The organism is Streptomyces sp. NPDC007095 (assembly GCF_040634475.1).
Lineage (GTDB): Bacteria > Actinomycetota > Actinomycetes > Streptomycetales > Streptomycetaceae > Streptomyces.
The window spans coordinates 1-56,123 of sequence record NZ_JBEYFS010000002.1 but is presented as its reverse complement, the minus strand read 5'-3'; the positions used below and the strand labels follow the sequence as shown (position 1 = coordinate 56,123).

Here is a 56,123-nt window from a genome sequence, read left to right as displayed (position 1 = left end):
CCCCTGACCCCGTCGGCCCCCACCACGTCCGCCACCACGCAGCTCACGTTGTCGGGCCCGCCGCCGTCGATCGCGGCTTCGACGAGGGACCGGACCGCCGCGTCGGGAGCCGAGGCCGAGCCCAGCAGCCGCCGGAGCTCCTCGTCCGCCACGACGGTGGAGAGCCCGTCCGAGCAGAGCAGATAGCGATCCCCGGGCAGGGCGTCGCACAACCGCAGATCGGGTACGACCGCGTCGGCGCCGCCTGTGAGTGCCTTCAGGAGCAGGGCGCGTTGGGGATGGACGGTGGCTTCCTCCGGAGTGAGCCGGCCCTCGTCGATCATCGACTGGACCGTGGTGTGGTCGTGCGTGATCCGGAACAGCTCGCCGTCGCGCAGCAGATAGGCGCGGGAGTCGCCGATGTGGACCAGTCCGAGCTGGGATCCGGTCCACACCATGGCGGTGAGGGTGGTGCCGTCGTCCTTGCCCGGCACGGCGTCCTGGACGGCCCGCGCCGCCCCCCGCACCGCGTCCTCCAGAAGGTTGAGGACGCTCCCGCCCGGAAGGGGTTCGCCGTCCAGGGACTTCAGGGCCTCCACGGCCGCCGTACTGGCGGGCCCGCCGCTCGTGCCGAAGCCGTCGGCCACGGCGAGGACGTGGGCGCCCGCGTGGGCCGTGTCCTGGTTGGCCGGGCGGACCAGACCGGTGTCGGAGAGCGCGGAGTACCGGAGTTCGAGCATGGTGGTGTCCTTCCTCGACGTGTGCGATGTGCACGAGAGGTGATCCACGAGGAACGCCACGAGCTCCCGCCGGCCGGCGGTCTCGGCCTCGACCCGCGCCCAGTAGGCACGGATCTCCCGCGCGGCGGACGCGCCGTCCAGAGTGCACACCTGGCGGATCCGGGCCAGCGGCATCCCGATCCGGCGCAGCCACGCCACCAGGCGCGCCCGCTCCAGCTGTGCGACCGCGTAGTACCGGTACCCGGTCTCCGGGTCGACCCGGGCGGGCCGCAGCAGCTCCAGCTCGTCGTAGAGCCGCAGCGCCTTCGGCGACAGCCGGCACGCCTTCGCGAACGCCCGGATCGTCAGCATCTCCATGCGCCCACCCGTGGTCGTGTCATGCCCGTCATGCGTTCCTCGTTCCGCCACCGATGCTGCGGCTTCACCGAAGGTGAAGGTCAAATGGGTTGCCGAAGTTCCCCCGGCGGTTGTTAGCCTCCCCGGGGATCAGCCGTTACGAGGATGGAGTCCGCTGTGGCCCGCACCGCCGCCGCCCGCGCCCGTATCGCACTCGCCACCTACCGGCCCGAGGAGGGCGCGGAGAGCCTGGACCGGGATCTGCCCGTGCTGAGGGCGGCCCTGGAGGACGCCGGGGCGGAGGCCGGCATCGGGTACTGGGACGATCCGGACGTCGACTGGGGGGCCTTCGACCTCGTGGTGATCCGGTCCACCTGGGACTACAGCTGGCGGGTGGCGGAGTTCGTGGCGTGGGCCGAGCGGTGCGGGAAGCTGACGCGGCTCGCGAACCCTGCGGCGGTGGTGCGGTGGAACACCGACAAGCGGTACGTCGGCGATCTCGCGGAGGCGGGGGTGCCCACCGTGCCGACCCGGTACCTCGCGCCGGGTGAGCCCGCGGAGTTTCCCGACGACCGCGAGTACGTCGTGAAGCCCACCTCCGGCGCGGGTGCGCGGCTCGCCGCCCGCTACCGTCCCGAGGAGCGGGAGACGGCCCTGCGACAGCTGGAGCGGATGCACGACCGGGGGCTGACCGCCATGGTCCAGCCCTACCTGACCAGCATCGACACCGCCGGTGAACGCGCCCTCCAGTTCTACGGCGGCCGCTTCCTGCACGCCAGCCGCAAGGCCGCCGTCCTCGAACCCGGCACGGCCTACGACGCGGACAAGGTCGCGCACCCCCGCCTGGAGCCCTGGCAGCCGACCCCGGCCGAACTCGCCGTCGCGGAGCGCGCGCTGGCGGCCGTACCGGAGCGGACGGACGGCTCGGAGCTGCTCTACGCCCGCGTCGACCTCGTCGACGGCGACGACGGGAACCCGAGCGTCATGGAGCTGGAGCTCGTCGAGCCGAACCTGTTTCTGTGGCTGCATCCGGGTTCGGTGCCTGTGGTCGCGGAGGCGATCGTCAAGGCTGCTGCCCTTTGACGCCGACCCGTTGCAGCAGCCCCCACGTGAACTCCGCCGCGCACTCCCGCGGCATCCCCGACGTGTCCGGGGCCGTGAACGCCAGCCCCCAGCGCGTCGGGGCCGTGCCCTCCAGAGGGCGGGCGGGGGCGAACGCGTGGGCGACCTCGTCGACCGTGCAGGACCAGGGGGTGAGGTCGTCGAGGGTTTCCAGCCGGGGGCTCGGGGCGCCCGGGGCGCGGACCAGCCACTCGTTCCAGGCGACGCCGTTCGGGGCGACGAGGACCTCGAAGCGGAGGTCGGGCCAGAGGGGGACGGGCCAGAGCAGGGCCTCGCAGGCCAGGTCGCCGATCCGGCGCGGGGTGACGGACTCCGGGGCGCCGAGGATCGAGCGGTAGCGGGAGGTCGCCGCCCGCGAGCGGGGGGCGTGCAGCATCGCCTGCCAGCGGCGGTTCGCCTCGCGCATGTCGGCGATCGAGACGCCCAGCTCGTGGCGGGCGTCCTCGACGAGGCCGGGGTTGTGGTCGGCCATGCGGCGCAGCAGGACCAGTTGGAAGTCGAGCGGGGTGAAGGGGCTAGCGGGTCGCTTGGCGGGCATGGGGTCCATGGTCGCGTATCGGGAGGGAGCCCGGTCGGCGGCCGTCCGGGAGGAACAGGACCGAGTTGACGTAACGGGGGCCGCGCGGGGGCAGGACGCGGCGCAGCAGGCCCTGGGTGACCACGTGGGAGGTGCGCGCCTGGTGGGCCTCCAGCGGGAAGGTCGCCAGGGGCAGCCAGGTGGTCGCGGGCAGGACCCAGCCCGTGTAGCCGCGCTGGGTGAGATGACCGACCACGGGGGCGATCGGCTGGATTCGGGACTCCAGTTCGATGAAGAGGGCCGGGCGGTCGCGGGTCAGGAGGGCCTCCGCGCCGCGCAGGACGGCGAGTTCGTTGCCGTCCACGTCGATCTTGACGAAGTCGACTTCGTGGAGGCCCAGGCTGTCGAGGGTCACGCAGGGGACCTCCAGCGCGCGGGCGTGGATGTCCCGGCGGACCAGGGACGACACGCCCCGGTCGCCCGCGTCGTCCGGCGGGAGCCAGAGCCGCGCCGTGCCCGGGCGGTCGGAGGCGGCGGCACGGACCACTCGCACGTTGCAGGGGGAGGTGGCGCAGAGGAGTCCGGCCAGGTGGGGGACCGGTTCGACGGTCACCACGCGGTGGGCCAGGGCCGAAAGACGGTGGGTCCAGGGGCCGTACCACCCGCCCACGTCCACCGCCGTGCCGCAGCCCGGTGGGCAGAGGTCCGCGAGCCGGCCCAGTTCGGGTTCGAAGCGCGGGTAGACCAGCCGGGCGGTCGCCGCGACGAGGCGGGTGGGGACGTGGGGAGCGAGCCGGGCGGCCCAGGTCCTCGTCATGGCATCATCCGCTTGCGGAGTTCCTCGTGCTCGTCCTCCGTGACCTGCTCCCCGGAGGACGGCAGCAGCTGCGGGATGCCGTCGACGATCGGGTAGCGGCGGCGCAGGCGCGGGTTGTACAGCGCCTCCCCAGCGCTCGGTTCCGTCCCGGAGTTCGGCGCCTCGTCGTCACTCAGGGGCAGCAGGTGCAGTGGGCCCTTGTCCAGCGGGCAGGCCAGGATCTTCAGCAGCGGGTCGTCGGGGTTCATGGTGGCGTCAGCTCCTTGGCCACGATGGGGGGTTGGGGTGCCGCGTCGTGTTTGGGCATGACCAGCAGCACGGACACCGCGAGGGCGGTGCCCGCCAGGCGCAGTGTCAGCCGCACCGGGTCGTGCGGCAGCGCCTCGCCGAACGCGAGTGTGCCGAGCACCGCCGTGAACAGGCTGGTCACCGTCGTACAGACCGGCACGATCAGCGAGGCCCGGCAGCGTTGCAGCGCCGCCTGGGACATGACCAGGCCGAACGCGCCGGTGAACAGAAGGAGATAGGGGTACGGGGAGCGGAGCACGTCGACCACCGCCCCCGCCAGGTCACTGGTCGTCAGATAACTCGACACGCCCTTGATGGCCAGCGAGCTCACCCCGTACAGCAGGCCCACCGCCACGCCGTACTCGACGCCCGTCGTCGGCATCCGGTGCCGGTGCCGCGCACGGCGCTCGGCGGCCCCGTACAGCCACAGGCCCGCCGCCAGCGACGGCAGACAGACGGTCAGGATCAGCGGCGCGGGGGCACTGCGGCTGACCCGGTCCGAGCCCTCGCGCAGGGAGAGGACCACCATCAGCAGGGCGAGCAGGATCGCGCCGAGCGCGTACCGCTCGCGGCCCGACGTCTCCTCGCCGAGCAGCCGGGCGGAGAGCAGCACCAGCAGCACGAGCCCGGAGACGAAGATGCCCTGGGCGGCGGCGATCGGCAGGGTGCGGTAGACGGCGAGCTGGGCGCCGAAGCCGGAGGCCAGCGCCAGTGAACCGCCGATCCACAGCGGGCTGCCGAGCACCAGCCGCAGCAGCCGGGCGGGGCGGCGGATGTCGACCTCGGGCAGTGCGGCGAGCGCGCGCTTCTCCAGGACGAACCCGGTGCTGTACAGGACGTTCGCCAGCAGGGCCGCGGCCACTCCCCACCACATGGGCTACGTCCTTCGGGCGTGCAGGAGCAGGATGGAGGAGAGGGCGGGCGCCGCGCAGGCCAGTCGGTCCAGGGGGCGCAGCGGACGCGGTACGCCGTGGAAGGGTGCCCCGCTCAGTCGTACGGCCTCGAAGCCCGCCGCGGTCACGAACTCCCGCAGCGCGCGGGCCGTGTAGAGCCGCAGATGGCCCACGACCTCCCGCCCCGGGCGGCCGTGGATCGCGCGCAGGCTCACCTCCGAGAAGACGGGCTGGACACCGGCGAGCAGCAGGGCGCGGTTGTACCAGGCGGCGAGGTTCGGGGTGGAGAGCATCAGATGGCCGCCGGGTCGCAGGACCCTGCGGATCTCGTCCAGGGCACTGTCCGGGTCCACGAGGTGCTCGATCACCTCGCTGAACAGGACGGCGTCGGCCGAGGCGTCTGCGAACGGCAGCCCGCCGTCGGTGAGTTCGCCGCGGATCGCGTACGGCAGCCGGGCGTGGGCGCGTCTGAGGGCGTCCTGCGACCAGTCGACGCCGACGAGACGGTGTCCGGCGAGCAGCGGTGCGGCGGTCGCGGCGGCGGTGCCGTCGCCGCAGCCGATGTCCAGCACGGTCCGCGCGCCGGCCGTGGCGGGGCCGAGCGCTGCGGCCAGCATCCGGGCCTGGCGGAGACTGCGGGGGGTGCCGGAGGCGACGGGGACGCTCGGATCCTCGTAGAAGTCGCGAAGTCCCCGGCGGGCGGCTGCCGTTGCCGAGGCGGCGGAAGGGGTGGGGGGCGAGGTCGTGGGTGTCATCGGCTGCCGTCCTCCTCCGTCGCGTGCAGATAGTGCTCGAAGAGGTCGCGGAGGTGGGCGCCGTCGCCGTGGCTGAGCAGGGTGCGCGACCAGCGCAGGGCGACGTGCAGGCGGCCCGCGGTGGACGCCGTGGTGACGGTCAGGCCGCGGGGTGTCCGGGCGGGCGCCGAGAACCACACCGCGTGCGCGCGGCCCGCCTCCGGGCCGAAGTCCAGCGCGTACGGGATGCGGCCGATGTTGCTCAGCAGCGCGGTCGACGTCCAGGGGCCGACCGCGCGGCGCAGACCCCGGGTGAGGGCGGCGCGCCAGGCGACCGGGACCACGGGGGCGGTCAGGAGGGCCGCGCCATGGCCGAGTTGGGGCCGGGACAGCGACTTGAGCGCACGGGTCCGCTCCGCCGTACGGCGCAGCAGTTCACCGATCCGTCCGGCGTCCAACTCCTCCACCGTGAAGGGGACTTCGACGAGTCGCGTCCCGTTGCCGATGGGCATGTCCGTGCCGCGGGGGCGGTCGTCGACCGGCATCGTGATGCGCAGGGGGCGCGGGCGGGCGCCGTGTTCCCTGTTCCAGTGCGTGATCATCAGGGCGGTGGCCGCCATGAGCTGGTCGTTCACGGTGTACGGGGAGCCCTTGGGGCGGTGCGGGACGCCGAGTTCGGTGACGAGGAGGCCGTTTCCGGGTGAGGGCTCCGGGGTGCCGTGGGCCACCCGGGCGGGCGGGGTCCAGGTGGACGGGGTGTCGACCTGCACGGCTTTCGCCTCCGCCTCGGGTGGTCGTACGGGTGGTGCGGTCGGGGAGTTGTCCTTGCCGCCGTACAGCTCCGCGGCGGTGGCGAGGACGCGGAGGCAGGCGGGGCCGTCGAGGGCGGTGTGGTTGACGGTGAGGAAGAGGACGGTGCCCTTGGGACGGGGGCCGGTATGGGTACGGGGCGCGGCGCTTCGGCGCGGCGCCGTACCCACCGCGTCCGTCGCCTCGCTGCCGACGGGCGGGCCCGCGCCGTCGACCACCTCCAGGCGGATGGGAGGCGAGGCGGACAGTGGCGGGGCGGTCAGCAGGGCGCGGGTCCGTGCGTGCTGGAGGGCGCCTGGGCCCGGTGGGGGGAAGGAGACGACCTCCAGGTCCGGATCGGGGGTGAGTTCCCACTCGTAGCGGCGGCGGTACCAGGGGCCCGCGGCCTCGCGCATCAGGATGCGGGGGTGCCGGTGCAGGGCCTCGGTGAACGCCGAGGTGAGGCGGGCGGGGTCCAGGTGGCCGGGGAGGTGGACCTCGATGTGGACGGTCTCGGGTTCCTCCTCCTGGAGACAGTGCCGGGAGACCTCGTCCACGACGGGGAACGGCACGCGGGCGGGGGGCCGGGACGGTCCGTCGGTACCGTCCCGTGCCGGGTGTTCCAGCGCGGTCATCGGGGTTCGTCCCTTCCCGTGTCGTCGTCCGCCGGGTTCCCCGCCTTGCGGAAGGCGATCCGTGCGGTGGGTGGATCGACCTCGCCCGCACCCGCGTCACCGGCGCCCGCCTCGCGCGGGGCGGAACCCGGGCCGCGTGCGGAGATGGTCGGGCTGGAGGCACGGTCGGGCCCAGGGGCCGGGGGCTCGGCTCCGGCTTGTGCGGTGCCCCGCCCGGTTCCGCGAGTCGGCGTCTCTCCGAGCGGCTTGGTCTGCGTGCCGGGTTTCTCCCCGGGGGACGTGGTTTCCGGGTCGGGCTTCTCCGCCACCGCCCCGGGGCCGCCGTTCTCGCCGCGGCGGCGTCGGGGGAGCGGTGCCGTCGGGGCCTCGGAGCCCGGGGGCGGGCCGGGCTGGAGGGCCGGGCGGGAGCCCCGGGGTGTCGCTCCGGAGGGCTCCTGGACGCTCACCAACGCGGCGAACAACCCGATCAACGCCAGCAACTGTGCCGCGGGCCCGAACGCGCCCTCGCTCGCGCCCGGTGGCGACCCGGCGCCCGTGGCGGCGGCGATCCCCGCCCCGGTGAGCGCGAGGAACGCGATCGGTACGAGGAGCGCGTGCCGTTTCCACGCGAGCAGCGCCAGCGCGGGTACCAGCAGCGCGAACGGTCCCGCGACGACCACGCCCACCAGCGTGAGCGCCACCGTGCCGAGCCAGAGCCCGGCGTCCGGCGCAGTCGGCTGCGGTTCGTCGGTGTTGGCCTCGCGGCGGCGCCACAGCACGAGGCCCGCGAGAGCCGCCACGCCGATCCCGCCGCCGATCAGCCCGGCCTCGTACGTCGTCGAGGGCTCGTACGACAGCTTGACCGTGCCGCCCGCCCCGGCCGGGATCTGCCAGCCCTGCTGCCAGCCGTCGAGCCGCAGGGGCGTCAGCTTCTTGCCGCCCAGCGTGGCCTGCCAGCCGTCGTTGTAGTTCTCGTACGTCGTGAGGTACGAGGCGGCGCCGGAGCCGACCTTCACCTCGCGGCGGTCGCCCAGCCAGTCCACGATCCGCAGTTCGCGCCCGGCACCGGCGGCGGCCTCGACGGTGCCACGGGTGAGGGTGACGTCCGTGACCGCGAGGGGCCCTGCGTCTCCTGCCTCGACCCGGTGCGAGCCGGATCCGAGGTCCAACGCGGGGTTCGGGGAGCCTTCTTGGCACAGCGTCAGTTGAACAGGCCGCCGTTCGGTGAGATCCCCCACCGTGCCCTTCGCGCTCGTCTCGTACAGCTTCCCGTCGACCGCGAGCGTCGGCCCCTTCCCGCAGGGCAGCGAGAACTCCTGCGTCTTCAGGGCCTGTGTGGTGCGGTACTCGGCGAGGGCCGGGAGGTACACCTCCGTCAGGCCGACCGGCAGTTGCAGGTCGGCGCCCGCGACCGGGTTGTGGAGGGTCAGCGGCGCGGTCTCGGTGACGGTGATGTCGAGGTGGTCCGTGGTGATCGGGTCGAAGCGGGCCCAGCCGTTCTCGTCGACGGCGGCCACGGTGTCCCCGTCCGGGGAGCGGATCTCGATCTTCGTCGGGCGGGTGGAGAGGCCGCCGGCCGCGGCCAGGACCATGGACGAGACAGGCTTCTTGTCGGGCCAACTCAGATGGATCGTCGGCCTGTCCCCGGCGATCCAGGCCGTGGTCAGGTTGCCGTCCGTGAGATTGCGCGCGTCGAGGCCGGGGCCGAGGTCCGTCGTGGAGTCGGCCGTCGCGACGATCCGGTTCGGCTGCCTGGGCGAGACGTCGTACAGGAGCTTGTCGAGTGCGTCGCCGGTGATCGCGACGGCGCTCGCGTTCACCTCGTACGATCCCGCCGTCGAGGTGGAGAAGGTGCGGTGCAGGCCCGCCTCCGTGCCCGTGGGGGCGAGGCCGGTGGGGTCGGTGGTGCGGTGCAGGGAGACGATCTCGGCGGCGGCGTCCGAGCCGGCGGCGTCGGTCGGGAGCTTCAGCAGGCGGGTGACCTGGACGTCCGGGAGGGCGATCTCGGAGAAGCCCGCGCCGGTGAGTCCGGCGCGCTGCGCGGTGGATCCGACGATCGTCAGCTTCATCCAACTCGTCGACCCGGCGGGCGCCTTGACGGACTGGGTCGTGCCGTCGGGTTCGAGGTAGCTGGTGGCGGAGCCCTTCTCCGTCTCCACCCGGACCCTGGTCGCCGCGGACCGCATGCCGTCCTGCGGCAGCGGGGTGACCTTGAAGGACTTCGGCATGTCCAGGGACCCCTCGAAGCGGATCCGCAGCCACTGCCCGTTCGCGGAACCGGACGCGCCCTCCGCCCACGCGGTGTCGGGGTTCCCGTCGAAGGCGTTCACGGGGTCGTACTGGGGGAGATGGAACAGCCAGTTGCCGGTGGAGGACGCGGTCACCGAGCGGGCGCCGCGCAGCTCGGCCACCGTCTGGTGCTGGATGCCCTTGGTCGGCAGGATCTGGTGCGGTTTCTTGCCGGCGTCCTGGGCGCTGCCGCTGTCGTTGCGCTGGTCGGGCGTGTACGTGTACGAGGTGTTGGAGTTGACCAGGCCGAAGCGGGTGTCGGCGCGCCGCAGCCCGTCGCCGACCACCTGGACCGCGGTGGTGCCGAGGCCGGGATGGTTGTCGCCGGTCAGGACGGCGGGGCGGCCGCGCATCGAGGGGTCGGCGGCCAGCGGCAGCAGCGCCTCGGGGCCGCCGGAGACGACGGCGGTGTCCGCGATGGCGCTCAGCCCGGCCTGTCCGGGGCGCGGTGCGCCGTTGCCCGCCGGTTCGTAGATCTCGACGGCGCGCTCGCGCGGGTAGAGACCCTCGACCTGGAGCGGGGTGTGGTGGGCGATCCGGCCGCCGGTCACGACCGGTCCGAAGCCGGTGACCCGCTGGTAGCCCGACTGTTCCAGGGTCCGCTTCACGGTCTGGGTCGGGACGTAGCCGACCTGGTCGGGGTCGAGGTCGTTGCGGACGACGACGTAGTAGAGGCCGGCCCGGCTCAGATAGTCCCCCAGGCCGGGGACGTCACTGCCGGTCATGAGCGCCTGCTCGACGGCGTCCATGGCGCGCCGGTTGCCGGGGGTGCCGAAGGGGACGTAGTCCCGCTCGGCCCAGCGGGAGTCGGCGAGCACGTCGAGGGGCTCGTCGATGGGGGAGCCCCAGGTGTAGAGGCCGTGCGCGGTGGCGGGGACGACGAGTGCACGGGAGTCGGGCGAGTACTTCTTCAGCCAGTCGGCGGTGGTCTGCCAGTACTTGGGAAGCTGCTGGAAGGAACCCGGGTTGAGGATCGACCCGTTGAGGTACGGCCAGGCGAGGCCGGGCAGGATCAGCACGGCCGTGACGAGGGGCGCGTAGCGGCGGCCGCGTACGGGGCGGGCGCCGCGTGGTTGCGCCGCGACCCCGGCGAGATGCGCGAGGCCGAACACGAGGGCCAGCGCGAGGCCCGTCTGGAACTTGTAGATGTTGCGGAAGGGGACCAGCCAGCCGTTCAGCCAGTCCTGGACGACGCCGTGGAAGGGTGCGCCGAACGCGCCGCCGTACCCCGCGAGGGTGAGGAGCGCGACCGAGAGCACGGTCAGGACCAGCCAGCGGCGCTCGGGCATGTCACGTCTGGCGAGCCCGGCGAGACCGAGTCCCGCCGCGAGCGCCGAGCAGACGATCACGATCACCGAGGCGGCGACGGTCCAGCCGGCCGGCAGCCAGGCCTCGCCGAAGTGGAGGTACGCGACCCAGTTCCCGGCGCCGCGCAGGGACTCCGTGGCCGACATGGTGGCGGTCGTGGTCCCCGAGGTCTCCACGTACGGGAGGAAGTTCTCGCCGTAGACGCCGAGCATCAGCAGCGGGATCACCCACCAGGCCGTCGCCAGGATCACGCCCGGCACCCACCAGGTGATCAGCTTGCGCTGCCGGGGTCCACGTGGACGGGACAGCAGATACAGCCCGACGGGGAGCAGCGAGGCGAGGGTCGCCGCCGCGTTCACGCCGCCCATGAAGGGGACGAGGAGCGCCGAGCGGAGGGCGGCGACGCGGGCGCTGTGGCGCTCGTCGGTGAGGGGGAGCAGGACCCAGGGGAGGAAGGCGCCGGGGAGCGCGGCGGCGGAGGTCGAGCCGACGACGATCGTGAAGACCGGCCAGAGCGCGTACGCGACGGCGGCGAGCAGCCGGGAGGAACCGTTCCCGATCCGCAGCCGTTCGGCCAGCCGCAGGGCGCCCCAGAAGGCGACGGACACGACGATCGACAGCCACAGCCGTTCCGCCAGCCACACCGGGAGGTGGATCAGCTTGCACAGGCCGTAGAACGGCAGCATCGGCCAGACGTAACCCACGTACTGGTCCTGGATGCCGCCGAAGCCGCCCCGGTCGTGCCACAACTGGCCCAGGTCGGACAGGAACTGCCAGGGGTCGAGCGCGACACCGAGCTTGGTGTCGAACGTCATGCGTCCGGGGTGCACGGCCAGGAACAGTACGAACACCACGGCCCAGAACCCCAGCAGCCAGCGCCTGGACCGCGGCCCGTGCGGGGGGCCGGACGTGGTCGAGACGGGGCGGACGGCCGCCGGGGGAGGAGCCTGGACCGTGGTCGTCATGGTGGACACCGCCGGAGGATGAGGAGGAGGTTCCAGGTGGCGAACTCCCGCAGCCCCGGCGCCCTGGTGACGGCGGAGGCGAGGATGGGCCAGTAGCGGGAGCGCGCCGAGACGACCGTGACGTCGTCGCGGGCACGCACCTGCCGCAGGGTGGTGCCGACGTGCACGGCGAAGAGGTTCTCGCCGAGGGTGTGCTTGGCGGGCTTTCCGGTACGGCGGTGATAGCGGGCCCGCGCCCGCTCCGCACCGAGGTAGTGCCAGGGCGCCCACTCGTGACCGCCCCACGGGGAGAGCCAGTTGGTGAACGAGACGTAGATCAGCCCGTCGGGCCGGGTGACGCGCACCAGTTCGCTCAGGAACGTCTGTGGATCGGCCACGTGCTCAAGGACGTTGGAGGAGAAGGTGACGTCGGCGACCCCGTCCGCGAGCGGCAGCAGATACCCGTCCGCGACGACCGCCGAGCCGTCGGGCTTCGCCCCCAACTCCCTTACGTCCGGCTCGAAGAGATACGCGTGCGCCCCGCGCCGCCGGAACTCCGCGGTGAAGTACCCGCCGCCGCCCCCGACGTCCACGACGGTACGTCCTTCGACGCCGCCGTACGCCTCGACCTGGTCGGCGGCGTCGCGGGCCAGCAACGAGTAGCAGCTCTCGGGGTCGTCCTGCTCCCGCATGAAGGCCCGGAAGAGCGTGAACGAACGCCGGAAGGAGGGGTCCTTCCATGCGGGGGGCGCGCTTTTGGCGGGGGCTCGGCGGGGTATCTCGGGGTCGCCGTCCATGGGCGTCACCTCCGCCAGGAGGCGGCCGCCTCCGTGGCCACCGCCCTGAACTGGCGGACCGTGTTGTTCCAGCGGTACTGGGCCGCGCGGTCGCGGGCGGACTTGCCCATGAGGGTGCGGCGGTGGGCGGACAGGGCGAGGGTGCACCAGGCCGCCGCGAAGGAGGACTCACCGCGGGCCAGTACACCCGTCTCGCCGTCGACCACGGAGTCGCGCAGACCGGGCACGTCGAAGGCGATCGCCGGGGTCTCGCGCGCCGCCGCCTCCGTGACCACCAGGCCCCAGCCCTCCACGGCGGAGGGATGCAGCAGCAGCCACGCGGCGCACAGCAGCCGGTGCTTCTCGGCCTCCGGGACACGCCCGGCGAACTCCACGTCGGGGCCGGCCAGTTGTTCCAGTCTCTCCCGCTCGGGGCCGTCGCCGACGATCACCAGCCGGCCTCCGGTGACGGGACGGACCCGCTCCCACAGCCGCAGGAGCAGATCGATCCGCTTGTACTCGACCAGCCTTCCCATCGCCACGAACAGCGGCTCCGGCGAGCGCTCGGCGAGCGGCCCCGGCTCCTCGACCCCGTTGTGCACGACCCGGATGCGTTCCCGCTGCACCCCGATCGCGCGCAGCGCGTGGGCCGTCGACGGTGAGACGGCGACCAGCAGATTGCCGCGCTGTGCGCCCGCCAGTGCCCAGTGTTCGAGTCTTCGGCCGATCCGGGCGGCGGGCGCCAGCGGCCCGCCGAACCGCATCCGCCACAGGTCCGTGTGGACGTGGTTGACCAGGCACAGGGTGGGGCCGTGGTGCCAGAGCGGCGCCAGGTACGGCATGCCGTTGCAGACCTCGACCAGCAGGTCGCAGCCGCCGACCTGACGGTGGAAGGCGGAGCGGGCGCGCAGGAAGTGTCCCAGGTCGCCGCCCGCCGACACGACCCGGTAGTCGTGGTAGGCCGCGGGCCCGCCGCACACCAGGGTGACCTGGTGGCCGAGCGAGGTCAGTCCCTCGGCGAGCCGGTCGACGAGGATCTCGGATCCGCCCGCGGACCGGTTTCCCAGGTCCCGGTGGGCGAGGAAGACGATGCGGCGCGGCCGTGGGGGAAGCGCCGGGAGGGACTGCGCGTCGCGCGGGACCGCGGCGCGCAGCGGGGAGGGCACGTGCTGGGGCATGGGTGCTCCAACTCGTCTCAGGGTGCGGAACTCAGCGTGGGGGGTAGGGCGTAGGGCGGGTGGGTCGCTTCGAGGGTGAATTCGCCGATCTGTGCGGGGTGAATCTGCCGGTCTGTGGGGGATGCGGGTACTGGCTGTAACGGGAGTGTGGGCGGGCTGTGCTCGGGTGGGGGTGGACAGTTTTCGCCCGGCGCTGGGAAGCTGCTACTCACCGAGGTGACAAATTCCGGGCTTTGTGGAGCTGACAGGCCATCACATCGTGAGTGGTGAAGGGGAGTTACCGGACGAACCGGGATCCCGTCGCCCTCGTACCACCAAAACGCCGCCCACGGCGGCGAGGACGAACCCGAGCACACCGGCACCTGTCGGCAATGTCTGCCCCACCAGGCGCAGTTGACCGCTCTCCTTCTTCGCCTGCTTCACCTGGTCCTTCTGGGTGGCCGTGGTGAAGGCCAGCTTGTCGGCGTCCAGGAGCAGCGTCGAGTCGTACGTGGAACCCGGGGCGCGCAGCGTCCTGCGCGGACCGACCTGGGCGTAGAGCACCCGGCCGGTGCGCTGGTCGACGACCAGCTCGATGCCGTGGTTGGAGTACCACTCCTCGGCCAGCACCTGGGGGCGACCCGGCAGGTCGACGATGCTGCCGGGCACCAGCCGGGTGCCGATCTTCGTCGGGGGGACCGTGCCGGTGAAGCGGTAACCCGTGTAGCCCTGGATCTTCTTGGTGCCCCGGTAGGCCAGCGTGATCGGTGCGCCGAGGGAGTTGTCCCACCAGCGGTACGCGTGTTTCTGCACGTCGAAGGGGAACTTGAGGTAGGCGTCGCCCTCGAAGTGCGGGCTCTCCTGGCAGCAGTGCACCGGCTGGTTGGTCTTCCGGTCGGTGACCCAGCGGTTCGGGAAGAACTCCAGCGCGTCGTACGGATCGGCCGCGGGCAGCGACTTGTCCGTGTCGACCGTCGTCGTCACGTCCCAGACGGCGCGCCCGCTGTGCTCACTGTCGGCGACATCGCCTCTGACCTGCTGGGTGATGGTGATCCGCTTGTCGTACAGGGTCTGGATCTGCGCGGTGTCGAAGTAGGCGCCCGTGCCGGTGTAGACGGCGGTCGTGTCGATGTCGATGGGATTCACGGCGGCCCGCGGTTCCACGTACCACGCGAGCATCGGGGCCAGTACGAGCAGAAACGTGCCGAGGCCGAGCAGGACCAGTGCGAAGGGTGAGGGTTTCCGGCGCATCCGGGCACTCCAGGGGCGTGAGGAGGCTCGACACACGGGTCACCACTGCTGATCACGGCCGGTCACGGCCGGTCGCGGGTGATGCAGGTGATACGGGTGGAACGCGGTGATACGGGTGCGTCGACACCAGGAGGGAAAGTGCACGTGCGGTATGGGCCGGGAACCGTACGGGCACCCTTGACGGAGTGTCAATGCATTGTCGAGACTGAGGACTTGCCGGACGGGACCGGCGAAACGGGCTGCGCGGATCACGGGAACGGGTGGGGACGACCTCCGACAGAGAGGCTCACCCTGCGATGTCCAGACTGTTGGCCGCCGCACTCACCGTCGCGGCCGCCGCCGCGCTCGCCGTGGGTGCCGCACTCGGCATCGTCGCGCTGCTCGACGCGACCCCCGACCAGCCGAACACCCCCCTGATCACGTACGAACATGCCGACCAGGAGCACTGACCGTGCCGAGGGGCGCGCCGGAGACGGACCGGAAAGCGCAGGCCGGCCACGGGACCGTCGCCATGCGCTCGGCCTGGCATGACGTTCCCCGCGCCCAGGTGCGGCAGTTCGCGGCGGTCGCCCTGGCCGAGGCGCCGGATCTCGCCGAGGAGATCCTCCGGGAGATCCGCCGCGAGTACCCGAACCTGCCCCTCGTCCTCGACGACTCCGGCGAGCCGATGGCCCTCGTCGGCATCCGCCGGGCCATCGAGGTCTTCGTGCAGCACCTGGAGACGGCGGAGGGCAGACCCCGCGTCCACCCCGAGGTCTTCCAGGAGTTCGGCCGCGGCGAGGGACTGCACGGCCGCAGCCTCGACTCACTTCAGGCGATCTACCGGCTGGGCGTACGCCTCGCCTGGCGCCGGTTCGCGGAGATCGGACAGCGGGTCGAGATCCCGCCACCGGCGATGTACGAGCTCGTCGACGCGGGATACGAGTACCTGGACGGTCTGGTGGACCAGTCCGTACGGGGTTACGCCGAGGCCGCGGCCCGGCAGGCGGGGGAGCGCCTCCGCCTCCAGCGCCGGCTGATGGAGCTGCTGCTCGCCGAGCACCACCACCGGGGCGACCCCGCCGAGGCGCTCGTCGAGCGGGCCGCGCGGATCGGCTGGCCACTGCCGGACAAGGTCGCCGTCGGGGTGCTGCTGCGGCCGGCGCGGGAGGCCGTGGCGCCCGCAGTCGGGCAGGGGGTACTGCTCGACATGGAGTACGAGCAGCCGCGGATGGTCGTGCCCGAGCCGGGCGCCGCAGGGCGGCCGGAGCTGCTGCACCGGGCGCTCACCGGCTGGTCCGGGGCGATCGGGCCGCCGGTGCCGCTGGCCGACGCGGCGAAGTCGCTGCGCTGGGCGGATGCGGCGGTACGGCTGATGGAGCGGCGGCTGCTGCCCGCCGGGGAGGTGCTCCACTGCACCGAGCACACCGAGGCCCTGGTGCTCCTCCAGCCCGAGGAGCTGATCGACGACCTCGCCCTGCGCTGCCTGGCGCCGCTCGCGCACTGCGGGCCGACGCACGGGCGGCGTCTCGCGGAGACGCTGCTGGCGTGGCTGGAGACACGCGGAGGTGCGCCGGAGGTTGCCGCGCGGCTCGGTGTCCACCCCCAGACCGTCCGCTACCGCCTCCGCCAGATCAGGGAGCTGTGGGGCGACGAGATCGACGACCCGGACCGGCGGTTCGAACTGGAGCTGGTACTCCGCGCGCAGCGTCTCCGCGGTGAGCTGGGTGATCCCCGCCCCCGCCGCTGACCTCCCGTCGCGCGCGGCCGGCTCCGCCTGCGCGCCAGTGCACTGTCACCCCCTGCACCTCACCGTTACCCACCCATTGCCCGTGCAAGAGCACTATGAGTAGCCTGTGTTCGTCATGCCGATCGGCTGTTGAAATTTCGAACATAGGGAGGGGGCCGGTTGTGGGACGCCTCGTACCTGCCGTGACCCGAGCTCTCGACATACTCGAGCTCTTCCTCGACGGGGACGGGACGCTCTCCGCCCCCGACATCGTGCGCAAGCTCCAGCTTCCCCGGACGACGGTGCACGAGCTGGTCACCACGCTCGCCGCCCGCTCGTACATCGTGCAGGTTCCCGGCCAGCCGGGACGCTACCGCCTCGGTGTGCGCCCGTACCAGCTCGGGAGCCGGTACGCCGAGCAGCTGGACCTCGCCGCCGAGGGCCAGCAGGTCGCCCGGTCCGTCGCCGAGACCTGCGACGAGACCGTCCACGTGGCGATCCTGGAGGGCACGGACGTCATATACATCGCGAAGGTCGACTCCACGCACGCCGTGCGCATGGTGTCCGCGGCGGGCCGGCGCCTGCCCGCCCACTGCACCTCCGTCGGCAAGATGCTGCTCGCCTCGCTCCCCGACGTCGAGCTGACCTCCCGTGTCCCGGACAACGCGGACCTGGTCGCGATGACGCCGAACAGCATCACCGAGCCGGGCGCCCTGCGCGAGGCCCTCGCCGAGATCCGTCGCCGCGGCGTCGCCGTGGAGAGCCGCGAGTCGAACCCGGACGTCAGCTGCGTCGCCGCTCCGGTGCGCGACCGCACGGGCCAGGTCGTCGCCGCGCTCTCCATCTCCGTACCGATGATCCGCTGGAGCGACGAGCGCCGCGTGGAGCTGGAGCAGCTCGCCGCGAAGGGTGCCGTCGAGCTGTCCGAGCGGCTCGGTCACCGGAGCGTGGTGGGATGACCGCGACGAGCGGGAAGACCAGGACGACCGGCAACACGGGCAACGCGGGCAATACGGGCAAAGCGGCCTTCGACGTCGCGGTGCGCGCCGAAGCGGCCCTCGGCGAGGGCCCGACCTGGGATCCGGACGCGCAGCGGCTGATCTGGGTGGACATCCTCGGCTCCCGGGTCCACACGTACGACCCCGTCTCCGGGTGCCGCACGGTCATGGTCACCGAGCAGCACGTGGGCGCCGCCAAGCCCCGCGCGGGCGGCGGCCTGGTCGTCAATCTGCGGGACGGCGTGGCGGCGTACGGCGGCGCCGAGGGCTTCCGGTGGCTGCACCGCGACCCCGTCCCCGGCCGCCGCGCGAACGACGCCGCGGTCGCCCCCGACGGCTCGCTGCTCTTCGGCACCATGCGCTACGACGAAGCCCCGGGCGGCGGGACCCTGTCCCGGATCACGGCCGACGGCACGGTCACCGCGATCCTCGACGACGTCGCCGTCAGCAACGGCACGGGCTGGAGCCCGGACGGCCGGCTGATGTACTACATCGACTCCCCGACCCGCCGCGTCGACGTCTTCGACGTGGGTGACGGTCGACTCCCCCTCAACAGGCGTCCGTTGGTCGTGATCGAAGAGGGTGCGGGCTGGCCCGACGGGCTCACCGTCGACGCCGAGGGCTGTGTGTGGGTGGCCCTCTGGGACGGCGGAGCGGTCCGCCGCTACACACCGGACGGCGAGCTGGACCGGGTCGTGGAACTTCCCGTCCCCCGCCCCACCGCCTGCGCCTTCGGCGGCGCGGACCTGACCGACCTGTACATCACCACGGCGCGTACGGGCCTGGAGGCGCCGCATCCGCTCTCCGGCTCGGTGCTCGTCGTCCCCGGCGCGGGGAAGGGCCTGCCGCAGCCGCCGTTCGCCGGCTGACAGTTCCCCCCGTAGGTCCCCGTCCGGTCGTCGACCACCGGACGGGGACCTTCGATTTTTGTGCAAACCATTGACGAGAAAGCGCTTCCTATCTACGGTCCCGTTCGAAGTTACGAGCGATCACCGAAATTTCGAACAGCGAATCTCGAACAGTGAGGGCAGGGCATGGGACGACCTGACCTGAACGACGGGTATCCGAACCGTGGAAACCTGAACCGCAGGAACGTTTTGGCCGCACTGGGCGGCCTGACCGTCGCCGGCAGCCTCGGCTTCGCCGCGCTCGGCACCGGCGCGGACGCGCTCGCCTCCAGCGCGCGTACCCGGGTCCGCTACTGGAACCTCTTCCAGGGCGGCGACGGCACCAACCAGGTCGCGATGGTGGACGCCTTCCGCAAGGAACATCCGGACATCGCGGTCAAGGACTCCACCCTGACCTGGGGCGGCCCCTACTACACCAAGCTCGCCATGGCCGCGGCCGGCAACCGCGCGCCGGACCTCGCCGTCATGCACCAGGGCCGCGTCCCCGGGTTCGCGCCCGGCCGCCTCCTGGACCCCTGGGACATCGACCTCCTGGCCAAGTACGGCGTGCGGGAGGCCGACTTCAACCCCGTGCTGTGGAAGCGTGGCATCGTCGGCGGCAAGCTCTACGCCCTGCCCCTCGACATCCACGTGCAGCTCTGCTTCTACCGCAAGGACGTCTGCAAGAAGGCCGGGCTGCTCGACGCCGACGGCCGGCTGCCGGCCGCCACGTCCACCGACGAGTGGTTCAGCATCCTCAAGGCGGCCAAGAAGCAGCTGAAGAACGGGCAGCAGACCCTCGGACTGCACGCCAACGACCAGAACTTCGCCTGGTGGTTCTTCGTCGCCTTCTACCAGCAGCTCGGCGGCGACTACTTCAACGACGACCAGACCGACGTCACCTTCGACACCGACAAGGCCACCGAGGTCCTGGAGTTCTTCCGCAAGCACGTGACCGACGGCTACGTCACCGTCGGCGAGGCCGACGGCGAGGCGTTCCTCGCCGGGTCGCCGTTCACCTGGGAGGGCAACTGGTCGGTGCCGTACTTCAACGGCGAGAAGCTCGACTTCGGCGCCCAGCCGCTGCCCCCGGTCTTCGGGAAACCGGCCACCCACGCCGAGTCGCACTCCTTCATCCTGCCCCACCAGTCGGGCCGCGGCGGCGCCGCCGACGAGGGCGCCTACCGGCTCGCCGCCTACATGGTCACCCACGCCACCACCTGGGCCATCGGCGGCCATGTCCCCGCCTATCTGCCCACCTTCAAGGACCCCGCCTACCTCAAACTCAGCCCGCAAAGCGAGTACTCCAGGCCCGCCATGGAGCACCCGGCCACCGAACCGCACATCTGGTTCGCCGGTTCCACCGGTGTCCTCGCACAGCGCGTCGGCCCGGTCGTCGCCTCCTCCAACCTCGGCTCCGCGAAGCCGGCCGCGGCGGCCCGCCGTATGAAGTCCGTCCTGGAGCAACTGCTCGCCATGAAGAACCCCATGGACGGCAGGACGGCCGCCCAGGAACTGAAGGGAGCAGGCGCATGAGCAGCGCCACGAGCACGGTCGCCGCCACCACCCTGCGCCCCCGCGCGACCGCCGCCGCCGACTCCGCCCGACTGCGCTGGAGCCGCCGCTTCCAGCACGGCGGCTGGTTCGTCGCCCCGTTCTTCGTCCTGTACGGGCTCTTCGTGCTGCTGCCGGTGGTCCGCGGCCTCTACCTCAGCTTCACCGACGCCAACATCTCCGGTGACCACACCAACTTCGTCGGCCTCGCCAACTACCGCGAGGCCCTCAAGGACGACCTGGTGTGGAACTCGCTGTGGCACAGCGTCCAGTTCACCCTGTACGTCGTCCCGTGCATCGTCGTCGTGGCCCTGCTGATGGCGCTGATCGCCCACCACACCGTGCACTTCAAGTGGCTGTGGCGGCTGTGTTTCTTCGCACCGTTCCTGCTGCCCTCCGCCGTCATCGGCAACCTGTGGTGGTGGCTGTTCCAGCCCACCAACGGCATGGTCAACCACGTCCTCGGCCTCACCACGCCCTGGCTCACCCAGAAGTCCACGGCCCTGCTCGCCGTCGTCGTCGCGACCCTGTGGTGGACGGTCGGGTTCTCCTTCCTCCTCTTCCTCGCCGCCCTGCAGAACATCCCCCAGCACCTCTACGAGGCGGCCGAGCTGGACGGCGCGAACGCCTTCCAGCGCATGCTCCACATCACCGTGCCGAACCTGCGCAACATCACCGGCCTCGTCATCGCGCTGCAGATCCTGGCCTCGCTCCAGGTCTTCGACCAGGCGGTGGTCATGTACCAGTTCGGCCCGGGACCGGAGGAATCGACCCGCACCTTCGTCCAGTACACCCTCGAACAGGGCTTCACGAGCTACCGCGTGGGCTACGCCTCCGCGATCTCCTTCGTCCTGTTCCTCATCATCGCCGCCGTCGCCCTCGGGCGGATGTGGCTGCTCCGCAGCCGAGAGGAGGGCATCTCCCGATGACCACGCCGTCTCCCACCCTCCGTAAGCCCCGCAGCACCTGGACGCCCGCGCAGATCGCCCTGACGGTCGTCGCCCTCGCCCTGTCCGTGATCTGGATGGCGCCGCTGGCGTGGGCCCTGTCCACGTCGCTCAAGACCCCGGCCGAATCGGTGGCCTCGCCGCACTGGATCCCCAAGGACTTCACCCTCGACTCCTGGCGGAAGGTCTTCGAGGCCGGCAACATCCCCAACTGGTTCGTGAACTCGCTGGTCGTGTCGGTCTGCGTCACCTTCATCGTGCTGCTGGTCGCCTCCCTCGCCGGATACGGCTTCGCCCGCACCGAGTTCCGCGGCAAGTCCGTCCTGATGGCCGTGACGATGGCGGGCCTGATGTTCTCCCCGGCGATCCTCGGCGTCCCGCTCTTTACCACCGTGCAGTCGCTCGGCATGGTCGACACCTACTGGGGCATGATCCTGCCGCAGTGCGCCCCCGCCGCGATGGTCTACATCCTCTACAAGTTCTTCCAGTCGCTGCCCCGCGAGCTGGAGGAGGCGGCGTTCATCGACGGCGCGGGCCGCTGGCGGATCTTCTTCACCCTCGTCCTGCCGCTCTCGAAGCCCTCGCTGTCGGCCGTCGGGATCTTCACCTTCATCGCCTCGTGGAACAACTTCCTGTGGCCCTACATGGTGACCAACAACCCCGACCTGATGACCATGCCGAACGGCATCGCCACCGTGCAGAACGCCTTCGGCATCGTCTGGCCACAGCTCATGGCGGGCGGCCTGATCGCGGGACTCCCGCTGATCGTCGTGTTCGTCTTCTTCCAGAGCCAGATCGTGCGGGGCGTGGCCCACACAGGTCTGGCCGGCCAGTAACAGCCATGAGGAGAATGTGAGTTGAAGCGCTTCAGACTCGCCGCGCTGCTCGCCGCGGCCACCATCGCCCTGCTCCCGTCCACCGCGTCGGCCGACGTCACCTACCCCGACCCCCTCCCGCTCACCGGCCAGCAGATCATCCACGACCCCACGGTCATCCACCTCAAGAACGGCCGCTACGTCGCCTACTCCACCGGCGGCGTCATCGGCGCCCGCCTCTCCACCGACCTCCGCCACTGGGACGACGCGGGCAACGCCTTCACCACGCCCCCGGCCTGGTGGTACGACTACAACTCCACCGGCGACCCCTGGGCCCCCGACCTCTCCTATCGCGACGGCCGGTACTGGCTCTACTACGCCGTCTCCTCCTGGGGCACCAACCACTCCGCGATAGGCGTGGCCACGTCGAAGACGGGCATGCCCGGCACCTGGACCGACCACGGAGCCGCGTTCACCTCGGGGACCACCGACGCCTGGAACGCCATCGACCCGGCGGTGATCCGGGCCGACGGCAAACTGTGGATGGCGTTCGGCTCGTACTGGACGGGCATCCGCATGGTCGAACTGGACCCGAGCACCGGCAAGGCGATCGCAGACACGCCCGTGGAGCACCTGGCCACCCGCCCGGACGCCCCGTACGCGGTAGAGGGGCCGTACATCGTCGAACACGGCCGCTACTACTACCTCTTCGCCTCCTACGACGCCTGCTGCGCGGGCGTGAACTCCACCTACAAGATCCGGGTGGGCAGATCGGCGTCGGTGACCGGCCCCTACGTGGACAGTACGGGCAAGCCGATGCTGGAGGGCGGCGGCGACCTGTTCCTGGCCGGACACGGCAGGTACATCGGCACCGGAGGCGAGTCGGTCTTCCACGACCGAGGCCAGGACTGGCTGGCGTACCACTACTACGACGCCGATGACTCGGGCACGCCCAAGCTGGGGCTGAACAGGCTCAGCTGGACCAAAGACGGCTGGCCAAGTTTGGGCTAGGGGCGCGGGGAACTGCGCGACCAGCCCCCGAACCCGCAGCCAAATCCGAACCCCCGAAAGGAAAACATGCGTACCGCCCGCTTCGCCCTCGACCCCGCCTTCACCATCGGCGAGGTCAACCCCCGCCTCTTCGGCTCCTTCGTCGAACACCTCGGCCGCTGCGTCTACACCGGCATCTACGAACCCGGCCACCCCACCGCCGACGCCGAAGGCCTCCGCGCCGACGTACTGGAACTGGTCCGCGAACTGGGCGTCACCACCATCCGCTACCCCGGCGGCAACTTCGTCTCCGCCTACAACTGGGAGGACGGGGTGGGCCCCGCGGAGGAACGGCCCCGCCGCCTCGACCTCGCCTGGCGCTCCACCGAGACCAACCGCTTCGGCCTGTCCGAGTACATCGCGTTCCTGAAGAAGATCGGTCCTCAGGCCGAGCCGATGATGGCGATCAACCTCGGCACGCGCGGGGTCGCCGAGGCCCTGGAGCTCCAGGAGTACGCCAACCACCCGGGCGGGACGGCCCGTTCGGACCTGCGGGTGGCGCACGGCGACAAGGAGCCGTTCGGCATCGGCCTGTGGTGTCTGGGCAACGAGATGGACGGGCCCTGGCAGACCGGCCACAAGACGGCGGAGGAGTACGGCCGTCTCGCCGCCGAGACCGCCCGCGCGATGCGCCAGATCGAGCCGGACCTCGAACTCGTCGCGTGCGGATCGTCGGGACAGAGCATGGACACGTTCGCCGCATGGGAGGCGACGGTGCTGGCGGAGACGTACGACCTCGTCGACTACATCTCCCTGCACGCCTACTACGAGGAGACCGACGGCGACCGCGACTCCTTCCTCGCCTCCGCCGTCGACACCGAGTCCTTCATCGAGAACGTGGTGGCGACCTGCGACCACGTGGGCGCCCGGCTGAAGTCCAAGAAGAAGATCAACCTCTCCTTCGACGAGTGGAACGTCTGGTACCAGAGCCGGCCGAACCCGCATCCGGTCGAGGACTGGCAGGAGGCCCCGCGCATCCTGGAGGACGTCTACACCGTCACGGACGCGGTCGTCTTCGGCTCCCTGCTGATCGCGCTGCTGCGGCACGCGGACCGGGTGACCGTCGCCTGTCTCGCCCAGCTCGTCAACGTCATCGCGCCGATCATGACGGAGCCGGGCGGCGCGGCCTGGCGGCAGACGACGTTCTTCCCGTTCGCGCAGGCCGCGAAGTACGGGCGCGGGGAGGTCCTCGACGTCCGCGCGGTGTCGCCGACGCACGAGACGAAGAAGTACGGCGAGGTCGACCTGCTGCACGCCACCGCCGTGCGCGCCGACGACGGTTCCGTCACCGTCTTCGCGGTCAATCGCAGCCAGACCGAGCCGCTGCCGCTGGAAGTCGCCCTGAACCGGATGGGGTTGACGGCGGTCGTCGAGCACACCGCGATCGCCGACGCCGACCCCGACGCCCGCAACACCCTTCAGGACCAGGAACGGGTCACCCCGCACCCCGTCGAGGGCACCACCCTCCAGGACGACGGCACCCTGACCGCCGTCCTGGAGCCGCTGTCCTGGAACGTGATCCGGCTGAGCCGGGATCTGTCCTAGGTCCTGTCGTCAAATTCCCGCCGTCCGCCCGGAGGGCGGGCCCTGCGGCGTCAGGTGCGTGCTCTCGGCGTGCCGGGCACAGGCCCTCGTACTGGACGTACTTGGGTCTGTGCCTGGTGCGGTGAGAGTGCGTGCATGGCGTCGCGGGGCAGACGGGAATTTGACGACAGGGCCTAGAGGGCGTGCGCGCGGCCGGGGGAGTCCACCGGTGTCACCGGTACCCCTCCGGCCGCGCTGCCCATCAGCGTCAGTTTCACCTCGCCCGGACCGGCCGGGGTGGTGCCGTCGGACAGTACGGCGAGGGCCAGGGTGTTGGCGCCCCGGGTGCGCAGGACACCGTTGGGCAGGACGAAGGTGTGCTGGGGGCCGACGTCGTTGATGTACTGGCCCATGTTCCAGCCGTTCAGGAAGATCTGGACGCGGTAGGCGCGGGCCGGGTCGTCGGTGAGGGTGAGCCCGATCGAGGCGTCCACGCCCGGGTCGATGGCGAGCCGGAACCCGGTGCGGTACCAGGCGACTCCCTGCCCGCGCGCCGCCCGCGGGAAGTCCACGACCTTCCAGCCGCCGTCGGCGAACTCCGGCAGATGCCAGCCCTGCCGTTCCCCGTACAGCCCGCCGTGGTTGAGCGGTCCCCGCACCGGGTCGGGCGCCGCCTGGCCCTGGATCCGCCAGGTGACGGCCGGGCTCGCCCCCGCGAACGTCACCGCCGTGAGGCCTCGCGCGGCCTTGTGCGTGTCCTTCGCCGCGCCGTCCTCGTCGTGCTGCATCCGGCGGACGAGGACGGAGAGGACATGCGGTCCGTTCGCGTACCGCACGGGGAAGGTGGCCGTCCCCGACCAAGTGCCCTGCCGGACCGTCGACTTGTCCGGCACCGGCATCCGGTGCGTGCCCAGCGGCTTCCCGTCCAGCCACGCCATCAGCAGCCCCTGTGTGCCCGTGACGTACGAGAGGGACACCGACTCGGCGGCGCCCACGTCCGTGAAGCGCCCCCGGTACCAGACGTCTCCGTAGTGGAAGCCGTAGTCGTCGGCGAAGAGGACGGGCTGCCCGGCCGGTACGGGGGTGGTGCTGTACGAGGAGGTCCTGTCCGCGACCTTCCAGGCGGAGTCGTCGAACTCGGCCGCCGACTCGGGGTTCTCGGCGTGGCAGCGCCAGTCGCCCAGTTCGGGAAGGTGGACGGCCGCGACCCCCGGCAACCGCTGCTCGGCCCGCAGACTCCCGGAGGTGGTCGCCCGTGCCTTCAACGTGATCTGGTTCCACACCACTTCACTCATCCCGCGCGGTCCCCACACCTCCAGATCGGCCGCCTCGACCGTGTCCCCCGTGAGATGGACGGTCATGTCACGCAGGGCGGCGGTGCGCAGGAGCGCCGGGCCGTATGCGAGCACGGGCCCCGACGGTGTGTCGTAGCGCCACAGCCGTACGGACGTCTCGTCGTCGGCGAGCAGCAGGAGGAGGGGGGCTTTTGTGCCGCCGTCCTCCACCAACACCCTGGTCAGACCACTGAGTTCGGCGTCGACGCGCAGCGCGCCGGACCTGTACGTGTGGTCGGCCTTTCCCTCCAGCACGGTGACCGTGGGCTCGCTCGGGCATTCGACGGCCGTCTGTGTCGGCTCCCCCTTCCGCCCCGTGAAAACGGCGATGTCCTGCCGTCCGGCGGTGAGCCACAGCATCGGCTGGGCGCTGGAGTACCTCAGCGTCCGCCGCCCGAGCGGGAGACCGGTGGCGAGCAGCCGGGCGTCGAGGCCGGGGACCGGTACCGGAACGCTCACCCCGGCGAGGGGGACGGCGGCGAGGACGTCGTCGGTCCGGTCGTTGCGCAGGATGTGGAAGTGCGCCTCGGTGTCCGGGTTGACCAGGTGGTATGCCGTGATCCCGGCGTCCGCCCCCGACGCGCCGCCACGCGAGCCGACCTGGACGTCGGGTGCCCGGTCCAGCTTGGCGAGGTCGGGCACGGAGTGCAGGAGCTGCCCGAGCTGGTGCATCGGGACCAGCTTCGGGGTGGGCCTGCGGGCCTCGTCGAGAGCCGCCCCGTAGTCGTACGAGGTGTAGACGACCGGCGCGGGCAGCCAGCCCCAGGAGGTGCCCCCGAACGTCATGTAGACGTTGTGGATCTTGATGCCGTTGGCGAGGTTGGTGAGGTAGAAACGCCGCTCGTACGCCGCGTCACGCGTTCGCGCCGACTCCGTGTACCCCTTGCCGCCGAACTCCACCCCGCCCCACGGGTCGAACCAGCCGCCCCCGAACTCGGCCAGCAGCCCTGGGGTTTCGGGACTCGCCGTCGAGCCGCCCTTCGTGCCGCCGGTGCCGTAGTAGCCCCAGTCGGGCGGCGGCGCGAAGGGCGAGGGATAGCCGTCGAAGCCGTACAGATAGCGGCCGCTCTCACCGCCCGTGTCGAACGTTCCCGGCGCCCAGTACCCGTTGCGCCCCTTGTCGTTGTGGAAGAGCGGCACGTCGATGCCGTCGGCGCGGACCTTGGTGTAGAGATGGGCCATGTAGTCGAGCCCGCGGGGGCTGGTGACGTTGTTCGCGTACTCGTTCTCCAGCTGGTAGAGGACGATCGTGCCGCCGCCGTGGGTGTAGAGGTGCCGGGCCGCGATCCGGTTCACGGCGGTCAGCCACTCGTCCACGTACGACAGATAGGTCGGGTCGGAGGTGCGGGCGGTGCCCCGGGTGGCGGTCAGCCAGCCGGGGAAGCCGCCCGCGTCGACCTCGGCGTTGATGTACGGGCCGGGCCGCAGGATCACGTACAGGCCGGACTCGGCGGCCGTGCGCAGGAACAGGTCGAGGTCGCGGACGCCGGTGAAGTCGTACTGTCCGGGCGCGGGGGAGTGGTAGTTCCAGGAGACGTAGACGCTGATGGTGTTGTAGCCGTGGGCGCGCAGCTTCTCCAGGACGTCCCGCCAGAGGGAGGGGCTCGGCAGCCGGAAGGGGTGGACCTCGCCGGACCACAGGACGACCCGCCTGCCGTCGACCAGCATCGAGTACTTGTCGAAGCCCACGGTGTGGCGAGTGCCGTCCGCGCCGGGCGGCTCCGGTGCCGGGCCGGTGGGGGCGGTCGCGCGGGCGAATGCGCCGTCGCTCCCGCTGAGCGTGAGGCCGAGCGCGGTGGTGCCGGCGAGTGCGCTGAAGGTACGTCTGCTCAACACCATGCGGGGCCTTTCGGGGACAGCGATGGGGTCCCCCTGTTCGAGCGAAGCCGAGAACTTGGGGGAGGGTGCGGCCATTGTCCACAGCGGTGCGCCCCACCAGGGTCGTATGAGGATCCCGGCGCGGGCGGATTACGCGGTACGGCCGGTACGGGCGGTACGGGCGGTACAGGCGGTACGGGGAGGGGCACGGCTCCCAGGGGCTGAACTGGACCTGGGTCCTCGCCTTCCTCCTGGGCGGCCTGGTCGCCGCGCCCGTCGCCGCCTGGCTGGTCCGCCTGGTGCCGCCGCGCGTGCTGGGCTCAGCGGTCGGCGGCGTCATCATCGTCACCAACGTCCGTACGCTCCTGAAGAGCGACCGGGTCGGCGCGTCGGGGACCGTCGGCGCCCTCGTCTACGCCCTCCTGTACGCGCTGTGGGCCGGGGCCCTGACGTAATCGATCCGCGCGTACCGGAGGGAGAAGACGCAGGAGCCGGTGGCGCAGGACCGGCAGCCGGTGGCGGCCTGAAGAACGGGCGGGGCGGGTGGGTCAGGAGGGCTTGGCCGCCGAGAGGGCGGTGACCGTCACCTTGTCGTCGCACTCGGCGATGACACCGTCCGTCAGCGCGACCTGGTGCGCCCCGGCACCCGGGACACCCACCACCAGCGTCGGGTAGCTCGCGGGCGTGGCTCCGGACTTGCAGTAGCCGTCGGCCTCACCCTGGACCTGCACGAACGTCAGCTTCGTCCACGCCTTCCCGCCCGGCGCGACCTTCACCGTGGACGCGCCCCCGGTCGTGGTCACCTTGAGCGGACGGTTCTTCTCGGGGGAACCGTTGCCCGCTCCCGCCACGGTCGGATACCCCTGGACCGTGCACGCCTTGCCGGACACGTTGGTGAACTCGACGATCGCCGCGCCGGTCCCGGTACCGTCCGGCCGCACCGCGGCCTGGTACATGGACGCCTTGAGATCCGACAGGCCGCAGGCCTTCGCACCGGTGGACGGCGTCGCGGCGTGCGTCGGGGAGCCGGACGTGGCGGATGTGGCGGATGTGGCGGGGGCGGAGGGCGTGGAGGGGGAAGTGGGGCCGGAGGTGGAAGTGGACGCCGCCGGCTTGACCGGAGCGCCCGACGGCGAAGAGCCCGCCCCCGCCGGGCTCCCGCCCGGCTGACACGCGGTCATGAGCAGGGTGGCCGCCGAAGCGGTCACCATGGCCGTCGCGACTCTGCGGATACCGATGCCGTACATGAAGTCCCCCGAAGTGGTTCAGGCGCCGGTCTCTCACCGGCACTCGTCGCTTCAGAGCGCGTCGTCGGTGTCCGGGGTTCACCTGCCGGGCTGTCTGTGACATGACGGTGACACAGCAGGTCCCACTGTGCATTTCGGGACAGTCCGACCGACTCGCCGATTCAGGGCCTGTGCGGCGGTGAATGGGGGGCCGCCCACAGGAGGTCGCGGGTCAGTTCGAGCACGCTCGGTGTGCCGGTCAGGCTCATCGCCTCGACGAGTTCGTCGGTGAGGTCGTCGATCAGGCGGGTCACACCGGCGGCGCCGCGGACGGTCAGCGCCCACAGGACGGGCCGGCCGATGAACACGGCGCGAGCGCCGAGGGCGAGGGCGGCGAGGATGTGGGTGCCGCGGCGCAGCCCGCCGTCGGCGTAGACCTCGGCTCCCGTGCCCGCCACCGCGTCGACGACCTCCGGCAGGGCCCAGGCGGTGGGCACCAGCCCGTCCAGCTGCCGCCCGCCGTGGTTCGAGACGATGAGGCCGGACGCCCCCGCGGCCACCAGTTCCCGCGCGTCGTCGCCGCGCAGCACGCCCTTGACGACGATGGGGAGGCCGCGGGCCCGTTCGCGCAGCCAGCCGATGACGTCGAGGGTCAGATCGGGTGCGCGCTCGGCCGCCTCGGGCGAGGGAATCCCGGTGACGTTGCCGTACAGGTCCTCCGGTCCGATGAAATCGTCGACCTGCGGCCCACGTTTGCCCCGTGACCCGTTGACCGGCGTGTCGGCGGTCAGTACGACCGCCCGCGCCCCGGCGGCGAGGGCCCGCTCCAGCGCCTCGATCGTCAGTATGGGATCCCTGGCCACATACACCTGCACCCACCACGGGGCCCCGCTCGGCACCAGGTCCGCGAACGGCACCGCGGTGTTCGAGGTCACCGCCAGCAGCGATCCCGCCGCCGCGACGCCCCGCGCGGTGGCGGCCTCCCCGTCCGGGTGGGCCTTGCGCTGCAGGGTGCTGGGCGCGACGAGTACGGGTGTACGAACGGGCGTGCCCAGTACGGTCGTAGAGGCGTCACACGTCGAGACGTCCCGCAACAGCCGTGCCCGGAAGCGGAACTGGTCCCAGGCCGAGGTCGCCTCCGCGACACTCATGCCGCGACCGGAGCCGCGCCGGAAGTACGCGTAGACGTCCTCCGGCAGCACCTCGGCGGCGCGCTCCTGAAGACCGTCCATCCAGCGACCGATGTCTGTCACCTGACATCCCTTCGTCGTACGGTACGACGAAGCAAGGGTGCCCCAGGCACCCGCCTCGGCGGTCTAATTCGCTCGACACCGAGGGCCGGGACGGTGATGCTGCACCCCTATGACGCGAACCGATACGCCCCCCGCGTGGGACGAGCGCACCCAGCTGACCACCTTCCTCGACTACGCCCGTGCCACCGCCCGCGCCAAGTGCGAGGGAGTCTCACCGGAGGGCGCGCGGCAGGCCCCGCTCCCCGGATCCCCGCTGATGACGCTGTGCGGGCTGATCAGCCACCTGCGCTGGGTCGAGCACTACTGGTTCCACGTGATGTTCCTCGGCGAGGAGGACGACGGGCCGATCGCGGCCGCGACGGAGGAGGATCCCGATCCGGAGATGCGGATCGCCGTCGATGTGCCGTTGCCCCGACTCCTCGACGAGTACGAGGAGCAGAGCGCCCGGTACCGTCTCCTGGTCGCCGAGCACGACCTGGACACCAGGGCCAAACGTCCGTTCCGCGACGGCCGGTACATGGACCTACGCTGGATCGTGCTCCACCTGATCGAGGAGACCGCTCGGCACAACGGCCACCTGGACATCGTCCGGGAACTGGTCGACGGCGAGAAGGGAGCCTGAAGCCATGGGCGAGTCGGCGGGGCTGAACCCGACCATCCGCACCCTCACGTTCGACTGCACCGGTGATCCGTACGATCTCGGTCTGTTCTGGAGCGAGTTGCTCGGCCGTCCGCTGGACGAGGACGACAAGCCGGGCGACCCGGAGGCGGTGCTGCGCGACCCGTCCGGCGGCCCGATGCTGCTTTTCGTGCGCGTCCCCGAGGGCAAGTCGGCCAAGAACCGCATCCACTTCGCCCTTCAGCCGCAGGGCCGCACCCGCGCCCAGGAGGTCGCCCGCGCCCTCTCCCTCGGCGCCCGCCAGATCGCCGACCACACCCGCCCGGACGGCGGCGGCTGGGTCACCCTCACCGACCCCGAGGGCAACGAATTCTGCGTGGAGCGCGGGGAGTTGGGCTGAGCGCGCGATAGCGCTACGCGCCCGTCACCCCGTTCAACGGCACCCGCCGCGCCTCCACCCTCCGCCGCGCGATGCGCCATCCCCCGTCACGCCGCACCACGACGTCCTCGTACGTCACCGATCCGCACCGGCCGTCCGCCATCACCCCCAGTCCTTTGGACCGCACCCGCGCACGGCCGTCCCCGAGGTCGCCGGTGATGACGATGTTGGTGACGTGATGGGCGACGGCGTTCCCGGCGCCGAGGGCGAGGGCCGCGTCCCGGATCGCCTCGATCCCGACCAACTCGCCCTGTCCGAAGGCTGACACGTCGTAGACGACGTCCTCGGTGAACAGTTCCGTCAGTTCGTCGAGACGTCCGTCGTCGAAGAGGTGGCCGTGCAGGGAGACCAACTCGGCTATGGCCAGGCGGTCTTCGGTGGCGAGAGTCATGGCGGGGCCTTCCGTGTGCGTACGGTCGCGTGCGGCATGGAGGCGTGACGGGCGTCACACTTCCGGGTTCGGACTTTCGCGCTTGCCGTGCATCTGGTCGGTGTCGGGTCACCGGGTGGCTTCGGAACAGCACATCTCCGTAGCCGTCCATTCCATTTCGCCGAGGAACTTTCATGGGTTATCTGCGCGGATTCGTCCCCTGGATCGTCGCCGGCGTCGCCACCAGCCCGGCCCGCTTGTCCGCCTTCGCACTCAACGGACGCGCCAGCCGCGACTCGATCCGCGTAATCTGCCCCCGCAGCCACGCCATATGGGCCGCCTGCCCGCGCCGCGCCAGCGCCCACTGGTCATGCGTCGCCTTGGTGATACTCCCCGCCCAACGCGCCGAACACGCCCCGGTCAACTCCCGCTTGCGCTGTGCCCGCGAGCCCGCATCATGTGCCGGCCCCTGCCGGGACCGGACCGCGAGATCACCAGCGGCCAGCGAACCCCAGAAACACACCCACCTCGGCCGGCACCGCCGCGTCCCGCTCGGACACCCGCAGCCGGTCCCGGACGGCGACCCCCGACGGACCGGGTACCACGAAGGACGCCGCCACCTCCCGCAACCCGCCCATCCGCCACCCCCATCCCCAAGACCCCGTCACCGCACCCAGCGACCACCACCCTCAAAGGTCACCCGTTCGACACAAGAATCCCCGTTCCCCCCGCAAAGAGCCCAGCACGCACCACCAGGAAGAACCCCGCACTCAGTCCCCCTCACCAAAACGCACCTGCACGCAGCACACAGGCAGCAGTTCCAAACCCCGTCGGCGCCGTCAGCCCCTGCCCCCGGACCTCGCCTGGCTCATGTTCCGGCAGGACAGGAGAGTCCAACGACTACGGGTGGTCTTCCCCGTACCTCCGCGGTGAGCGTTGTTCCGGCGGGGACGGCCGTGACGATCACCGTCTTGGCTGCTTGGGCCGCCTCAGGGTCTGGCAGGCGTGCCGGGGTCCGTGGTGGGGCGAGATCTGGCCGACGAGTTCCCGGAAGCAGATCAGGGCGGTGATGGGTGGGATTCCGACGACGACCATCGCCAGCAGGGAGCGCGGGGACTGGCCGACGCAGAGGGCGACCGCCGTGGCGGAGGCGATCAGCATCACGGACCAGGACCGTCTGGCGCTCCGGTGCTGAACGGACGCCCGAAGAATGGACAGACCTGCCACGAGCCACGGTCCGTACACCATCAGCGGCCACCATCGCGCCAACTTCGCGGAAACGACCAGTAGTGAAATACCACGCAGTTGGTTGTATGAATAAGAGACGGACCATCCCAGCATCATCACTGCGGATACAATGATCATTACGACCAGGAAAACAACCGTGATGATCCTGTGTTTAGCGGCAATGGCGTGGAATCCCGGGCGGGGCCTGCGCCGGTTGACCGGGCGGCGCGGCTGGGCGTGGCTGTGCGGCGGGGCCGGAGCGGCGGGCGTCACGCTCGACGTCGTGTACAGCATCTGCGCCAGCTCTTCGTCCGGATCCCACGCGTCCGGCTCGATCGCGGGCTCGGGGACGTGCCAGAAGTGTTGCGTCCCGAGCGGATCGGCACCGGTGAACGGTGGGTTCAGCGGATCATAGGCGGTGGCTCGCGGATCGAACTGAATGTCGCGGAGGGTGGGATCGTCCTGAGTCCAGTCCATCTGTCTGCAGCTCCTTCGCGCCCTGGCTCAGCGGGATCCATCTGCGGTGTGTCCGTCCCACGTGGCCCGCAGGTATTCGCTTTCCATATGGGTCATGGCCTTGAGGAACTCCTCGAGCAGGTCCGCGCAGTGCTCCAGTCGTGCCCTCCCGTCGGCGGTATCGAGCCAGTCGTTTGCGTGCATATCTTTTGTCGTCACGGCTGAATAACGAGCACCATAGGGCGTAAGGCATTCGGTCATTCAGGGGAATGTGTGTCCATAGATCCATAGATCAATAGAGATGATCGTGGTGTTATCGCGGAGAGGGCCCCGCCGGGTTTCCGGCGGGGCCCGTTGGGGGGAGCCGTGGGGGCGGACGTCAGCTCGTTTCGACGCCGACCGTCAGCGTGCCCGTGTAGCCCGACGCGGCCGTGCTGCCCAGGGCCGTCAGGGTGAGGAGGCCGGACGCGGCGCCTCCGTCGTCGTAGATCGAGTCCTGGGCGAGGGTGGTGCGGGTGACCGTGTTCGTGGAGTACGGGGGCGAGGTCGTGCAGGTGCGGTGTTTGGTCTCGTCCAGGCGGAGCGCCCGGGCGATCGCGTCCAGTACCTCCGCGGAGGCGTTGAGGGACAGTCCCTGCTCCAGCCGCGTGTAGTAGGACTGACTCACCCCCGCCGGCTGGGCCAGCTCGTCGCGCCGCGGTCCGGGCACGCGTCGGCGCTCCCCGAACGTCGAGAGCCCGACGTCGGCGGCCGCAGCTGCGCGCGACGCGTACGGAGGAATCGACCGAGCTGGTCCTTGCTGTTCATGGACTCGAGTATGGGCGGGTCGGGCGTGGGTAGCCTGCCCCTCTCCGTGACACGTTGTACCGGTCAGTTGCGCCTGGTGGAGGCGTAGTTGAGGAAGTCGGCCCAGGTGGTGGGGGAGAGGGTGAGGTGGGGGCCGTCCGTGTTCTTGGAGTCGCGGACGTGGATGGTGGAGGGGCAGGTGGCGACCTCGACGCAGTCGTCACCGGAGCCGCCGCTGTAGCTCGACTTGTGCCAGGAGAGGGCGACTTCGACGCAGTCGCCGGAACCGCTGCTGCTGTAGCTCGACTTGAACCACGCCAGTTCGCTGGTGCTCATAACGCTCCTCGCCTCCGCTGCAACAGGCTCACGGAGTCTTCAAGGGTGAGAGCCTGTGAACGCATCCTGGCATACCGCATCTGGAGCATGCTGACGACTTTTGGATCAGCGATGAGCTGGCCGCTCTCTTGCCCTTCGCAGTAGGCGAACCAACGGTTGTCGGGGGTCTCCAGCAGCCGCATGGGGCCGTCGAGCCCGGCATGCGTCTCCCGCACCTGCGGCATGACCTGGATCTCGACGTTTCGCAGCTCGGCGATCTCCAGCACGTGATCGATTAGTCCCCGCGTGACCTCCATCCCGCCCATGCGTCGCAGGATCAGCCCCTCCTCCAGGATGAAGCTGAACGCCGTGTTCGGCCGCTCCCGCAGCAGTCGTTGCCGCTCGGCTCGCGCCACCCACTGCGCCTCAACCTGCTCGTCGTCCATCGGAGGCAGCTGGTTCGTGAACAACGTCCGCGCATACGCCTCCGTCTGCAACAACCCCGGAATCAACCGGCACTCATAGGTATAGAGAGTGATCGCCGTCGTCTCCAGCCTCGCCCACTGCCTGAACCACGCCGCCAACCCCGGCTGCCTCGCCAGATGCCCCGCCGCCTTCCGTAACGCCCCGGTGTTGCCCAACACCTCCTCCGCCCGCTCCACGAACGTCGGATCCGGCATCCTCCGCCCCAGCTCCACCGACGCCACCGTGTGTTTGGAGAACCGCACCCGTTCCCCGAACTCCTCCCGGCTCAGCCCCGCATGCTCACGCAAGGCCTGTACGACCGCCCCGAACGTCCGCAGGCTGTCCGACGACCCGGGCTCTCCACCCGTCCCCACCGCACCATCGACCACCATGGGTCACCTCCCGCACCCCATGGTCACGCCCAGTGACCGGTACTGTCCAGTCCGTCACCGTGTACGCTCGCGCAGCGTACGTGGCGCCGACCTGGTGGAGTTCCCGCGATCACCGCCAGATTGGGCCCATGACCGCACCATCCACCCCCCAACACCCGGTTACCGTACGTGTGTTCACGCAGCGCCTCAGCGCCACCCCGCGCGGTGCCCGCCTCGCACGTCACCTCGCCCTGCACCAGCTGCACGCCTGGGGCATCCCGCACGGCACGGACGCCTCCGACGCCGTCGCCGTGATCGTCGCCGAGCTGGCCGCCAACGCGGTCACGCACGGGCGCGTACCGGGGCGGGACTTCGAACTGCGGCTGTCGCTCGTCACGGGCAGCGTCCGCGTCGAGGTCACCGACACGCGCAGTGGGCCGCGTCCGCCGGGACCCGGTGACGTACCGGCCGCCCGCCCCCTCGACGAAGGCGGTCGGGGCCTCGTACTCGTCGAGGCGCTCGCCGAACGGTGGGAGGTGCTGGACCGGGAGCCGCCCGGCAAGACCGTCCGCGCCGAGGTCGACCTGCCGGGGTGGCTGTCCCTGGTCAGGACGTCGAGCGTGTCGCCTTCCCGATCGACGACAGCACCGCCTGCGGATCCCCGCCCGGGGCCACCGACTTGCCGATCTGTGCCCTGATCGACGCCGCCACCTGGGACCAGTTGGTCTCGGAGAGGGGGTAGAGCTCCATGTTGCCCAGTGTGTCCAGGCCGTTCCAGAGCTTGCTGTACTGCTTGTCCTCGCGCATGGCGGCGCTCGCCGCGGTGGTCACGGGCAGGAGCTGGTACTCGGCGGCCTGCTGGGTGACGTACTTGTCGCCGTAGAGGAAGTCGAGGAACTTGCCCGTGTCCTCGCGGTGGCCGGCCGAGCGGAAGGCGATCGTCCAGTCGGCCGTGCCCATGGTCGGCACGGTCCGGCCGGTGCGGCTCGGGAGCGCGACGGTGCCGTAGGGGACGCTGAGGGTCGAGTCCTCGATCTGGCGCATCAGGGAGAGCGGGGCGTTGACCATGGCAGCCTTGCCGTCCATGAAGGCCTGGAGGGCGGCGCCGCGGTTGAGCTTGCCGGGGAGGGTCGGGCCCGTGAGGCCCTCGGCGACGAGGGAGGAGCGCAGCCACTTCAGCGTGGAGACGTTCTCCTTGGAGGTGAGGGCGTAGCTGCCGCTGTTGTCGGTGTAGCCGCCGCCTCCGGCCAGCAGCCAGGTCAGCGTCTCGGCCTCCGCCTCCTCCGGGCCGAGGGGCAACGCGATCGGGTACGTCACGCCCATGGCCTTCAACGCGCGTGCGTCCACGATGAGTTGGTCCCAGGTGGTGGGGGGCTTCAGGCCCGCCCGGGAGAAGAGGTCCTTGTTGTAGTACAGGAGGCGGGTGCTCGCCGTGAACGGCAGGCCGTACTGGACGCGGCGCACCTGCCCGGCCTCCGCGAGGCTCGGTACGAAGCTGCCCTGGGCGGAGATCGACAGCAGCTCGTCCGCCCGGTAGAGCATGCCCTTGGCCGCGTACTCGGCGTAGCTGTCGGTCTGCACGACGTCCGGCGCCCTGCCCTGCTTGACGAGTACGGCGACCTTCGCGTCGACCTCGTCGGCCGGGTAGACCTTCGTGTCCACCCGGATGTCGGGATGGGCGGCCTGGAAGGCGAGGCCGACGCGGTCCCAGAAGCCGATGGAGTTCTTGTGGACGCTGTCGCCGTAGTTCGTCGCGACGACGGTGAGGGTCGTGGTCTTCGCCTCCGACGCGGAGTCCTTGCCGCAGCCGCTCACGCCCACCGTGAGGCCCAGCGCGGCCGTCATCGTCATCATGATCCGGGCTCTGCGACGCACGGCTCCCACCCCTCCTGGACGAAGAGCGTTGATCGTAGGCCGGGAGAGGCGGTGGCCACAGGGCCGCCGCCGTTGCGTTTTGGTTCCGGTGGTGTGACGGGACAGGTGATCTCATGGGCGCCGTCAACGACTCACAAGGAGATCGACCGTTGGTTGCCAGCAATCTTGTTCTCATCTCCAACGCCGGTGACGTGGGCCGCACGGTCCTCGACCAGCTGCGCGCGCAGGACGTGCGCGCACGTGTGATGGTCCGCCGCGACGACGGGCGTGCGGCCGAGTTGCGTGTGCTCGGCGCGGAGGTCGTCATCGGAGACCTGACCCGGCCCGAGACCGTCGCCGCCGCGCTGGAGGGTGTCCGGCGGATGTACTTCGCGATGCCGGTATCGCCCGATCAACTGCTGGCGGCGACCGTGGTGGCCAGCGTGGCGCGCGAGCACGGAGAGCTGGACGGCCTGGTCGACATGTCCCAGATGACGGTGTCGCAGATGACCGCCACCAGCACCGGGGAGTCGGACCAGCAGCGGCTGCACTGGCTGTCGGAGCAGGTGTTCGACTGGTCGGGCCTGCCGGTGGTGCACGTCCGGCCGACGGCCTTCCTGGACAATCCGCTGTTCACCACGCTGGCGGCGCGATCGATCCGTGACAACGGCACGATCGTGCTGCCGTTCGGCACCGGACGCACCTCGCCGATCGCCGTGGACGACGTCGCCCGGGTCGTCGCCACCGTGCTCCGAGACCCGGCCCCGCACGTCGGGCACGTCTACGAGCTGACCGGGCCGCGCACGGTCGACATGACCGAGATGGCCGAGGAGTTCTCACGGGCGCTGGGGCGGCCGGTGTCCTATGTCGACGTGCCGCTGGACCGGTGGCGGAGTGAGGTGCTCGCCAAGGCGGGCCTGCCGCCGCACACCGAACAGCACATCGCCACCATGGCCCGACTGCACCGGGAGAACCGCTACGACCGCGCATCCGACGACGTCGAACGCGTCACGGGCGTGCCTGCCCGGACGATCGAGGCGTTCGTGGCCGCGCGCAGACACCTCTACCTGGACTGATCCCCGCGCACACGCCGGCGGACAGGTTCTAGCCGACCTGGTTGTACATCGCGCCCGCGGCCGGCCAGCCCGTGGGCTGGGGTGCGGGCGTCGGTTCCGGCTCGGTGCGGCCCCGTACCTGGGCTGCGGTCAGGCCCCGGTTGCGCAGGCCCGGCATGCCGGTCTGGCCCAGCCCGGCGGCAGGGGCGGGGGCCATGGCGGGCATCGCCGGTGCCTGCGGCGGCGGCTGCATCGACCGTGCCTGCGCCTGGGCCGCCGGTGACGGGGCCTGGGCGACGGCGGGGATCGGCGCCTGCTGTCGTTGTGCCTGTGCCTGTGCCTGTGCAGTCTGGGCCATCTGGGCCATCTGAGCGACCGCGGACATCGGCGGCGCCTGCGGCGTCATCTGGGCGGCCGGTTGCATCTGAGGGGCGGGCTGCATCTGGGCCACCCCGGGCATCTGCGCGACGTTGGGCATCTGGGCCACGTTGGGCATCTGGGCGACCGCGGGCATGGGCTGCTGCTGCGGCGGTGCAGGCGCGGGCATTCGTGCCGCGGGCTGTTGCTGCGGCGGCATCATCGCGGCGGCCGGAGCCGGGGCGGGGACCAGGCCCGGCATCCCGGTGGGGGCCTGCGCCGGGGCCGGGCCCGGCCAGGTCTGGGCGGGCGGCAGGCTCGGCATCGCGGCGGCCTGCGCGGCCAGCGGCATGCCGACCCCGTTCGTCTCGCTGATCAGACGGTCCACCGCCGCCGTACCCGAGCAGTAGCTGGTCCCTGTGCCCAGCTCGGGTACGGCGGCTCCCCTCCTGGACCCGTAGAGCACCTGTTCCATGCCGGACACCAGGCGACGCACGTCCGTCTGGGGGCGCACCACGAGTCTCAGGAAGCGACTGGACGAGCCGATCTTGTTGCCGCACTCACGGACGAGGATCCGGTGCTCGGTCAGCAGCCGGTCGCGGACGACGGTGCCTTCGGCGCCCACGGGAAGCCGTACGAAGAGGAAGTTGCCCTGCGAGGGGTAGACCGTCAGGCCGGGGAGCGCCGAGAGCTGGCGGGCCATGTCGAGGCGGTCGCGGCGCACCAGGTGCAGGCTCTCCATGTACTCGGCGCCGTGCTCCTTGAGCATGAACACCACGGTCTCCGCGAAGGAGTTGAGGTTCCACTTGGGCAGCATGGAGCGGACCTTGCCCGCGAGCGCGGGGTTGGCCACGAGGTAGCCGAAGCGGATGCCGTGCAGGCCGAAGTTCTTGCCGAGGCTGCGCAGGACGATGACGTTGGGCCGCAGGACGGCCTCTTCCACGACACTCGGGTCGTTCTCGGCGTCGGCGAACTCCAGGAACGACTCGTCGATGACGATCAGGTCCAGGTCCTGGAGCTGGTCCATGAAGTTGACGACCGCGCGGCGGCTGAGGAAGCCGCCGTCGGGGTTGTTCGGGTTGCAGATGACGGCGACACGGGTGCCGCGGGCGCGGATGAACTCGATGTACTGGGCCGGGTCCAGAGCGAAGCCGTTGGACTCCATGAGCGGGAACATGTCGACCCGCTTGCCGGTCTCCATGGGCTGGTCGGTCCAGCGGCCGAAGGTGGGGACGGGGATGGCGAGGGACTCGCGCACGAGCAGGTGGTCGATCCAGGTGATCAGTTCCGTGGAACCGTTGCCCATCGCGACACAGCTCGGCGGAAGTTGGAGCAGCGCGCACAGCTCGGCCGTGATCGTGTCGGCGCTGCTCGGGTAGTACGTGATGATCTCGCGCAACCGCCCGGCCAGTTCGTCGAACATGCCGGGGGTGGGGAAGTACGGGTTGCACGGGATGCAGAAGTCGATCGGGCCGACTCCATCGCTCTCGCGGGCCAGCGCAGCCATCGAGGGGCTGTGCGCCGCAGTACCGCGGAACAGCGAGGCGACGTTGTCGGCCATGGAACCTCCGGTCTCTGGGTGGCCCGTGCGGGGGAGCACGGGCCGCCCTCTCATACGGAGGCGGAGGGGGCGCCGTTCAACTCGTGGGGATCGAGTAAGGGTTGACTTTTCCAGGCAACCGAAAGGGCCCCGGTGGCGTCACCCACCGAGGCCCCGATGTCACGCGGACGTCAGACGGATGTCACGCGCTGAACGAGTGGACCGTCGTCGTGCGGTACGTCTGCCCAGGTCGCAGCACCGTCGAGGGGAACGACGGGTGGTTCGGCGAGTCCGGGAAGTGCTGGGTCTCCAGGCACATGCCGTCGCCCTGCCGGTAGGTGTGTCCGGAGGGGCCGACCAGGGTGCCGTCCAGGAAGTTGCCCGAGTAGAACTGCACGCCCGGCTGGTCCGTCGCGATCTTCAGGGTGCGGCCGGACTTCGGGTCGCGCAGGGTCGCGATGTGCTCGGGCCTGGCGGTGACGCCCTTGTCGAGGACCCAGTTGTGGTCGAAGCCCTTGGCGGTGACCAGCTGGGGGTGGCCGACGCGGATGTCGCGGCCGATCGGCTTGGCCTTGCGGAAGTCGAAGGGGGTGCCCGCGACCTTGGCCAGCTCACCGGTGGGGATCAGTCCCGAGTCGGTGGGTGTGTAACGGCCCGCGGCCAGGTGCAGCTCGTGGTCGTAGATGCCGCCGCTGCCCTCGCCGGCGAGGTTGTAGTACGTGTGGTTCGTGAGGTTGACGACCGTGGCCTTGTCGGTGGTGGCCCGGTAGTCGATGCGCCAGTCGCCGTGCCTGGTGAGGGTGTACGTCACCTTCACCTTCAGCGTGCCCGGGTAGCCCATCTCGCCGTCGACGCTGGTGTAGTGGAGGTGCAGGCCGACGTCGGAGCCCGAGGTGAAGCCCTCGATGTCCCACACCTTGGTGTTGAAGCCCTTGGCGCCGCCGTGCAGGCTGTTCACGCCGTCGTTGACGGAGAGCTGGTAGGCCTTGCCGTCCAGGGTGAACTGTCCCTTGGCGATGCGGTTGCCGTAGCGGCCGATCGTCGCCCCGAAGAACGTCGTCCCGGCGACGTACGAGGCGAGGTTGTCGTATCCGAGGGAGACGTTGGCGTAGCGGCCGTGCCGGTCGGGGATCTCCAGGGACTGGACGATGCCGCCGTAGGAGATGACCTTCAGGCGCGTGCCGCCGTTCTCCAGCGACCAGCGGTAGACCTTGGTGCCGTCGGCGAGCTTGCCGAAGAGCTCCTTCACCGGCTTCCTGCCTCCTGTGCTGGCGTGGGCGGTGCCGACCGTGCCGGCGGCGAGTCCCGCGGCCGCGGCCGCGGCGATGACCGTACGTCTGCTCGTTTCCATGTGCGGCTCCTGCAGTGGAAGAGGAAGGCCCCCACCGTGGTGGGGGCCTTGACGAGACTTACGAACCGACCTTGCGCTTGTTCCACACGTCGAAGCCGACCGCGGCCAGCAGTACCAGTCCCTTGATGACCTGCTGCCAGTCGGAGCCGATGCCGACGAGGTTCATACCGTTGTTCAGCACGCCCAGGACGAGACCACCGATGATCGCGCCGAGGACCGTGCCCACGCCGCCGCTCATCGACGCGCCGCCGATGAACGAGGCCGCGATCGCCTCCAGTTCGAAGTTCAGACCGGCCTTGGGCGAGGCCGCGTTGAAGCGGGCGGCGAAGACCAGACCCGCCAGGGCCGCGAGCATGCCCATGTTCAGGAAGACCAGGAAGGTGACCTTCTTGTCCTTCACACCCGACAGCTTGGCAGCCGGGAGGTTGCCGCCGATCGCGTAGATGTGCCGGCCGATGACCGCGTTGCGCATCAGGTAGCCGAAGCCGGCGACCAGGACGCCGAGGATCAGCAGGACCACCGGGGCGCCCTTGTAGCTGGCGAGCAGCATGGTGACGGTGGCGACGGCGGCGATCAGCGCGACGAGCTTGAGGAGGAAGAGGTTCCGCGGCAGGACGTCGAGCGAGAACTCCTGCTGACGCCCGCGGTCGCGGACCTCCTTGACCACCACGAACGCGATCAGCCCGATGCCCAGGAGCAGGGTCAGGTTGTGGTAGTTCGTGTTGGGACCGACCTCGGGCAGGAAGCTGTTGGCGACCTTCTGCAGGCCCTCGGGGAACGGGCCGATCGTCTGGCCCTTGAGGAAGATCTCGGTCAGACCGCGGAAGGTCAGCATGCCCGCCAGGGTCACGATGAACGACGGTATGCCGAGATACGCGATGAGGAACCCCTGCGCGGCGCCCGCGGCGGCGCCCATGGCCAGACACAGCACCAGGGCGATGGGCCAGGAGATGTCGTGGTTGACCATCAGCACGGCTCCCACCGCGCCCACGAACGCCGTCAACGAGCCGACCGACAGGTCGATGTGGCCCGCGATGATGACGAGCATCATGCCGATCGCGAGGATCAGGATGTAGCTGTTCTGCAGCACCAGGTTGGAGACGTTGCGCGGCAGCAGCAGGTCGCCGTCGGTCCACACGGCGAACAGCACCACGATCAGACCGAGGGCGAACAGCATGCCGTACTGCCGCATGTTGCGGCGCATGCCGTCCAGCATCAGCTGAAGCAGGCTCTCGCCCGTGGCCGAGCCGCTCTTGCCGGGCGGCGCCGGGGCCGGCGTCTTGGCGGTCACATCCGTGCTCATCGGGTTACCTCTTTGTCCTTCGTCATCTGGCGCATCAGCGTTTCCTGCGAGGCCTCCGCCCGCGAGAACTCACCCGTCAGCCGTCCTGCGGCCATCGTGTAGATGCGGTCGCACATTCCGAGCAGCTCCGGGAGCTCGGAGGAGATGAAGACGACCGCCTTGCCCTCGGCCGCCAGCTTGTCGATGACCGTGTAGATCTCGAACTTGGCGCCCACGTCGATCCCGCGGGTCGGCTCGTCGAGGATCAGCACCTCGGGGCCCGCGAAGATCCACTTGCTGAGGACGACCTTCTGCTGGTTGCCGCCCGACAGCTTGCCCACCGGCTCGAAGACGGTCGGCGCCTTGATGTTCATGGACTTGCGGTAGCCCTCGGAGACCTGCCGCTCCTCGTGCTCGTCGACGATCCCGCGCTTCGCCACCTTGCCCAGGGCACTGAGCGTGATGTTGCGGTTGATCGTGTCGATGAGGTTGAGGCCGTAGTGCTTGCGGTCCTCGGTGACGTACGCGATGCCGTGTCCGACCGCTTCGGACACGGTCTTCGTACGGATCTCCTTGCCGTCCCGGAGTACCGTGCCGCCCGCGTACCGGCCGTAGGTGCGTCCGAAGACGTTCATCGCCAGTTCGGTGCGTCCGGCGCCCATGAGCCCCGCGATACCGACGATCTCCCCACGCCGCACGGAGATCGACACGCCGTCGACGACCTTGCGCTGCTGGTCGATCGGGTGGAACACGGTCCAGTCGCGGACCTCCAGGGCGGGCGCGGCGCCCTCCTCCGGGTGGTGCGGTGTCCGCTCCGGGAAGCGGTGTTCGAGGTCGCGGCCCACCATGCCGCTGATGATCCGGTCCTCGGTGGTCTCCGGGGCCTTCACGTCGAGGGTCTCGATGGTCCGGCCGTCACGCAGGATGGTCACCGAGTCCGCTACCCGCGCGATCTCGTTCAGCTTGTGGGAAATGATGATCGAGGTGATGCCCTGGTTCTTCAACTCCAGGATGAGATCCAGGAGTTTGCCGCTGTCCTCGTCGTTCAGGGCGGCCGTCGGCTCATCCAGGATGAGCAGCTTCACCTGCTTCGACAGCGCCTTCGCGATCTCCACGAGCTGCTGCTTGCCCACGCCGATGTCGGCGACGCGGGTCTGCGGGTTCTCGTCGAGCCCGACCCGCCGCAGCAGCTCGGAGGCGTGCCGCAGCGTCTCGGTCCAGCTGATGAGCCCGCGGGTGGCGTGCTCGTTGCCGAGGAAGATGTTCTCCGCGATGGAGAGGTAGGGAACCAGGGCCAGTTCCTGGTGGATGATCACGATGCCGTGGTGCTCACTGGCCCTGATGTCCTTGAAGGAGCAGACCTCCCCCTCGAAGAGGATGTCCCCCTCGTAACTCCCGTGCGGGTGAACGCCGGAGAGGACCTTCATCAAGGTCGACTTGCCGGCGCCGTTCTCCCCGCAGATGGCATGGACCTCGCCCTGTTGGACGGTCAGAGTGACGTCCGACAGCGCCTTGACGCCGGGAAAGGTCTTGACGATCGAGCGCATTTCCAGGACGGGTCCCGCCATGGTCGTGCCTTCCAATCACTAGGAGGTGGCGGTTACTTGAGGTCGCTGTCCTTGTAGTAGCCGGTGCCGACCAGTTCCTTCTCGTAGTTGGTCTTGTCGACGCTGACCGGCTGGAGCAGGTAGGCGGGGACGACCTTGGTGCCGTTGTCGTACGTCTTGGTGTCGTTCAGCTCGGGCTTCTTGCCCTTGAGGGCCGCGTCGACCATGCCCGAGGCCACCGTCGCCAGCTTGCGGGTGTCCTTGTAGACGGTCTGCGTCTGCTCGCCCGCGATGATCGACTTCACCGAGGCCAGCTCGGCGTCCTGGCCGGTGACGACCGGCAGCGGCTTGCTCTTGGAGCCGTAGTCGTCCGACTTCAGCGAGGAGAGGATGCCGATGGAGATGCCGTCGTAGGGCGAGAGCACCGCGTCGACCCGGGCGCTCTTGTACGACGAGGTCAGGATGTCGTCCATGCGCTTCTGGGCGGTGCCGCCGTCCCAGCGCAGGGTGGTGACCTGGTTCAGCGCGGTCTGGCCGGACTTGACGACGAGCTGCTTCTTGTCGATGTACGGCTGCAGGACCTTCATCGCGCCGCCGAAGAAGTACTTCGTGTTGTTGTCGTCGTTCGAGCCGGCGAAGAGCTCGATGTTGAACGGGCCCTTCTTGGAGCCGTCCGCGAGACCGAGCTTCTGCAGGATGTAGTTGCCCTGGAGCTCGCCGACCTTCTCGTTGTCGAACGACGCGTAGTAGTCGACGTTCTTGGTGCCGAGGATCAGTCGGTCGTAGGAGATCACCGGGATCTTGGCGTCGGCGGCCTGCTGGAGCACGTTGTTCATCGACTTGTTGTCGATGGCCGCGATGATCAGGGCCTTCACACCCTGCGTGATCATGTTCTCGATCTGCGAGACCTGCGTGTCGGGGTCGTCCTCACCGAAGGCCAGCTTGGTCTTGTAGCCCTTCGACTCGAGGTCCTTGACCACGTTGTTTCCGTCGCCGATCCAGCGCTCGGAGGACTTGGTCGGCATCGAGATGCCGATCGTGGCGCCCTTGGTGCTCCCCGAGGAGCTCTTGCTGCCGCCGTCGCTGTTCTGGCCGCAGGCGGTCAGCGTGAGGGCGAGGGAGGCTGCGCCGGCTATGGCGGTGAGGGCAGCTCTGCGGTTACGCATGATCATCATCCTTGATGTCTTGGACCGGCTCGGTCTCGCGTTACGGGGATGCTCCGAGAGCGTTGCGAGGGAAAGACCGAGTAGAGGTGTGTGGGATTGTGCGCGGCTGTGTCGGCTTGTGTGAAGGGGGTTTGTGCGAACGTTATGAGGTGGTGTTGAAGCGCGTGAGAGTTCCGGGCAGCCGGGAGCCGAGCGGCGCCATGTCGCCGTCCGCTCCGTGCCGCGCGAGCAGGTCCAGGGCGAGCCGGCCGCGTCGCACCCGTTCCTTGGCGGTGTTCAGGGTCAGGTCCCGCAAGTGGTGCCCGTACGGGTAGATTCCGGGGGCTTTGGACAGGCCGAACTTGAGGTAGATCGGCGCGCCGCGCCGGATCAGCTCGGCGACCTCGTACATCCGCACATAGCCGCCGAGATCGTCGGGAGCCTCGATGTACATGTCCATCGGAGCGGCCGAAACTCGCCGTATCTCGGTGAGATGATCGAGCGTCAGATCGCTCGGTACGTTGATGGAGTCCGCGCCGAGGTTCTCGTACACCGCGTACGAGGCCGGGTTGACCGGGCCCACCAGTGCCGAGAGCTTGAGGGTCGTGTCGGCCGGGATGATCCCCGCCTCGCGCGCCCGGTGCAGGGTCCACAGCACGCCCTCGTCGGCGACGAGGAGGCACTTGACGCCCAACTCCGTCGCCCGGACGGCGTCTTCGACGCAGCCGGCCACCGCGTCGTGGCCACGGGCCCGCAGGCCGCCGCCGCGCGAGTCCGAGCGTACCGAACCGCCGATGTCCCAGGTGCCGCGCGGCCCGGTGAACAGGCAGAGCTCGATGTCCCGTTCACCGGTGGCCTCGACCATCTCGGTGATCTCGGCGTCGGTCAGCATCCAGACACCGCTGCCCTGGCTGATCCGGTGGATCGGTACGTCGAGCCGCGAGGACTCCTTGAGGACCACGGCCAGGGCCTCGGGCCCCTCCACGGAGGGAACCTCGGTGCGCCAGCGGCCGCCCCCCGGGAAGGTGTGCGGCGAGGCGTCGGCGGGAGAGAGGGCGGGCGCGCCCAGGCCGAGCGCGGCGAGCGCCTGCTCACCGGGTCGACGGGCTGCCGTAGGGGCGGCGTCGGTCACTGGCTGTCCTTCGTGATCGAGGGTGGCGCGTACAGATGTGGTGCGCGTACAGATGTGGTGCGTGTGGTGCGCGTACAGATGTGGTGCTGTGGTGCGTGTACTGGTGTGGTGCGCGTACCAGTCTGTTCGGTATTTCGAACGAGGTTCGCGTTCTTGGGTACGCGGAGCCTGGGTGGTACGCCGGTACGGAGCCGTCAGGTAACTCCGTACCGGCGTACGGCTTGGGGGGACTACGGCTTCAGCAGGACCTTTCCGACCTTGGGGTCGCCGGACCCCACCAGCTCGATGGCCTGCGGGAACTCGGCGAGCGGCAGCTCGTGCGTGACCAGCGGCAACGGGCTGAGCAGCCCCGCGCCGAAGACCCGCACGGTGTGCGCCCAGGCCGCCGGCGGCGCCCCGAACACGGTGTGCACCTCCAGCTGCCGTACGACGAGATCGGTGGGGTCCAGCCCCTCCGCACCCGGCGCCGGGATCCCCGTGAGGACCAGGCGTCCGCCCCGCCTCAGCAGGGAGGCGGCGGTGCGCGCGGCGGACGCGGACCCGGCGGTCTCGATGACGACGTCGAAGTCGTCGGGGAGTTCCTGGTCCTTCGTACGGAAGTCGGTGGCGCCGAAGTCCTTCGACAGCGCCGCCCGGTCCGGCCGGGTCCCGACCACGAGCAGCTCCGCCGGAGAGTTCGCCTTCAGGAACTGGATCGCGAACATCCCGAGCGTGCCGGTCCCGACCACGGCGACCCGCTCACCGGGCCGGGCGTTCGCCTTCAGCGCGGCGGCCGCGATGCAGGCGGCGGGCTCCAGGAGGGCCGCCGCCGTCAGGTCGGCGTCGTCCGGCAGCACGTGCAGCAGCCGGGCCGGGAGCGTCAGCGTGGTCGCCATCGCGCCCGGCTGGGTGAACCCGGTCTCCTCGTACCCCGCCGTGCACAACGTTGTCTCGCCCGTGTGGCAGCGGTCGCAGACCTGGCAGTTGCGGAAGCCCTCGCCGACGACCTTGCGTCCGACGATCGACTCCGGCACCCCGGCCCCGACCGCCTCGACGGTCCCCGACCACTCGTGGCCGGGCGTGAGCGGATAGCGGACGTACCCGTCAGGGCGGTTGCCCTGGTAGACCTCACGGTCGCTGCCGCAAATACCCACGGCGTGGACCCGCACCAGGGCCTCACCGGCGCCCGGCCGCACCGGCTCGTGGTCGACCAGCCGGTGCTCGCCCGGCGCCTCGACGACGACCGCGGTGCTCACGCGGTCCCCTTGGGCTTGCGCTGTTCCCAGCCGTCGGCCCAGAGGTCGAAGCGGGCCTGCTGCTGCGGGAACTCGGCCGCCGCGTCGACGTCCAGCTCGACTCCGAGACCGGGCTCGTGAGACAGCTCGAAGTAGCCGTCGACGACCTGCGGGGCGCCCTTCACGACCTTCTTGATCTCCGCGTCCGCGAAGTCGTTGAAGTGTTCGAGGATCTTGAAGTTGGGGGACGTGAAGCCGACTTGGAGGGAGGCGGCGGTGAGGACCGGGCCACCGACGTTGTGCGGCGCGACGAGGACGTAGTGCGCCTCGGCGGTGGCGGCCAGCTTCCGCGTCTCCCAGATGCCGCCGATGTGGCCGACGTCGGGCTGGATGATGTCCACGGCCTGGCTCTCGAAGAGCTCGCGGAACTCGATGCGGTCGTGGATGCGCTCACCGGTCGCGACCGGGATGTCCACCTTGGCGGCGACCTTCTCCAGGGCCTTCAGGTTCTCCGGCGGGACCGGCTCCTCCAGCCACGCGGGCTTGAAGGGCGCGAGCTCGCGGGCGAGCCGGACGGCGGTGGAAGGGGAGAACCGGCCGTGCATCTCCAGCATCAACTCGGCCTCGGGCCCGATCGCGTCGCGCACGGCCTCGATCAGCGAGACGGAGTAGAGCGTCGCCTCGTGGTCGAGCTCGAAGTGCCCGGTCCCGAAGGGGTCGATCTTCAGTGCCTTGTACCCGCGTGCCACGACCTCCTGGGCGGCCTTGTGGTAGGCCTCCGGAGTTCGCTCGGTCGTGTACCACCCATTGGCGTAGGCCTTGACCTTGTCGGTGACCTTGCCGCCGAGCAGCTGCCACACGGGGACGCCGAGGGCCTTGCCCTTGATGTCCCAGCAGGCCATCTCGATGACCGCGATGCCGGACATCACGATCTCGCCGGCGCGCCCGTAGTCGCCGTACTTCATCCGTCGGACGAGGTCCTCGACAGCGAACGGGTCGGAGCCGAGAATGTGATTGGCCTCCGCCTCTCGCAGATAGCCGATCAGTGCGTCGGTGTGGCCCAGCATGCGGGTCTCGCCGACTCCGGTCAGGCCCTCGTCGGTGTGCACCTGGACGTATGTCAGGTTGCGCCAGGGCGTCCCGACCACGTGTGTGCTGATTCCCGTGATGCGCACGGCAGTTGCCCCCTGTGCTCTTGCGGCTCTGTTCGAAATTTCGTCACACGTTCGAAATGCTGGCGTGACAGTAAGGACGTGGCCCCGGAGGTGTCAATGGGTCGAACGGAACGGTCGGCGGCGGATTTTGCCGGTATGCCTCGGCTCGTCGCGCGCGCGATGGTGCGAACGGGGTGCGGGGCGCGCCGGAACAGGCGGTTCCCTACATAACTTTCACAGCTGTGACTATGAACGTTACCTTTGAGGAACTTAGTCTTCCGGCGTCATGGACTACTGCGACCCGTGCCGACGGCACCTCAATGGCGCCCTTGCTTGCCCGGGGTGCGGCACCTCCGCCGAACAGCTCCGCACACATGCGGAGGAGACCGGCATGCGTGCCGGAACGGGCGCTGGGGCGGTCGACGCCGGCGCCGACTCGTTGTACGAGGGCGACAACGACGACGAGGATCACGGCGACGAGGACGAGGACGGCGAGGGGGAGCGGTCCGGGCGGGCCGCTGCCCGGCGGCGGGATCGTGGGCGAGGCCGGGGCCGGGACTCGGAGGGGCCCGGCGGTGCGAGCCGGCGGGACCGGAAGGCCGCGGCGCACCGTCGTCGGCGGCGTCGGGTGCTGCTCGTCGCCGCGGGGTTCGTGCTGGCGGCGGGTGGGCTGAGTCTCGCGGAGCTCGGCATGGACGGGCCGGGGCTGTTGCCGAAGCCGGCCGCGGCCGGGGGTGAGTCGCCGGACGGGTCGGCGACCTCGGGCGCCGGGACGGCGCGGCCGGTCACCGGCGCGGGGGGTTCGTCCGGTGGTACGTCGGCTGCGACGGCCTCTCCGGACGCGTCGGCGTCGCCCTCCGCTTCCAAGTCCGCCAAGGATGACAAGTCCAAGGACGACAAGAAGAAGGACTCGCAGGAGCAGTCGGCCACGGCGGGTACGGGTGTGGTGCCGTCCGCGACGTCCGGCCCCGTGTCCTCCACTCCACCGAAGTCGTCCCCCAAGCCGACGGCCGCGCCGACCTCGGCCGCGCCGTCGCCATCGCCTTCACCTTCACAGTGCAACCGTTTCCTGTGGTGGTGCACGTAGGGGGTCCGTGGGTTTGTCGGCTGCGGCTGCGTGGGGGTTGCTCGCGCAGTTCCCCGCGCCCCTGAAAGCTCGGGGCGAAGCCCCGTCTCAGGGGCGCGGGGAACTGCGCGGCCGGCCCCCGCTCGGCCGCACCCGAGAACTACGGCGTGAGCATTCTCTGCAGGAGGTCCCGGAGGGACAGGCGCTCCTCGGTGGAGAGGCCCGCCAGGGGCTCGCGGGCGAAGTCGAGCGCGTCGCGGAGGGAGCGTGCGACACGCCGGCCCTCCTCCGTCGCCGCGGCCAGCTTCACACGGCGGTCGGACGGGTCGGGGCGCCGCTCGGCCAGGCCCCGCGCCTCCAGCCGGTCCACGATCCCGGTCACGTTCGACGGCTCGCACTTCAGCTTCTGGGCGAGCCGCCGCATCGGCAGCGGCTCCAGGGAGAGCAGGCTCAGAAGTCGCGCCTGCGCCCCGGTGAGCGCATGCTCGGCGGCAGCCTCCTCGTACTCCTCGTGATAGCGGGCCACGACCGTGCCGATGAGGTCCACGACCTCGAGGGTCAGCGGGTCGATACGGGTGGTTCTTTGCGTGGCCATGGGCTCCAGGCTACTCCGTTACTTGACATCATGAAATATTGAGGAGCATGGTTGTTTCAGGTACTGAAGTATTAGAGCCGTAGCCGCACGTACCCGTGCATGCACGTAGGAAAGGCATCCCCTCATGACCGAGACCCAGCTCCCCGCCGTCAACCGCGAATGGCACCTGGTCAGCCGCCCGGTCGGCTGGCCGAAGCCCGAGGACTTCGCCCTGGTCGAGGCCGAGGTCCCGCAGCCGGGGGAGGGCCAGGTCCTCGTACGGAACGCGTACGTGTCCGTCGACCCGTACATGCGCGGCCGCATGAGCGCCGCCAAGTCCTACGTCGCCCCCTTCGAGCTGGGCAAGGTCATGCAGGGCGGCGCGGTCGGTGAGGTCATCGCCTCCAACGCCGAGGGCATCGAGGTCGGCGACCACCTCCTGCACTTCTTCGGCTGGCGCGAGTACGCCGTCGTGGACGCCAAGCAGGCCGTCAAGGTGGACCCGCAGGCCGCGCCGCTGTCGACGTACCTCGGTGTCCTCGGCATGACCGGACTCACCGCCTACGCGGGCCTCCTGCGCACCGCCGCCTTCAAGGAGGGTGACTCCGTCTTCGTGTCGGGTGCGGCCGGCGCCGTCGGCAGCCAGGTCGGGCAGATCGCCAGGCTCAAGGGCGCCTCGCGCGTCATCGGCTCCGCCGGCTCCGACGAGAAGGTCAAACTGCTCGTCGAGGAGTACGGGTTCGACGCCGCCTTCAACTACAAGAACGGGCCGGTCGGCGAGCAGCTGCGCGCCGCCGCCCCCGACGGCGTCGACGTCTACTTCGACAACGTGGGCGGCGACCACCTGGAGGCGGCCATCGGCTCCCTCAACCGGGACGGCCGCATCGCCGTCTGTGGCATGATCTCGGTCTACAACAGCACCGAGCCCGTCCCCGGCCCGAAGAACCTCGCCCGCCTCATCCAGACCCGCGGCCGCATCCAGGGCTTCCTGGTCGGCGACCACTACGACCTCCAGGCGCAGTTCGTGCAGGAGGTCGGCGCCTGGGTCCGCTCCGGCGAGCTCAAGTACAGCGAGACGGTCCTCGAGGGCATCGAGAACAACCTGGAGGCGTTCTTCGGCGTCCTGCGCGGCGACAACGTCGGCAAGATGATCGTCAAGCTCTGACCCTCCGGTCCTCTGACCCTCCGACCCTCCGGCTCTCTGGAGAGGCTGTCGCTGGACTTCCGGCATGCGGTAACTTCTTTCCGAAGCCGTCGCGATCGTGGGCGCGAGTCGCGGCGGACCAGGGAGGAACGCACCGTATGTCCATCCAGCAGACCGATGTCCTCTACACCGCCGTCGCCACCGCCGAGAACGGTCGCGACGGCCGGGTCGCCACCGACGACGGCAGGCTCGACGTCGTCGTGAACCCGCCCAAGGAGATGGGCGGCAGCGGCGCCGGGACCAATCCGGAGCAACTCTTCGCCGCCGGGTACAGCGCCTGCTTCCAGGGCGCCCTCGGCGTCGTCGCCCGCCAGGAGAACGCCGACGTCTCCGGCTCGACTGTCACCGCCAAAGTCGGCATCGGCAAGAACGAGGACGGGTTCGGCATCATCGTGGAGATCTCCGCGACGATCCCGAACGTCGACGGGGCCACCGCGCGGGACCTCCTCGAAAAGGCCCACCAGGTCTGCCCCTACTCGAAGGCGACCCGCGGCAACATCACCGTGACGCTCGTCTGACGGCGCTCGTTGTACAGGGCGGAGGCCGCACCCCAGGACGTGGGGTGCGGCCTCCGCCCTGTCGTGGGAGACGGCCGGCAGTGTCCTACGAGACGGTCAGCAGTGCCCTTCCCACCTGCGGGAACTCCCCCTTCGGATGGTCGCGGAAGAGCGGCTCCGTACCGAAGAGCACGGCATGCGGACCGCTGACGACAGCGGCCTGGCCGCCGGCGGCCGTAGGCCCTCCCGTCCCGTCCGCCAGCGGGCGCCAGTGCCCGGCGACGAGCGGATCGCCCGGCGCGTATGCCTGCTCCACACGCACCCCGGGACCGAGATCGGTGAACCAGACGGGCGCGTAGACGAAGCCGTGGTCGGGCGCGTTCGCGGTGAGCGGTCCGCCCGAATTCACCACCCGCACCACACCGTTGGCGTCACCGTTGCCCTCCACCGGCCGCACCGCCAGCAGCCCGGCCGCCGAGTTGAGCGCGGCTCCGACGGTCCCGCGGCCGACGAGACCGTGGGTGTGGAGGAAGGTGTCCAGCTCCGCCCGCGCGCCCGCGTTCAAACCTGCGTGGTCGAGCCCCGACGACACGAACAGCACGTCCACCGCGGACCAGTCGAAGCCCGCGTTCAGGACGGCCGTCGACACCGGCACGACGTCGAAGTTCATCTCCCGCAGCGCGAAGAGCTCACCCGGGGTGACGGCCGCGGCGACGCGGACGCGGTGCAGGGGAGTTCCCCGCCCGTCCCCGGCCGCCTTCGTCGCATCGAAGGCCACGTCGTACGTACGGGCGAGAGCGGCGGCCCGCGCCCGCGCCGCCCCCGGCACGACGACACTGCCGTCCGCGAGCTGCCGTACCGAAACCCCCTGTCCAAGAAGGGAGTTGAGGGCGCCGATCTCCTGCGGGGTGTCGAGACGCAGCCGCAGATCGCCGCGCGGGGCGACGTACCCGACCCGCGCGGCGGCTTCGACCCGGCGGGCGGCCACGGCCGACAGCCCCCCGCTCCGTACGGGCACGACCGTCGCACCCCACAACCGCCCCAGACTCCAGCCCGAGATGTCGTACATCACCGACACCTTGTCACTGATGTCCCGCCCGTCGGCCAGCATGACATTGGCCAGACCGCGTTTGGGCTGGTGCAGGTCGACGACGTACGAGCCCTTCGCGTACGACCGTCCGGCCAGCCGGAAGTCGCGGGTCGCGCGCGTGACGCGGACGTCGTCGGCCAGGAGGTGGTCGACGAGGCGGGCGGCGGCCGTCGCCGAACGCTGGGCGCCGCCCGCCGGGATCACGTAGGCGCGCGGGAAGTCGGTCGTGTAGACGTCCTCGGGACCGATGCCCGGCACCCCCGGCACCGTTTCCGCCGAGACCGGTACCTGGGCCGCGCCCGTCGTGCCGCGCCGGAAGACCTCGATCTGGTCGGCGATGATCGAGGCGCGGTGGCTCTGGGCGTAGGCCAGGGTCGCGCGCATGGCCGCGCCGGCCACGTCCACGTTGATGGCGGACCGGCGCCGGAGTTCTGCCACGGGCAGGGTGTCGTACTCCGAGTTGTTCACCGCCAGCGGGATCTCCACGGTGTGCGCGGCGACCGCGCCGTGGAACGCCTGGTACTGGGGCGTGAAGATCGGCGGCCAGTCGTCCCAGCCCTCCTGCTGGTCGCGGAAGGGGATCTGGGCGGGCTCGACACCGTCCTTCGCGGGGGTGTAGCCGAGGCCGTTGACGGCGGCCTCCATGCCGAGGGCGTTGGCGTAGGTGTTCTTGAGGAAGAGGTCGTACTCGTAGTTCTCGCCGTGCGGCGGGGTCGTCGGCTCGATCAGGGTGCCGTTGACGTACCCGTGCAGGTCGAGCATCACGGCCGGCTGCTTGTCGATGGCGATCTGGCGGATCGCGCGCGCCTCGGGCTGCGAGGCGGTGATGAAGTCCCGGTTCAGATCGAAGCCGTTGGCGTTGGCGCGGGTGCCCGCGATCCGGCCGTCCGGGTTCGCCGTGATGTTGAAGTAGAGACGGTTGTGGGCGAGGAGGTCGGTCGTCCGCGCGTCCTTCGCGCTCGCGAGCCGCTCGATGAGCTCGAGGGCGGCGTCGGTGCCCTCCCACTCGTTGCCGTGGATGTTGTTGTCGAAGAAGACCGGCGTCTTGTACGTCGCCTTGACGGCCGGGTCCTTCGCCGCGGCCTGCGGCGCGTTCTCGATCAGCTCGCGCATCCGCTCCTGGGCGAGGGACTGGCGGGCGGACTCCGGCGCGGTGACGGTGACCAGGTACAGCCGGTGACCGCCGGCCGAGCGGCCCGCCACCTCCACGCTGACACGGTCGCCGAGCCTTTGCAGGGCGTTCAGCTTCGGGGCGATGGCGTGGTACGGGGTGAGGCCCAGCTTGATGGACTTGTCCGCCGGGTTCTCCGGGTCGGGGGAGAGGACCTGCTCGCGCGGATAGCCACGGCGGGGGGAGGCGAGGCCGGAGTCGGACAGGTCGGTGACGGGGCTGGTGAGGGCGTTGCGGGCGGCGTTCGCCGGGGCCTTGGCGGCGGCCGGGGGCTGGTCCGCCCCTTCACGGCCGGCCCCTTCACGGACAGGGGGGTTGCGGTCCGCGGTGGCGCTGTGCGGGGCGAGGAGAAGCGATCCGGTCGCGGCGGTGAGGACAGTGGCGATCAGGACGGGTCTCGGTAGGCGCACGCGTCGTACCTCCGGTGGGGGGCCTGAGATCGGTACGGGTCGATAGGGCGAGGTGTACCTGTTCGACTCTTCCGCAACAAGAGGGCGTTGGTGCCACGGCGGCTCCCCTGGACGCCATGGATGCCACGGATGGGGCATCGCCGACGGTCCGGAGGGGGCATGCTGAGGCCATAGGACGCCACAGGAGGCCGGCGGGCGGGTCCAGGTGGCGAGGTGCCGTGCGTGGCCAGGAGGGCTCATGTCCCCGATTCCGTCGCTCCCCAGCATCCCCAGCATCCCCAGCAGGGATGACGTGCTGCGCATGGCGCGCAGCACGACCGACATCACCGGCCAACTCCTCGACACGGCCGGGAACATCACCAGAATCGCCCTCAACACCCTCGACCCCCGGGACGGGTCGGGGGCGGAGGCGCTGCGTGTGCTCCGGGAGACGACGGCGGAGCTGGCGGAGGCGAGTGCGTCTCCGCAGGCGCAGGAGGCGTTCTACCGGATCGTGGACACGCTGACGCGGCTCGGGACGAGTGGGGCGCCGCTCGCGGTGCATCCCGTGAGCCGGCCCGCGCAGGCGTTGCTGGCCGCGCTGGGGGACAGTCTGCTGCCGATCCTCGACGCGGTGGAGCCTGCGGTGCAGGAGGCGGCGGACGCGTTGGGGGACTTGATGGAGGCGGGGTCGCCGTTGCTGCCCGCGGTGGCCGGGGTGGCGGCGGGGGCGCTGCTCGCTCTGACGCCGGCGATACGGGCGGCGGCGGACGTGTTGCGCGACTCGTCGCCCGAACTCCGGCGTATCGCAGACGCGTTGACCTCGGCGCTGGCTCCGTTGCTACCGCTTCAGGTGGCGCTGGCCGAGCGGGCGGCCGCGGCGGGGGTGGGGGTGGTGCGGGCCGCGCTGCCGCCGCTCGCCGACCTCACGGAGGCGGCGGCGGCCACGACGAACGCGGTCCGGCCGGTGCTGATCGCCGGCGAGGAGTTCCTTGTCTCCGGGCTCGAACACTTACAGCCTTTGCTGCTGGCATCGGCGTCACGGACGGGGCGGCTGGCTCGGGCGGCGGCGGTACGGGTGTCCGCGGCGGTGTCGCCCGCGGCGGAGCGGGGGCTTGTGGTGGCGGTGACTCCGGCCTAGCCTCCGCCTCCGCCTCCGCCTCCGCCATCGCCCCGCGGACCGGCGGGGCTGCGCCCCGTATCCCCCGGCCCGTCCGGATTCGTTCGGCTGCGGGCCGGTGGGGGCTGGTCGCGCAGTTCCCCGTGCCCCTGGGGTGGGGCTGCGCCCCGCGTCCCCGGTCCGCCCGAAGCTTTTTGCCTGACGGCCGGTGGGGGCCGTCCGCGCAGTTCCCCGCGCCCCTGAAACGGGGCTGCGCCCCGCATTCCCGGCCGTCCGGATTCGTTCGGCCGCGGGCCGGTGGGGGCTGGTCGCGCAGTTCCCCGCGCCCCTGGGGTGGGGCTGCGCCCCGCGTCCCCGGTCCGCCCGAAGCTTTTTGCCTGACGGCCGGTGGGGGCCGTCAGCGCAGTTCCCCGCGCCCCTGAAACGGGGCTGCGTCCCGCATTCCCGGCCGTCCGGATTCCTTCGGCTGCGGGCCGGTGGGGGCTGGTCGCGCAGTTCCCCGCGCCCCTAAAAGCCTCGGGGTGTCCGGCGTTCGAGGCCAATGCCGAACACCGCACCCCACCCCGCCCTGCGCCATCCAGCCTGTCCGGCGTTCGAGGACGAGGTCGGAGGCCGCCCCCCACCCACCCCGGCCCGCGTCACTCAGCCCGTCCGGCGATTGGGGA

Annotated in this window: 49 protein-coding genes and 3 pseudogenes (1 of these 52 running past the window's edge); 19 read left to right on the top strand and 33 right to left on the bottom strand. The window is 70.6% G+C overall.

What is annotated here, in order from left to right:
- Positions 1-1,076, bottom strand: the 5' portion of a protein-coding gene (locus ABZ656_RS01500; RefSeq protein WP_360263388.1) for a MerR family transcriptional regulator. Its footprint begins 19 nt before the window's first position; 1,076 of the gene's 1,095 nt are visible here — the first part of the coding sequence; the start codon lies at positions 1,074-1,076; its stop codon lies off the left edge, out of view.
- 144 nt (positions 1,077-1,220) lie between these two features.
- Between ABZ656_RS01500 and ABZ656_RS01495 the strand changes: the two genes are divergently transcribed.
- A complete protein-coding gene (locus tag ABZ656_RS01495; RefSeq protein WP_360263385.1) occupies positions 1,221-2,138 on the top strand; it encodes a hypothetical protein in 918 nt (305 codons plus the stop codon).
- Here the strand turns inward: ABZ656_RS01495 and ABZ656_RS01490 are convergent.
- The 10 genes from ABZ656_RS01490 to ABZ656_RS01445 form a co-directional block, all read right to left on the bottom strand.
- Positions 2,119-2,724 (bottom strand): hypothetical protein, encoded by a 606-nt coding sequence (locus tag ABZ656_RS01490; RefSeq protein ID WP_101405326.1) that lies wholly within the window; start codon positions 2,722-2,724, stop codon positions 2,119-2,121. The genes ABZ656_RS01495 and ABZ656_RS01490 overlap by 20 nt on opposite strands.
- The gene (locus ABZ656_RS01485; RefSeq protein WP_101405327.1) at positions 2,693-3,511 is read right to left on the bottom strand and encodes an FkbM family methyltransferase; all 819 of its coding nucleotides are present in this window, start codon (positions 3,509-3,511) and stop codon (positions 2,693-2,695) included. The genes ABZ656_RS01490 and ABZ656_RS01485 overlap by 32 nt, the downstream gene beginning before the upstream one ends.
- Positions 3,508-3,759, bottom strand: coding sequence for a Trm112 family protein (locus ABZ656_RS01480; protein WP_101405328.1), 252 nt, complete (start codon positions 3,757-3,759; stop codon positions 3,508-3,510). Before ABZ656_RS01480 ends, ABZ656_RS01485 begins: the two co-directional genes overlap by 4 nt.
- On the bottom strand, positions 3,756-4,661 hold the full coding sequence (locus ABZ656_RS01475) for a hypothetical protein (RefSeq protein WP_075026885.1): 906 nt from the start codon (positions 4,659-4,661) through the stop codon (positions 3,756-3,758). Before ABZ656_RS01475 ends, ABZ656_RS01480 begins: the two co-directional genes overlap by 4 nt.
- 15 nt (positions 4,662-4,676) lie before the next feature.
- The gene (locus tag ABZ656_RS01470) at positions 4,677-5,447 is read right to left on the bottom strand and encodes a class I SAM-dependent methyltransferase (protein ID WP_101405329.1); all 771 of its coding nucleotides are present in this window, start codon (positions 5,445-5,447) and stop codon (positions 4,677-4,679) included.
- Complete coding sequence (locus ABZ656_RS01465; protein WP_101405330.1) at positions 5,444-6,850, bottom strand: condensation protein; 1,407 nt, start codon at positions 6,848-6,850, stop codon at positions 5,444-5,446. The genes ABZ656_RS01470 and ABZ656_RS01465 overlap by 4 nt, the downstream gene beginning before the upstream one ends.
- Complete coding sequence (locus ABZ656_RS01460) at positions 6,847-11,391, bottom strand: alpha-(1->3)-arabinofuranosyltransferase family protein (protein WP_360263488.1); 4,545 nt, start codon at positions 11,389-11,391, stop codon at positions 6,847-6,849. Before ABZ656_RS01460 ends, ABZ656_RS01465 begins: the two co-directional genes overlap by 4 nt.
- Positions 11,388-12,167, bottom strand: coding sequence for a class I SAM-dependent methyltransferase (locus ABZ656_RS01455; protein ID WP_101405332.1), 780 nt, complete (start codon positions 12,165-12,167; stop codon positions 11,388-11,390). The genes ABZ656_RS01460 and ABZ656_RS01455 overlap by 4 nt, the downstream gene beginning before the upstream one ends.
- Before the next feature lie 5 nt (positions 12,168-12,172).
- Positions 12,173-13,324 (bottom strand): glycosyltransferase family 4 protein, encoded by a 1,152-nt coding sequence (locus ABZ656_RS01450; RefSeq protein WP_101405333.1) that lies wholly within the window; start codon positions 13,322-13,324, stop codon positions 12,173-12,175.
- Between the two features lie 252 nt (positions 13,325-13,576).
- Positions 13,577-14,554 (bottom strand): DUF3068 domain-containing protein, encoded by a 978-nt coding sequence (locus ABZ656_RS01445; RefSeq protein WP_360263378.1) that lies wholly within the window; start codon positions 14,552-14,554, stop codon positions 13,577-13,579.
- Positions 14,555-14,850: 296 nt separating this feature from the next.
- On the opposite strand from ABZ656_RS01445, the gene ABZ656_RS01440 reads away from it, so the two are divergent.
- The 9 genes from ABZ656_RS01440 to ABZ656_RS01400 all read left to right on the top strand — a co-directional run bounded on the left by ABZ656_RS01440 (position 14,851) and on the right by ABZ656_RS01400 (position 24,058).
- A complete protein-coding gene (locus ABZ656_RS01440) occupies positions 14,851-15,003 on the top strand; it encodes a hypothetical protein (protein WP_179858157.1) in 153 nt (50 codons plus the stop codon).
- Positions 15,004-15,065: 62 nt separating this feature from the next.
- Entirely contained in the window at positions 15,066-16,283 is a 1,218-nt protein-coding gene (locus ABZ656_RS01435) for a helix-turn-helix domain-containing protein (RefSeq protein WP_101408161.1), read from the top strand.
- 161 nt (positions 16,284-16,444) lie between these two features.
- Entirely contained in the window at positions 16,445-17,221 is a 777-nt protein-coding gene (locus tag ABZ656_RS01430; RefSeq protein ID WP_101405335.1) for an IclR family transcriptional regulator, read from the top strand.
- Positions 17,218-18,129 (top strand): SMP-30/gluconolactonase/LRE family protein, encoded by a 912-nt coding sequence (locus ABZ656_RS01425; protein ID WP_360263373.1) that lies wholly within the window; start codon positions 17,218-17,220, stop codon positions 18,127-18,129. The genes ABZ656_RS01430 and ABZ656_RS01425 overlap by 4 nt, the downstream gene beginning before the upstream one ends.
- Positions 18,130-18,294: 165 nt before the next feature.
- Positions 18,295-19,683 carry an extracellular solute-binding protein gene (locus tag ABZ656_RS01420; protein WP_360263370.1) on the top strand — a complete coding sequence of 463 codons (1,389 nt, stop codon included), beginning with the start codon at positions 18,295-18,297 and terminating at the stop codon, positions 19,681-19,683.
- The gene (locus tag ABZ656_RS01415) at positions 19,680-20,630 is read left to right on the top strand and encodes a sugar ABC transporter permease (protein WP_101405338.1); all 951 of its coding nucleotides are present in this window, start codon (positions 19,680-19,682) and stop codon (positions 20,628-20,630) included. The genes ABZ656_RS01420 and ABZ656_RS01415 overlap by 4 nt, the downstream gene beginning before the upstream one ends.
- Positions 20,627-21,484 (top strand): carbohydrate ABC transporter permease, encoded by an 858-nt coding sequence (locus ABZ656_RS01410; protein WP_054233582.1) that lies wholly within the window; start codon positions 20,627-20,629, stop codon positions 21,482-21,484. Before ABZ656_RS01415 ends, ABZ656_RS01410 begins: the two co-directional genes overlap by 4 nt.
- 21 nt (positions 21,485-21,505) lie before the next feature.
- Positions 21,506-22,474, top strand: a complete 969-nt coding sequence (locus tag ABZ656_RS01405; protein ID WP_360263366.1) for an arabinan endo-1,5-alpha-L-arabinosidase — start codon at positions 21,506-21,508, stop codon at positions 22,472-22,474.
- Positions 22,475-22,540: 66 nt separating this feature from the next.
- Positions 22,541-24,058 (top strand): alpha-N-arabinofuranosidase, encoded by a 1,518-nt coding sequence (locus ABZ656_RS01400; protein ID WP_360263363.1) that lies wholly within the window; start codon positions 22,541-22,543, stop codon positions 24,056-24,058.
- A 173-nt stretch (positions 24,059-24,231) separates the two neighbouring features.
- Here the strand turns inward: ABZ656_RS01400 and ABZ656_RS01395 are convergent, their stop codons facing one another.
- Positions 24,232-27,210 (bottom strand): beta-galactosidase, encoded by a 2,979-nt coding sequence (locus ABZ656_RS01395; protein ID WP_360263360.1) that lies wholly within the window; start codon positions 27,208-27,210, stop codon positions 24,232-24,234.
- Between the two features lie 290 nt (positions 27,211-27,500).
- Between ABZ656_RS01395 and ABZ656_RS01390 the strand changes: the two genes are divergently transcribed.
- The gene (locus ABZ656_RS01390; RefSeq protein WP_360263357.1) at positions 27,501-27,644 is read left to right on the top strand and encodes a hypothetical protein; all 144 of its coding nucleotides are present in this window, start codon (positions 27,501-27,503) and stop codon (positions 27,642-27,644) included.
- A gap of 93 nt (positions 27,645-27,737) precedes the next feature.
- On the opposite strand, the gene ABZ656_RS01385 is transcribed toward ABZ656_RS01390, so the two are convergent.
- Together ABZ656_RS01385 and ABZ656_RS01380 are read right to left on the bottom strand one after the other, a co-directional pair.
- The gene (locus ABZ656_RS01385) at positions 27,738-28,436 is read right to left on the bottom strand and encodes a DUF4232 domain-containing protein (protein ID WP_101405341.1); all 699 of its coding nucleotides are present in this window, start codon (positions 28,434-28,436) and stop codon (positions 27,738-27,740) included.
- A 161-nt stretch (positions 28,437-28,597) separates the two neighbouring features.
- Positions 28,598-29,668 (bottom strand): alpha-hydroxy acid oxidase, encoded by a 1,071-nt coding sequence (locus ABZ656_RS01380; protein ID WP_101405342.1) that lies wholly within the window; start codon positions 29,666-29,668, stop codon positions 28,598-28,600.
- Positions 29,669-29,777: 109 nt separating this feature from the next.
- Between ABZ656_RS01380 and ABZ656_RS01375 the strand changes: the two genes are divergently transcribed.
- Entirely contained in the window at positions 29,778-30,290 is a 513-nt protein-coding gene (locus tag ABZ656_RS01375; protein WP_101405343.1) for a DinB family protein, read from the top strand.
- Between the two features lie 4 nt (positions 30,291-30,294).
- A complete protein-coding gene (locus ABZ656_RS01370) occupies positions 30,295-30,687 on the top strand; it encodes a VOC family protein (RefSeq protein ID WP_360263352.1) in 393 nt (130 codons plus the stop codon).
- Between the two features lie 13 nt (positions 30,688-30,700).
- On the opposite strand, the gene ABZ656_RS01365 is transcribed toward ABZ656_RS01370, so the two are convergent.
- The 8 genes and pseudogenes from ABZ656_RS01365 to ABZ656_RS01330 all read right to left on the bottom strand — a co-directional run bounded on the left by ABZ656_RS01365 (position 30,701) and on the right by ABZ656_RS01330 (position 34,737).
- On the bottom strand, positions 30,701-31,117 hold the full coding sequence (locus ABZ656_RS01365) for a nuclear transport factor 2 family protein (protein ID WP_101405344.1): 417 nt from the start codon (positions 31,115-31,117) through the stop codon (positions 30,701-30,703).
- Positions 31,118-31,340: 223 nt separating this feature from the next.
- Positions 31,341-31,734, bottom strand: a pseudogene (locus ABZ656_RS01360) (IS200/IS605 family accessory protein TnpB-related protein); the annotation flags it as partial.
- A gap of 325 nt (positions 31,735-32,059) precedes the next feature.
- Positions 32,060-32,800 (bottom strand): DUF2637 domain-containing protein, encoded by a 741-nt coding sequence (locus tag ABZ656_RS01355; RefSeq protein WP_101405345.1) that lies wholly within the window; start codon positions 32,798-32,800, stop codon positions 32,060-32,062.
- A 27-nt stretch (positions 32,801-32,827) separates the two neighbouring features.
- Positions 32,828-33,040 carry a hypothetical protein gene (locus ABZ656_RS01350; RefSeq protein WP_129592310.1) on the bottom strand — a complete coding sequence of 71 codons (213 nt, stop codon included), beginning with the start codon at positions 33,038-33,040 and terminating at the stop codon, positions 32,828-32,830.
- A gap of 118 nt (positions 33,041-33,158) precedes the next feature.
- Positions 33,159-33,317, bottom strand: a pseudogene (locus ABZ656_RS01345) (protocatechuate dioxygenase); the annotation flags it as partial.
- A gap of 1 nt (position 33,318) precedes the next feature.
- Positions 33,319-33,586, bottom strand: a pseudogene (locus ABZ656_RS01340) (helix-turn-helix transcriptional regulator); the annotation flags it as partial.
- 63 nt (positions 33,587-33,649) lie between these two features.
- Positions 33,650-33,901, bottom strand: a complete 252-nt coding sequence (locus ABZ656_RS01335) for a DUF397 domain-containing protein (protein WP_360263347.1) — start codon at positions 33,899-33,901, stop codon at positions 33,650-33,652.
- Entirely contained in the window at positions 33,898-34,737 is an 840-nt protein-coding gene (locus ABZ656_RS01330; protein ID WP_360263344.1) for a helix-turn-helix transcriptional regulator, read from the bottom strand. Before ABZ656_RS01330 ends, ABZ656_RS01335 begins: the two co-directional genes overlap by 4 nt.
- A gap of 128 nt (positions 34,738-34,865) precedes the next feature.
- Between ABZ656_RS01330 and ABZ656_RS01325 the strand changes: the two genes are divergently transcribed.
- Positions 34,866-35,414: an ATP-binding protein gene (locus ABZ656_RS01325; protein ID WP_101405348.1), complete on the top strand. Its 549-nt coding sequence runs from the start codon at positions 34,866-34,868 to the stop codon at positions 35,412-35,414.
- On the opposite strand, the gene ABZ656_RS01320 is transcribed toward ABZ656_RS01325, so the two are convergent.
- A complete protein-coding gene (locus tag ABZ656_RS01320) occupies positions 35,323-36,591 on the bottom strand; it encodes an extracellular solute-binding protein (protein ID WP_360263340.1) in 1,269 nt (422 codons plus the stop codon). The two genes, ABZ656_RS01325 and ABZ656_RS01320, sit on opposite strands and share 92 nt — an antisense overlap.
- Before the next feature lie 149 nt (positions 36,592-36,740).
- Here ABZ656_RS01320 and ABZ656_RS01315 point away from each other — a divergent pair, with 149 nt between their 5' ends.
- The gene (locus ABZ656_RS01315) at positions 36,741-37,646 is read left to right on the top strand and encodes an NmrA family NAD(P)-binding protein (RefSeq protein WP_360263337.1); all 906 of its coding nucleotides are present in this window, start codon (positions 36,741-36,743) and stop codon (positions 37,644-37,646) included.
- A gap of 28 nt (positions 37,647-37,674) precedes the next feature.
- On the opposite strand, the gene ABZ656_RS01310 is transcribed toward ABZ656_RS01315, so the two are convergent.
- The 8 genes from ABZ656_RS01310 to ABZ656_RS01275 form a co-directional block, all read right to left on the bottom strand.
- Positions 37,675-39,543 (bottom strand): histidinol-phosphate transaminase, encoded by a 1,869-nt coding sequence (locus tag ABZ656_RS01310; protein ID WP_360263334.1) that lies wholly within the window; start codon positions 39,541-39,543, stop codon positions 37,675-37,677.
- A gap of 181 nt (positions 39,544-39,724) precedes the next feature.
- Complete coding sequence (locus ABZ656_RS01305; protein WP_101405351.1) at positions 39,725-40,873, bottom strand: aldose epimerase family protein; 1,149 nt, start codon at positions 40,871-40,873, stop codon at positions 39,725-39,727.
- Positions 40,874-40,931: 58 nt separating this feature from the next.
- Positions 40,932-42,176, bottom strand: a complete 1,245-nt coding sequence (gene mmsB, locus ABZ656_RS01300) for a multiple monosaccharide ABC transporter permease (RefSeq protein WP_101405352.1) — start codon at positions 42,174-42,176, stop codon at positions 40,932-40,934.
- Positions 42,173-43,723, bottom strand: a complete 1,551-nt coding sequence (mmsA, locus tag ABZ656_RS01295) for a multiple monosaccharide ABC transporter ATP-binding protein (RefSeq protein WP_101408164.1) — start codon at positions 43,721-43,723, stop codon at positions 42,173-42,175. The genes mmsB and mmsA overlap by 4 nt, the downstream gene beginning before the upstream one ends.
- 32 nt (positions 43,724-43,755) lie before the next feature.
- Positions 43,756-44,868 (bottom strand): multiple monosaccharide ABC transporter substrate-binding protein, encoded by a 1,113-nt coding sequence (chvE, locus tag ABZ656_RS01290; RefSeq protein WP_360263329.1) that lies wholly within the window; start codon positions 44,866-44,868, stop codon positions 43,756-43,758.
- Positions 44,869-45,010: 142 nt separating this feature from the next.
- Positions 45,011-45,979, bottom strand: coding sequence for a hypothetical protein (locus ABZ656_RS01285; RefSeq protein WP_101405354.1), 969 nt, complete (start codon positions 45,977-45,979; stop codon positions 45,011-45,013).
- Between the two features lie 230 nt (positions 45,980-46,209).
- The gene (locus tag ABZ656_RS01280) at positions 46,210-47,214 is read right to left on the bottom strand and encodes an alcohol dehydrogenase catalytic domain-containing protein (protein WP_101405355.1); all 1,005 of its coding nucleotides are present in this window, start codon (positions 47,212-47,214) and stop codon (positions 46,210-46,212) included.
- Positions 47,211-48,368 carry a mandelate racemase/muconate lactonizing enzyme family protein gene (locus ABZ656_RS01275; protein WP_101405356.1) on the bottom strand — a complete coding sequence of 386 codons (1,158 nt, stop codon included), beginning with the start codon at positions 48,366-48,368 and terminating at the stop codon, positions 47,211-47,213. Before ABZ656_RS01275 ends, ABZ656_RS01280 begins: the two co-directional genes overlap by 4 nt.
- A 370-nt stretch (positions 48,369-48,738) precedes the next feature.
- Here ABZ656_RS01275 and ABZ656_RS01270 point away from each other — a divergent pair, with 370 nt between their 5' ends.
- Positions 48,739-49,434, top strand: coding sequence for a hypothetical protein (locus ABZ656_RS01270; RefSeq protein ID WP_101405357.1), 696 nt, complete (start codon positions 48,739-48,741; stop codon positions 49,432-49,434).
- Positions 49,435-49,573: 139 nt separating this feature from the next.
- Here the strand turns inward: ABZ656_RS01270 and ABZ656_RS01265 are convergent, their stop codons facing one another.
- Entirely contained in the window at positions 49,574-50,008 is a 435-nt protein-coding gene (locus tag ABZ656_RS01265; protein WP_101405358.1) for a MarR family transcriptional regulator, read from the bottom strand.
- 124 nt (positions 50,009-50,132) lie between these two features.
- On the opposite strand from ABZ656_RS01265, the gene ABZ656_RS01260 reads away from it, so the two are divergent.
- Both ABZ656_RS01260 and ABZ656_RS01255 read left to right on the top strand, forming a co-directional pair.
- On the top strand, positions 50,133-51,152 hold the full coding sequence (locus ABZ656_RS01260; RefSeq protein ID WP_101405359.1) for an NADP-dependent oxidoreductase: 1,020 nt from the start codon (positions 50,133-50,135) through the stop codon (positions 51,150-51,152).
- 137 nt (positions 51,153-51,289) lie between these two features.
- A complete protein-coding gene (locus tag ABZ656_RS01255) occupies positions 51,290-51,709 on the top strand; it encodes an organic hydroperoxide resistance protein (protein ID WP_060899264.1) in 420 nt (139 codons plus the stop codon).
- A gap of 85 nt (positions 51,710-51,794) precedes the next feature.
- Here the strand turns inward: ABZ656_RS01255 and ABZ656_RS01250 are convergent, their stop codons facing one another.
- Positions 51,795-54,359 (bottom strand): M14 family zinc carboxypeptidase, encoded by a 2,565-nt coding sequence (locus ABZ656_RS01250; protein ID WP_360263320.1) that lies wholly within the window; start codon positions 54,357-54,359, stop codon positions 51,795-51,797.
- Positions 54,360-54,597: 238 nt separating this feature from the next.
- Here ABZ656_RS01250 and ABZ656_RS01245 point away from each other — a divergent pair, with 238 nt between their 5' ends.
- Positions 54,598-55,479, top strand: a complete 882-nt coding sequence (locus tag ABZ656_RS01245) for a hypothetical protein (protein WP_360263317.1) — start codon at positions 54,598-54,600, stop codon at positions 55,477-55,479.
- Positions 55,480-56,123 lie beyond the last annotated feature (644 nt).

Bases quoted from the DNA above. Each gene is read 5' to 3' on its own strand.
- ABZ656_RS01495 (WP_360263385.1), top strand. From the start codon at position 1,221: ATGGAGTCCGCTGTGGCCCGCACCGCCGCCGCCCGCGCCCGTATCGCA.
- ABZ656_RS01490 (WP_101405326.1), bottom strand. From the start codon at position 2,724: ATGGACCCCATGCCCGCCAAGCGACCCGCTAGCCCCTTCACCCCGCTC.
- ABZ656_RS01485 (WP_101405327.1), bottom strand. From the start codon at position 3,511: ATGACGAGGACCTGGGCCGCCCGGCTCGCTCCCCACGTCCCCACCCGC.
- ABZ656_RS01480 (WP_101405328.1), bottom strand. From the start codon at position 3,759: ATGAACCCCGACGACCCGCTGCTGAAGATCCTGGCCTGCCCGCTGGAC.
- ABZ656_RS01470 (WP_101405329.1), bottom strand. From the start codon at position 5,447: ATGACACCCACGACCTCGCCCCCCACCCCTTCCGCCGCCTCGGCAACG.
- ABZ656_RS01465 (WP_101405330.1), bottom strand. From the start codon at position 6,850: ATGACCGCGCTGGAACACCCGGCACGGGACGGTACCGACGGACCGTCC.
- ABZ656_RS01460 (WP_360263488.1), bottom strand. From the start codon at position 11,391: ATGACGACCACGGTCCAGGCTCCTCCCCCGGCGGCCGTCCGCCCCGTC.
- ABZ656_RS01455 (WP_101405332.1), bottom strand. From the start codon at position 12,167: ATGGACGGCGACCCCGAGATACCCCGCCGAGCCCCCGCCAAAAGCGCG.
- ABZ656_RS01450 (WP_101405333.1), bottom strand. From the start codon at position 13,324: ATGCCCCAGCACGTGCCCTCCCCGCTGCGCGCCGCGGTCCCGCGCGAC.
- ABZ656_RS01445 (WP_360263378.1), bottom strand. From the start codon at position 14,554: ATGCGCCGGAAACCCTCACCCTTCGCACTGGTCCTGCTCGGCCTCGGC.
- ABZ656_RS01440 (WP_179858157.1), top strand. From the start codon at position 14,851: ATGTCCAGACTGTTGGCCGCCGCACTCACCGTCGCGGCCGCCGCCGCG.
- ABZ656_RS01435 (WP_101408161.1), top strand. From the start codon at position 15,066: ATGCGCTCGGCCTGGCATGACGTTCCCCGCGCCCAGGTGCGGCAGTTC.
- ABZ656_RS01425 (WP_360263373.1), top strand. From the start codon at position 17,218: ATGACCGCGACGAGCGGGAAGACCAGGACGACCGGCAACACGGGCAAC.
- ABZ656_RS01420 (WP_360263370.1), top strand. From the start codon at position 18,295: ATGGGACGACCTGACCTGAACGACGGGTATCCGAACCGTGGAAACCTG.
- ABZ656_RS01415 (WP_101405338.1), top strand. From the start codon at position 19,680: ATGAGCAGCGCCACGAGCACGGTCGCCGCCACCACCCTGCGCCCCCGC.
- ABZ656_RS01410 (WP_054233582.1), top strand. From the start codon at position 20,627: ATGACCACGCCGTCTCCCACCCTCCGTAAGCCCCGCAGCACCTGGACG.
- ABZ656_RS01400 (WP_360263363.1), top strand. From the start codon at position 22,541: ATGCGTACCGCCCGCTTCGCCCTCGACCCCGCCTTCACCATCGGCGAG.
- ABZ656_RS01395 (WP_360263360.1), bottom strand. From the start codon at position 27,210: ATGGTGTTGAGCAGACGTACCTTCAGCGCACTCGCCGGCACCACCGCG.
- ABZ656_RS01385 (WP_101405341.1), bottom strand. From the start codon at position 28,436: ATGTACGGCATCGGTATCCGCAGAGTCGCGACGGCCATGGTGACCGCT.
- ABZ656_RS01375 (WP_101405343.1), top strand. From the start codon at position 29,778: ATGACGCGAACCGATACGCCCCCCGCGTGGGACGAGCGCACCCAGCTG.
- ABZ656_RS01370 (WP_360263352.1), top strand. From the start codon at position 30,295: ATGGGCGAGTCGGCGGGGCTGAACCCGACCATCCGCACCCTCACGTTC.
- ABZ656_RS01365 (WP_101405344.1), bottom strand. From the start codon at position 31,117: ATGACTCTCGCCACCGAAGACCGCCTGGCCATAGCCGAGTTGGTCTCC.
- ABZ656_RS01355 (WP_101405345.1), bottom strand. From the start codon at position 32,800: ATGGACTGGACTCAGGACGATCCCACCCTCCGCGACATTCAGTTCGAT.
- ABZ656_RS01350 (WP_129592310.1), bottom strand. From the start codon at position 33,040: ATGACCGAATGCCTTACGCCCTATGGTGCTCGTTATTCAGCCGTGACG.
- ABZ656_RS01335 (WP_360263347.1), bottom strand. From the start codon at position 33,901: ATGAGCACCAGCGAACTGGCGTGGTTCAAGTCGAGCTACAGCAGCAGC.
- ABZ656_RS01330 (WP_360263344.1), bottom strand. From the start codon at position 34,737: ATGGTGGTCGATGGTGCGGTGGGGACGGGTGGAGAGCCCGGGTCGTCG.
- ABZ656_RS01325 (WP_101405348.1), top strand. From the start codon at position 34,866: ATGACCGCACCATCCACCCCCCAACACCCGGTTACCGTACGTGTGTTC.
- ABZ656_RS01310 (WP_360263334.1), bottom strand. From the start codon at position 39,543: ATGGCCGACAACGTCGCCTCGCTGTTCCGCGGTACTGCGGCGCACAGC.
- ABZ656_RS01305 (WP_101405351.1), bottom strand. From the start codon at position 40,873: ATGGAAACGAGCAGACGTACGGTCATCGCCGCGGCCGCGGCCGCGGGA.
- mmsB (WP_101405352.1), bottom strand. From the start codon at position 42,176: ATGAGCACGGATGTGACCGCCAAGACGCCGGCCCCGGCGCCGCCCGGC.
- mmsA (WP_101408164.1), bottom strand. From the start codon at position 43,723: ATGGCGGGACCCGTCCTGGAAATGCGCTCGATCGTCAAGACCTTTCCC.
- chvE (WP_360263329.1), bottom strand. From the start codon at position 44,868: ATGCGTAACCGCAGAGCTGCCCTCACCGCCATAGCCGGCGCAGCCTCC.
- ABZ656_RS01270 (WP_101405357.1), top strand. From the start codon at position 48,739: ATGCGTGCCGGAACGGGCGCTGGGGCGGTCGACGCCGGCGCCGACTCG.
- ABZ656_RS01265 (WP_101405358.1), bottom strand. From the start codon at position 50,008: ATGGCCACGCAAAGAACCACCCGTATCGACCCGCTGACCCTCGAGGTC.
- ABZ656_RS01260 (WP_101405359.1), top strand. From the start codon at position 50,133: ATGACCGAGACCCAGCTCCCCGCCGTCAACCGCGAATGGCACCTGGTC.
- ABZ656_RS01255 (WP_060899264.1), top strand. From the start codon at position 51,290: ATGTCCATCCAGCAGACCGATGTCCTCTACACCGCCGTCGCCACCGCC.
- ABZ656_RS01245 (WP_360263317.1), top strand. From the start codon at position 54,598: ATGTCCCCGATTCCGTCGCTCCCCAGCATCCCCAGCATCCCCAGCAGG.